This window comes from Winogradskyella undariae (assembly GCF_013285155.1).
GTDB classification, from domain to species: Bacteria; Bacteroidota; Bacteroidia; order Flavobacteriales; family Flavobacteriaceae; genus Winogradskyella; species Winogradskyella undariae.
In genome coordinates, this window is record NZ_JABTEL010000002.1 from 230,687 (window position 1) to 285,751 (window position 55,065).

At 32.5% G+C, this 55,065-nt stretch carries 76 protein-coding genes (2 of these 76 only partly in view); 53 read left to right on the forward strand and 23 right to left on the reverse strand.

Annotated elements, in window-relative coordinates; translation table 11 throughout:
- Nucleotides 1-286: the 3' portion of a Fur family transcriptional regulator gene (locus HSX10_RS03310; protein WP_173586784.1), read on the forward strand. 89 nt of this gene lie to the left of the window's left edge; 286 of the gene's 375 nt are visible here — the last part of the coding sequence; its start codon lies beyond the left edge, outside the window; its stop codon occupies nt 284-286.
- On the opposite strand, the gene HSX10_RS03315 is transcribed toward HSX10_RS03310, so the two are convergent.
- From HSX10_RS03315 to HSX10_RS03340, 6 genes are all read right to left on the reverse strand, one after another.
- Entirely contained in the window at nt 283-1,308 is a 1,026-nt protein-coding gene (locus HSX10_RS03315; RefSeq protein WP_173586785.1) for a cytochrome-c peroxidase, read from the reverse strand. The genes HSX10_RS03310 and HSX10_RS03315 overlap by 4 nt on opposite strands.
- 79 nt (nt 1,309-1,387) lie before the next feature.
- The gene (locus HSX10_RS03320) at nt 1,388-2,254 is read right to left on the reverse strand and encodes an MbnP family protein (RefSeq protein WP_173586786.1); all 867 of its coding nucleotides are present in this window, start codon (nt 2,252-2,254) and stop codon (nt 1,388-1,390) included.
- A 58-nt stretch (nt 2,255-2,312) separates the two neighbouring features.
- Entirely contained in the window at nt 2,313-2,681 is a 369-nt protein-coding gene (locus HSX10_RS03325; RefSeq protein WP_173586787.1) for a hypothetical protein, read from the reverse strand.
- Between the two features lie 5 nt (nt 2,682-2,686).
- Nucleotides 2,687-4,675 (reverse strand): TonB-dependent receptor plug domain-containing protein, encoded by a 1,989-nt coding sequence (locus tag HSX10_RS03330; RefSeq protein ID WP_173586788.1) that lies wholly within the window; start codon nt 4,673-4,675, stop codon nt 2,687-2,689.
- Between the two features lie 2 nt (nt 4,676-4,677).
- Entirely contained in the window at nt 4,678-5,601 is a 924-nt protein-coding gene (locus tag HSX10_RS03335) for a hypothetical protein (RefSeq protein ID WP_173586789.1), read from the reverse strand.
- A gap of 307 nt (nt 5,602-5,908) precedes the next feature.
- The gene (locus HSX10_RS03340; RefSeq protein ID WP_173586790.1) at nt 5,909-6,274 is read right to left on the reverse strand and encodes a hypothetical protein; all 366 of its coding nucleotides are present in this window, start codon (nt 6,272-6,274) and stop codon (nt 5,909-5,911) included.
- A gap of 171 nt (nt 6,275-6,445) precedes the next feature.
- On the opposite strand from HSX10_RS03340, the gene HSX10_RS03345 reads away from it, so the two are divergent.
- Nucleotides 6,446-7,405 (forward strand): bile acid:sodium symporter family protein, encoded by a 960-nt coding sequence (locus HSX10_RS03345; protein ID WP_173586791.1) that lies wholly within the window; start codon nt 6,446-6,448, stop codon nt 7,403-7,405.
- A gap of 16 nt (nt 7,406-7,421) precedes the next feature.
- Here HSX10_RS03345 and HSX10_RS03350 read toward each other — a convergent pair whose 3' ends face one another.
- Together HSX10_RS03350 and HSX10_RS03355 are read right to left on the reverse strand one after the other, a co-directional pair.
- Nucleotides 7,422-7,574, reverse strand: coding sequence for a hypothetical protein (locus HSX10_RS03350; RefSeq protein WP_173586792.1), 153 nt, complete (start codon nt 7,572-7,574; stop codon nt 7,422-7,424).
- An 11-nt stretch (nt 7,575-7,585) separates the two neighbouring features.
- Nucleotides 7,586-8,950 carry an NAD-dependent succinate-semialdehyde dehydrogenase gene (locus tag HSX10_RS03355; RefSeq protein ID WP_173586793.1) on the reverse strand — a complete coding sequence of 455 codons (1,365 nt, stop codon included), beginning with the start codon at nt 8,948-8,950 and terminating at the stop codon, nt 7,586-7,588.
- Between the two features lie 197 nt (nt 8,951-9,147).
- Here HSX10_RS03355 and HSX10_RS03360 point away from each other — a divergent pair, with 197 nt between their 5' ends.
- Genes HSX10_RS03360 through HSX10_RS03370 form a run of 3 tightly spaced genes read left to right on the forward strand, consistent with a single transcriptional unit; the run spans nt 9,148 to nt 10,071 of the window.
- A complete protein-coding gene (locus tag HSX10_RS03360; RefSeq protein ID WP_173586794.1) occupies nt 9,148-9,480 on the forward strand; it encodes a YtxH domain-containing protein in 333 nt (110 codons plus the stop codon).
- Between the two features lie 3 nt (nt 9,481-9,483).
- The gene (locus HSX10_RS03365) at nt 9,484-9,831 is read left to right on the forward strand and encodes a hypothetical protein (protein WP_173586795.1); all 348 of its coding nucleotides are present in this window, start codon (nt 9,484-9,486) and stop codon (nt 9,829-9,831) included.
- Nucleotides 9,832-9,867: 36 nt separating this feature from the next.
- The gene (locus HSX10_RS03370; RefSeq protein WP_173586796.1) at nt 9,868-10,071 is read left to right on the forward strand and encodes a DUF6327 family protein; all 204 of its coding nucleotides are present in this window, start codon (nt 9,868-9,870) and stop codon (nt 10,069-10,071) included.
- A gap of 4 nt (nt 10,072-10,075) precedes the next feature.
- Here HSX10_RS03370 and HSX10_RS03375 read toward each other — a convergent pair whose 3' ends face one another.
- Both HSX10_RS03375 and HSX10_RS03380 read right to left on the reverse strand, forming a co-directional pair.
- Complete coding sequence (locus HSX10_RS03375) at nt 10,076-11,104, reverse strand: helix-turn-helix domain-containing protein (RefSeq protein WP_173586797.1); 1,029 nt, start codon at nt 11,102-11,104, stop codon at nt 10,076-10,078.
- 17 nt (nt 11,105-11,121) lie between these two features.
- Complete coding sequence (locus tag HSX10_RS03380) at nt 11,122-11,664, reverse strand: DUF2652 domain-containing protein (RefSeq protein WP_254453190.1); 543 nt, start codon at nt 11,662-11,664, stop codon at nt 11,122-11,124.
- A gap of 238 nt (nt 11,665-11,902) precedes the next feature.
- Here HSX10_RS03380 and HSX10_RS03385 point away from each other — a divergent pair, with 238 nt between their 5' ends.
- The 12 genes from HSX10_RS03385 to HSX10_RS03440 all read left to right on the forward strand — a co-directional run bounded on the left by HSX10_RS03385 (nt 11,903) and on the right by HSX10_RS03440 (nt 22,569).
- Entirely contained in the window at nt 11,903-12,337 is a 435-nt protein-coding gene (locus HSX10_RS03385) for a hemerythrin domain-containing protein (protein ID WP_173586799.1), read from the forward strand.
- A gap of 312 nt (nt 12,338-12,649) precedes the next feature.
- The gene (locus HSX10_RS03390; protein WP_173586800.1) at nt 12,650-13,099 is read left to right on the forward strand and encodes a ferritin-like domain-containing protein; all 450 of its coding nucleotides are present in this window, start codon (nt 12,650-12,652) and stop codon (nt 13,097-13,099) included.
- A gap of 177 nt (nt 13,100-13,276) precedes the next feature.
- Nucleotides 13,277-13,984 carry an SOS response-associated peptidase family protein gene (locus tag HSX10_RS03395; protein WP_173586801.1) on the forward strand — a complete coding sequence of 236 codons (708 nt, stop codon included), beginning with the start codon at nt 13,277-13,279 and terminating at the stop codon, nt 13,982-13,984.
- Nucleotides 13,985-14,172: 188 nt separating this feature from the next.
- Nucleotides 14,173-14,334: a DUF1328 family protein gene (locus HSX10_RS03400; protein ID WP_173586802.1), complete on the forward strand. Its 162-nt coding sequence runs from the start codon at nt 14,173-14,175 to the stop codon at nt 14,332-14,334.
- Between the two features lie 203 nt (nt 14,335-14,537).
- On the forward strand, nt 14,538-16,430 hold the full coding sequence (locus HSX10_RS03405; RefSeq protein WP_173586803.1) for a sensor histidine kinase: 1,893 nt from the start codon (nt 14,538-14,540) through the stop codon (nt 16,428-16,430).
- A 3-nt stretch (nt 16,431-16,433) separates the two neighbouring features.
- Nucleotides 16,434-17,081, forward strand: coding sequence for a response regulator transcription factor (locus HSX10_RS03410; protein ID WP_173586804.1), 648 nt, complete (start codon nt 16,434-16,436; stop codon nt 17,079-17,081).
- Nucleotides 17,082-17,328: 247 nt separating this feature from the next.
- Nucleotides 17,329-17,751 (forward strand): hypothetical protein, encoded by a 423-nt coding sequence (locus HSX10_RS03415; RefSeq protein ID WP_173586805.1) that lies wholly within the window; start codon nt 17,329-17,331, stop codon nt 17,749-17,751.
- Nucleotides 17,752-17,801: 50 nt separating this feature from the next.
- A complete protein-coding gene (locus HSX10_RS03420; protein WP_173586806.1) occupies nt 17,802-18,407 on the forward strand; it encodes an SIMPL domain-containing protein in 606 nt (201 codons plus the stop codon).
- A 440-nt stretch (nt 18,408-18,847) separates the two neighbouring features.
- The gene (trxB, locus tag HSX10_RS03425; protein ID WP_173586807.1) at nt 18,848-19,831 is read left to right on the forward strand and encodes a thioredoxin-disulfide reductase; all 984 of its coding nucleotides are present in this window, start codon (nt 18,848-18,850) and stop codon (nt 19,829-19,831) included.
- A gap of 159 nt (nt 19,832-19,990) precedes the next feature.
- Entirely contained in the window at nt 19,991-20,578 is a 588-nt protein-coding gene (locus HSX10_RS03430) for a YceI family protein (RefSeq protein WP_173586808.1), read from the forward strand.
- Nucleotides 20,579-20,627: 49 nt separating this feature from the next.
- Nucleotides 20,628-21,905, forward strand: coding sequence for a hypothetical protein (locus HSX10_RS03435; RefSeq protein ID WP_173586809.1), 1,278 nt, complete (start codon nt 20,628-20,630; stop codon nt 21,903-21,905).
- A gap of 64 nt (nt 21,906-21,969) precedes the next feature.
- A complete protein-coding gene (locus HSX10_RS03440; protein WP_173586810.1) occupies nt 21,970-22,569 on the forward strand; it encodes a YceI family protein in 600 nt (199 codons plus the stop codon).
- Nucleotides 22,570-22,578: 9 nt separating this feature from the next.
- On the opposite strand, the gene HSX10_RS03445 is transcribed toward HSX10_RS03440, so the two are convergent.
- Nucleotides 22,579-23,415: a GIN domain-containing protein gene (locus HSX10_RS03445; protein WP_254453191.1), complete on the reverse strand. Its 837-nt coding sequence runs from the start codon at nt 23,413-23,415 to the stop codon at nt 22,579-22,581.
- 385 nt (nt 23,416-23,800) lie between these two features.
- Between HSX10_RS03445 and HSX10_RS03450 the strand changes: the two genes are divergently transcribed.
- On the forward strand, nt 23,801-26,017 hold the full coding sequence (locus tag HSX10_RS03450) for a tetratricopeptide repeat-containing hybrid sensor histidine kinase/response regulator (protein ID WP_173586811.1): 2,217 nt from the start codon (nt 23,801-23,803) through the stop codon (nt 26,015-26,017).
- Between the two features lie 80 nt (nt 26,018-26,097).
- Here HSX10_RS03450 and HSX10_RS03455 read toward each other — a convergent pair whose 3' ends face one another.
- The 5 genes from HSX10_RS03455 to HSX10_RS03475 form a co-directional block, all read right to left on the reverse strand.
- On the reverse strand, nt 26,098-26,814 hold the full coding sequence (locus HSX10_RS03455) for a head GIN domain-containing protein (RefSeq protein ID WP_173586812.1): 717 nt from the start codon (nt 26,812-26,814) through the stop codon (nt 26,098-26,100).
- Between the two features lie 104 nt (nt 26,815-26,918).
- A complete protein-coding gene (locus HSX10_RS03460) occupies nt 26,919-28,691 on the reverse strand; it encodes a PspC domain-containing protein (protein ID WP_173586813.1) in 1,773 nt (590 codons plus the stop codon).
- Nucleotides 28,688-29,029, reverse strand: a complete 342-nt coding sequence (locus HSX10_RS03465; protein WP_173586814.1) for a PadR family transcriptional regulator — start codon at nt 29,027-29,029, stop codon at nt 28,688-28,690. The genes HSX10_RS03460 and HSX10_RS03465 overlap by 4 nt, the downstream gene beginning before the upstream one ends.
- Before the next feature lie 137 nt (nt 29,030-29,166).
- A complete protein-coding gene (locus tag HSX10_RS03470; protein ID WP_173586815.1) occupies nt 29,167-29,613 on the reverse strand; it encodes a DUF4870 domain-containing protein in 447 nt (148 codons plus the stop codon).
- Between the two features lie 632 nt (nt 29,614-30,245).
- Nucleotides 30,246-31,052 (reverse strand): S24 family peptidase, encoded by an 807-nt coding sequence (locus HSX10_RS03475; RefSeq protein ID WP_173586816.1) that lies wholly within the window; start codon nt 31,050-31,052, stop codon nt 30,246-30,248.
- A gap of 75 nt (nt 31,053-31,127) precedes the next feature.
- Between HSX10_RS03475 and HSX10_RS03480 the strand changes: the two genes are divergently transcribed.
- The 25 genes from HSX10_RS03480 to HSX10_RS03600 all read left to right on the forward strand — a co-directional run bounded on the left by HSX10_RS03480 (nt 31,128) and on the right by HSX10_RS03600 (nt 43,081).
- Nucleotides 31,128-31,316, forward strand: coding sequence for a hypothetical protein (locus tag HSX10_RS03480; RefSeq protein WP_173586817.1), 189 nt, complete (start codon nt 31,128-31,130; stop codon nt 31,314-31,316).
- Nucleotides 31,317-31,318: 2 nt separating this feature from the next.
- Entirely contained in the window at nt 31,319-33,433 is a 2,115-nt protein-coding gene (locus tag HSX10_RS03485; protein WP_173586818.1) for a hypothetical protein, read from the forward strand.
- A gap of 3 nt (nt 33,434-33,436) precedes the next feature.
- Nucleotides 33,437-33,649 (forward strand): hypothetical protein, encoded by a 213-nt coding sequence (locus HSX10_RS03490; protein ID WP_173586819.1) that lies wholly within the window; start codon nt 33,437-33,439, stop codon nt 33,647-33,649.
- Nucleotides 33,649-34,608, forward strand: coding sequence for an AAA family ATPase (locus HSX10_RS03495; protein ID WP_173586820.1), 960 nt, complete (start codon nt 33,649-33,651; stop codon nt 34,606-34,608). The genes HSX10_RS03490 and HSX10_RS03495 overlap by 1 nt, the downstream gene beginning before the upstream one ends.
- 2 nt (nt 34,609-34,610) lie before the next feature.
- Nucleotides 34,611-35,273, forward strand: a complete 663-nt coding sequence (locus HSX10_RS03500) for a RecA family protein (RefSeq protein WP_173586821.1) — start codon at nt 34,611-34,613, stop codon at nt 35,271-35,273.
- A gap of 12 nt (nt 35,274-35,285) precedes the next feature.
- Complete coding sequence (locus tag HSX10_RS03505; protein ID WP_173586822.1) at nt 35,286-35,621, forward strand: hypothetical protein; 336 nt, start codon at nt 35,286-35,288, stop codon at nt 35,619-35,621.
- Nucleotides 35,622-35,735: 114 nt separating this feature from the next.
- The gene (locus HSX10_RS03510) at nt 35,736-35,981 is read left to right on the forward strand and encodes a hypothetical protein (protein WP_173586823.1); all 246 of its coding nucleotides are present in this window, start codon (nt 35,736-35,738) and stop codon (nt 35,979-35,981) included.
- 2 nt (nt 35,982-35,983) lie between these two features.
- Entirely contained in the window at nt 35,984-36,199 is a 216-nt protein-coding gene (locus HSX10_RS03515) for a hypothetical protein (RefSeq protein ID WP_173586824.1), read from the forward strand.
- Nucleotides 36,192-36,863, forward strand: coding sequence for a hypothetical protein (locus HSX10_RS03520; RefSeq protein WP_173586825.1), 672 nt, complete (start codon nt 36,192-36,194; stop codon nt 36,861-36,863). Before HSX10_RS03515 ends, HSX10_RS03520 begins: the two co-directional genes overlap by 8 nt.
- 2 nt (nt 36,864-36,865) lie before the next feature.
- Nucleotides 36,866-37,180 carry a hypothetical protein gene (locus HSX10_RS03525; RefSeq protein ID WP_173586826.1) on the forward strand — a complete coding sequence of 105 codons (315 nt, stop codon included), beginning with the start codon at nt 36,866-36,868 and terminating at the stop codon, nt 37,178-37,180.
- Nucleotides 37,173-37,361: a hypothetical protein gene (locus HSX10_RS03530; RefSeq protein WP_173586827.1), complete on the forward strand. Its 189-nt coding sequence runs from the start codon at nt 37,173-37,175 to the stop codon at nt 37,359-37,361. Before HSX10_RS03525 ends, HSX10_RS03530 begins: the two co-directional genes overlap by 8 nt.
- Before the next feature lie 2 nt (nt 37,362-37,363).
- Complete coding sequence (locus HSX10_RS03535; RefSeq protein WP_173586828.1) at nt 37,364-37,516, forward strand: hypothetical protein; 153 nt, start codon at nt 37,364-37,366, stop codon at nt 37,514-37,516.
- A 77-nt stretch (nt 37,517-37,593) separates the two neighbouring features.
- Nucleotides 37,594-37,893: a hypothetical protein gene (locus HSX10_RS03540; RefSeq protein WP_173586829.1), complete on the forward strand. Its 300-nt coding sequence runs from the start codon at nt 37,594-37,596 to the stop codon at nt 37,891-37,893.
- Nucleotides 37,894-38,000: 107 nt separating this feature from the next.
- A complete protein-coding gene (locus HSX10_RS03545) occupies nt 38,001-38,141 on the forward strand; it encodes a hypothetical protein (protein ID WP_173586830.1) in 141 nt (46 codons plus the stop codon).
- A gap of 130 nt (nt 38,142-38,271) precedes the next feature.
- The gene (locus tag HSX10_RS03550; protein WP_173586831.1) at nt 38,272-38,820 is read left to right on the forward strand and encodes a hypothetical protein; all 549 of its coding nucleotides are present in this window, start codon (nt 38,272-38,274) and stop codon (nt 38,818-38,820) included.
- Entirely contained in the window at nt 38,747-39,328 is a 582-nt protein-coding gene (locus HSX10_RS03555; RefSeq protein WP_173586832.1) for a hypothetical protein, read from the forward strand. Before HSX10_RS03550 ends, HSX10_RS03555 begins: the two co-directional genes overlap by 74 nt.
- A 2-nt stretch (nt 39,329-39,330) precedes the next feature.
- A complete protein-coding gene (locus tag HSX10_RS03560; RefSeq protein WP_173586833.1) occupies nt 39,331-39,498 on the forward strand; it encodes a hypothetical protein in 168 nt (55 codons plus the stop codon).
- On the forward strand, nt 39,495-39,680 hold the full coding sequence (locus HSX10_RS03565; RefSeq protein ID WP_173586834.1) for a hypothetical protein: 186 nt from the start codon (nt 39,495-39,497) through the stop codon (nt 39,678-39,680). Before HSX10_RS03560 ends, HSX10_RS03565 begins: the two co-directional genes overlap by 4 nt.
- Entirely contained in the window at nt 39,677-40,021 is a 345-nt protein-coding gene (locus tag HSX10_RS03570) for a DUF7220 family protein (protein WP_173586835.1), read from the forward strand. The genes HSX10_RS03565 and HSX10_RS03570 overlap by 4 nt, the downstream gene beginning before the upstream one ends.
- A gap of 3 nt (nt 40,022-40,024) precedes the next feature.
- On the forward strand, nt 40,025-40,399 hold the full coding sequence (locus HSX10_RS03575; protein ID WP_173586836.1) for a hypothetical protein: 375 nt from the start codon (nt 40,025-40,027) through the stop codon (nt 40,397-40,399).
- An 18-nt stretch (nt 40,400-40,417) separates the two neighbouring features.
- A complete protein-coding gene (locus HSX10_RS03580) occupies nt 40,418-41,050 on the forward strand; it encodes a DUF6046 domain-containing protein (RefSeq protein ID WP_173586837.1) in 633 nt (210 codons plus the stop codon).
- A gap of 187 nt (nt 41,051-41,237) precedes the next feature.
- Nucleotides 41,238-41,825, forward strand: coding sequence for a hypothetical protein (locus HSX10_RS03585; protein ID WP_173586838.1), 588 nt, complete (start codon nt 41,238-41,240; stop codon nt 41,823-41,825).
- 178 nt (nt 41,826-42,003) lie between these two features.
- The gene (locus HSX10_RS03590) at nt 42,004-42,519 is read left to right on the forward strand and encodes a hypothetical protein (protein WP_173586839.1); all 516 of its coding nucleotides are present in this window, start codon (nt 42,004-42,006) and stop codon (nt 42,517-42,519) included.
- A complete protein-coding gene (locus tag HSX10_RS03595) occupies nt 42,516-42,722 on the forward strand; it encodes a hypothetical protein (protein ID WP_173586840.1) in 207 nt (68 codons plus the stop codon). The genes HSX10_RS03590 and HSX10_RS03595 overlap by 4 nt, the downstream gene beginning before the upstream one ends.
- Before the next feature lie 113 nt (nt 42,723-42,835).
- Complete coding sequence (locus tag HSX10_RS03600; RefSeq protein WP_173586841.1) at nt 42,836-43,081, forward strand: hypothetical protein; 246 nt, start codon at nt 42,836-42,838, stop codon at nt 43,079-43,081.
- Between the two features lie 24 nt (nt 43,082-43,105).
- Here HSX10_RS03600 and HSX10_RS03605 read toward each other — a convergent pair whose 3' ends face one another.
- Genes HSX10_RS03605 through HSX10_RS03635 form a run of 7 tightly spaced genes read right to left on the reverse strand, consistent with a single transcriptional unit; the run spans nt 43,106 to nt 48,625 of the window.
- Nucleotides 43,106-43,558 (reverse strand): hypothetical protein, encoded by a 453-nt coding sequence (locus HSX10_RS03605; protein WP_217363224.1) that lies wholly within the window; start codon nt 43,556-43,558, stop codon nt 43,106-43,108.
- A complete protein-coding gene (locus tag HSX10_RS03610) occupies nt 43,558-44,106 on the reverse strand; it encodes a hypothetical protein (protein ID WP_173586842.1) in 549 nt (182 codons plus the stop codon). Before HSX10_RS03610 ends, HSX10_RS03605 begins: the two co-directional genes overlap by 1 nt.
- On the reverse strand, nt 44,106-44,939 hold the full coding sequence (locus HSX10_RS03615; protein ID WP_173586843.1) for a phage minor head protein: 834 nt from the start codon (nt 44,937-44,939) through the stop codon (nt 44,106-44,108). The genes HSX10_RS03610 and HSX10_RS03615 overlap by 1 nt, the downstream gene beginning before the upstream one ends.
- Nucleotides 44,940-44,983: 44 nt before the next feature.
- Complete coding sequence (locus tag HSX10_RS03620; RefSeq protein WP_173586844.1) at nt 44,984-46,204, reverse strand: phage portal protein family protein; 1,221 nt, start codon at nt 46,202-46,204, stop codon at nt 44,984-44,986.
- Complete coding sequence (locus HSX10_RS03625) at nt 46,197-46,649, reverse strand: phage protein Gp36 family protein (protein ID WP_173586845.1); 453 nt, start codon at nt 46,647-46,649, stop codon at nt 46,197-46,199. Before HSX10_RS03625 ends, HSX10_RS03620 begins: the two co-directional genes overlap by 8 nt.
- A gap of 3 nt (nt 46,650-46,652) precedes the next feature.
- A complete protein-coding gene (locus HSX10_RS03630) occupies nt 46,653-48,182 on the reverse strand; it encodes a hypothetical protein (protein WP_173586846.1) in 1,530 nt (509 codons plus the stop codon).
- Nucleotides 48,182-48,625, reverse strand: a complete 444-nt coding sequence (locus HSX10_RS03635) for a DDE transposase family protein (protein ID WP_173586847.1) — start codon at nt 48,623-48,625, stop codon at nt 48,182-48,184. Before HSX10_RS03635 ends, HSX10_RS03630 begins: the two co-directional genes overlap by 1 nt.
- Nucleotides 48,626-48,832: 207 nt before the next feature.
- Between HSX10_RS03635 and HSX10_RS03640 the strand changes: the two genes are divergently transcribed.
- The 10 genes from HSX10_RS03640 to HSX10_RS03685 form a co-directional block, all read left to right on the forward strand.
- A complete protein-coding gene (locus HSX10_RS03640) occupies nt 48,833-49,807 on the forward strand; it encodes an HK97 family phage prohead protease (protein WP_173586848.1) in 975 nt (324 codons plus the stop codon).
- Nucleotides 49,808-49,813: 6 nt separating this feature from the next.
- The gene (locus HSX10_RS03645; protein ID WP_173586849.1) at nt 49,814-50,716 is read left to right on the forward strand and encodes a hypothetical protein; all 903 of its coding nucleotides are present in this window, start codon (nt 49,814-49,816) and stop codon (nt 50,714-50,716) included.
- Nucleotides 50,717-50,786: 70 nt separating this feature from the next.
- A complete protein-coding gene (locus tag HSX10_RS03650; RefSeq protein WP_173586850.1) occupies nt 50,787-51,080 on the forward strand; it encodes a hypothetical protein in 294 nt (97 codons plus the stop codon).
- A complete protein-coding gene (locus HSX10_RS03655; RefSeq protein WP_173586851.1) occupies nt 51,080-51,511 on the forward strand; it encodes a M15 family metallopeptidase in 432 nt (143 codons plus the stop codon). The genes HSX10_RS03650 and HSX10_RS03655 overlap by 1 nt, the downstream gene beginning before the upstream one ends.
- A gap of 29 nt (nt 51,512-51,540) precedes the next feature.
- Nucleotides 51,541-52,107: a hypothetical protein gene (locus HSX10_RS03660; RefSeq protein WP_173586852.1), complete on the forward strand. Its 567-nt coding sequence runs from the start codon at nt 51,541-51,543 to the stop codon at nt 52,105-52,107.
- A 33-nt stretch (nt 52,108-52,140) separates the two neighbouring features.
- Nucleotides 52,141-52,617, forward strand: a complete 477-nt coding sequence (locus HSX10_RS03665) for a hypothetical protein (protein ID WP_173586853.1) — start codon at nt 52,141-52,143, stop codon at nt 52,615-52,617.
- Between the two features lie 20 nt (nt 52,618-52,637).
- Nucleotides 52,638-53,858 (forward strand): DUF2586 family protein, encoded by a 1,221-nt coding sequence (locus HSX10_RS03670; protein ID WP_173586854.1) that lies wholly within the window; start codon nt 52,638-52,640, stop codon nt 53,856-53,858.
- Nucleotides 53,859-53,861: 3 nt separating this feature from the next.
- Complete coding sequence (locus HSX10_RS03675; protein WP_173586855.1) at nt 53,862-54,272, forward strand: hypothetical protein; 411 nt, start codon at nt 53,862-53,864, stop codon at nt 54,270-54,272.
- Entirely contained in the window at nt 54,272-54,565 is a 294-nt protein-coding gene (locus HSX10_RS03680; RefSeq protein ID WP_173586856.1) for a hypothetical protein, read from the forward strand. Before HSX10_RS03675 ends, HSX10_RS03680 begins: the two co-directional genes overlap by 1 nt.
- A 183-nt stretch (nt 54,566-54,748) precedes the next feature.
- Nucleotides 54,749-55,065: the 5' portion of a phage tail tape measure protein gene (locus HSX10_RS03685; protein ID WP_217363225.1), read on the forward strand. Its footprint extends 1,708 nt past the window's final position; only the first 317 of its 2,025 coding nucleotides appear in the window; the start codon lies at nt 54,749-54,751; its stop codon lies off the right edge, out of view.

The following is a 55,065-nucleotide window of genomic DNA, read 5'->3' on the forward strand; positions in this document are numbered from 1 at the left end:
AGAAATTGCTATTGATATCAATAGGGCAACCATCTATCGTGTTTTAAATCGGTTTTGTGACGATGGTGTGCTTCATAAAGTCATGGCGGAAGATGGTAAGCAGTATTTTGCTTTGTGTGAAACTTATGACACCAAAGCCGCAACACATCAACATTTTCATTTTAAATGTACAAAATGTGATACCGTAGAGTGTCTTCCTAATCAGGTTAATTTTTCTATACCAGATGGTTATTTGGTTGAAAGTGTAAATTGTGTTTTAACTGGGGTTTGTAAGAATTGTTCTTAATCATCAAGACCTACAAATTCAGAATCACTTAAAGTTTTCATAAACGCTATCAGATCTATTTTTTCTTGTGCTGTAAGTGGAATTCTATTGTCATTATCTTTTAAAATAGGATCAAGATTATCAGCTTCTAAAACACCATTATCTAAATAATTGAGTACAGCTTCTAAAGTCGCAAATTGACCAAAACTTCCGTAAGGTGCTGTGTATTCAATATTTCTTAAACTAGGCACACGGAAACTCATGTAATCTTCAGTACTACCCGTAATTCTTGCACGTCCAGCTTCTTCAGTATCCGGGTTTATAGGAAATCCGATATTTCTATAGGTTTGATCCGTAAATAATTCTGTACTATGACAGCTGATACATTTTTCTTGAAAAACGGCAAATCCTTGAGCTTCACTTTCTGTGAATGTTTCACCTTCATTTCGTTTTACTTTATCGTATTTACTGTTTGTTGAAATAAGTGTGTATTCATATTGAGCTATACTGTTATAAATTCCATCTGCAGTAATTCCTTCACCATTAAAGGCATTCTTAAATAATTCAATATAAGATTCATCATTTTCAATTTTACCAATAACTTCTAAAATAGAAGAGTCCATTTCTTCATGTGTAATAATAGGGACTAATGGTTGATCTTCGAGTTGAAGCTTATTTCCATCCCAATTATAAACTTGCATAAATGCCATATTTTGAACTGGTGGTGCATTACGAAGTCCTATTCGTCCTTCAATACCTATGCCTTTTGGGTTATGATCTGCAAAGGCATTTTCTTGTATATGACAACTAGAGCATGAAATAGTATTATCTGCGCTTAAGCGTACATCAGTAAATAGTTTTTTACCTAACTCTACACCAAATTCGGTAGGTATATTGGTGTAAAATGAACTGTTTAGTTCAGGGAAATCACTAGGAATATTTAATGATACCTCAGGATTGTTATAAGAAACAAGCTCTGAATCATCATTGCTACACGAAGACAATAACAGTACAATAAATAAGGTTCTTAATAGGTTTTTCATTTGTAAGATATATGATGAAGAATAGTTAAAAAAGAGTCGGCTTGAGTTTTTCATCAAAACCGACTCATAAAATATAGGTTTAGTTTTCTACAGAAGTAATAGAAAACATTCCTGTTGTATCAGTTGTTCCGTTGCCTCCAATATTCTCTACAAACTTCATCATTTCAGTAGCTGTATGAGCACTAGGTGTAGCGTTATTAGTAATATCTTCAGTAGTAACTAATGTTATAGTATAGTTTTCTCCACTTAATAAATAATCAAAATTAGCGTTAATAGCAATTGTTGGTGCACTATTACCAACAGTTGCTGTAGTAGGAAGACTTAATGTAATATCTCTATAAGCATCAACACCTTGTGTGTAATTACCTTCTTCTCCTTCTAAAGTACTTCCAGAATGGAAAGACAATTCTTTATTATCGGTATCGTAGAAACCTTCAATTTTAGTAAAACGGTATCCTGTTCCCCATTCCCAATGCATTTGTGTTTCATTAGATCCTGCATTATCATAAAATTCAGGGAAACTAACTTGGTCTAAATCATTTAAATCAGATTTTACACCTAAACCAAACTTTATTTCAGTGTAATCTCCAACTGGGATATCACTTAATACATAGCTTAACGTTTCAGTATTTGCTTGGTTTATTACTGTTGCACCATTGTCTAAATCATTTACATTATAAGGAATTTCGGTTCCATCAGCTTTTATAAGACGAATGTTACTTACAACATATTTTAATTCAGAAAAATGGTGAACTTGCCCCATTTCAGAAGTGTTTTCTGTTGCATCAGCAGCAGTTGCATCTCCTAGAACAATTGTTGTATTGTTAAACGTGTTTGTAAATTCTAATGTCACATTGTTTGCAACGGCATCGTTATCATCACTACTACATGACATAAAACCGACTAATACTGCTGCTGATAAAATATAATTTTTAAGATTTTTCATTTTTGAAATTTTGTATTTATTGATATGCGTGTTTTTATTTTTAGTATGCTATAAAAAACTAAACATATATGGGTGGTGGCACTAAAATTTCTAAATAAGGTTCTTTGTGTTGGGGTTCTTGGTAAATGACTAATTCTTTTTTCTTGGTGATTTTTTTTATGTCTATATGATATTCGTAATTTGGATTGAGAACCAAATCAAAATTCTTTGTGTTAATTATTTTTTCGGAATCTTTATGTTCTGTTTTTTGTAATTCTTTATGTAAATAACACTTTCCGTTACATTGTAATTCGGGTTTATCTTGGTTAACACAGAATTGTTTGGCGATAATTTTTTGGTTGAGTTTAAAGTGCACCATAACGACTGCGCGTTGTGAAATCACAAGCAGAAACAGAAACGTTATAAGTAAACTAAAAACTCTTTTCATCTATTTTAGAAATTGAATTTTAAAGAAGTGAAAATATTACGACCCATCCGTGGAATGTTTCCCCAATCTGCATACGTACTGTAATATTCATTTAATACATTCTCTGCACCAACTTGAACTACCGTTTTATAATCTTTAATTTTGAAGGTGTAATCTGCAGATAGATTCCATATAGTGTATGATGGCGTTTGGTCTTCTCCGTATTCTGGACTGTAATGAATTTGTTCTAAATCGCCATTAATAGACGTTTGAAAACTAAGTTTGTTATACTGATAGTGTAATGAGGTTTGATAACTTAATGGTCTAATGAATGGTAAATTGTTTTCATTCTCATCTTTTCCTCTCGCGTAGGTTAAAGTCCCTTTCCAATGTAAATTATCTAAAATTGAATAGCTTCCATTTAATGAAAAATTAAATAAGGTTGAATAATCTAAAGAGGTATAACCTTTTACTCCGATTGATTGATAATTCATTGGACTTCCTAAACTTAAAATACGACCAATAATGTAGTTTTTAATGTAGAAGTAATTTACATTGGCTTGTAAGCTAAATTTATCATTAGCATAGCCAGCACTTGCATTTCCTTCGTATGATATTTCATTGTCTAGATCCGGATTTCCAATATAATCGTAACGGTCAAAACTATTATAGATGTAATAGCCATAACCTTCAGAAACTGATGGCGCTCGGTGTCCATAGCCACCTCCTACAGAAAAATTGAAATTATCAATGTTTAACTGATAGCCTGCGTGTAAACTAGGCAGTATTCTTGTTTTTTCTTGTGGTGTTCCTGGGTGAAAAATCCAGTTGAATTCTACATATTTAGAATGGTTATAATTGACACCTAAAGAACCACCAAAATTCAGTAAACTTTTATCCGAGATTTCCCAAGCGTTGTTTATAGATAAACCTGCAAATGTCGTTGTAACGCCAGGCCAACTATAAGCAAACATAGTGCGTTCACTTCGGTCTTGCGGATACATGCGCATTTCTGCAGTAGATAAATTGTTGTAAGCATTCAGCTGAATTTCTGAACTAAAACGATTTTTTTTAATGTTAGCTTTAGATAACAAACCGTAAGTTGTACTCCAACCTGGCATATCCATATGAACTAAATTTTCAGGACGTGTGGTATCATCCATATAATGCTCAATAGCATTAAAATAGATTTTGGTATCTAAGGCTTTAAATAGTCCATTTTCAAATAATTGCTTATACGTTGCTGAGGTAATTAAGGCACGCGATAACCATAAATCCATTGGCAATGCAGGATAACCAACATCATTGGCTTGGTCATAAATTGCTTCTACTTTTACAGAAGCTAATTCACTGGTTTTATAAGCTAATCCTAATGATGCGTTGAACTTAGTAAATTGTGAGTGGTTTACTTCATCGTTATTTCCATCACTATAATTTTCTGCTTTTCTGTAGGCTAAACTTCCATCGGCTACAAATTTATTACTAGAATAAGAAGCATTTGCTAAGTTGAAAAACTGCTTGTTATTAATCTCAAAACCAGTTTGGTAGGCACCTTTCCATTTTTTAGTCAAACTAAAAGGCGTGCTCCTTCGTTTTAAATCGATGCTTCCGGCAACAGTAGCACCATGCATATTACCTTCTTGTCCAGATTTTATATCAATAGCGGCTAAATTATTGCTTTCTACATAAGAAGTTATGGGATCCATTTTATCGGTACACGCACCAAAAACATGCATACCATCAATAGTAATGGTAGAACGTTCAGAACTCATGTTATTTAATAAGGGTTCCCAAGCATAAGCACCACGTTTTATAAAACTAATATTATCTGATGATGCTAAAAATTCATCAACTGAAACGGCCATTTTCATTTCGGTTTCAATCTTCTTTTTAATAACAGTAATGAGTTTAACTTCATCTAGAGCTATGATGCTGTCTTTCTTTTTATTAGTGTCTTGTGCATTGACAAAAATATTAGAAATTAAAAGTGTAAATATGATTAGTAATCGCTTCATTCTTAAAATAATATATCGATGTGTAATTCACTTCTTGCACCTTCAATACCTGGTGTAAATTCTGTTGAAACTTCAGTTCCTTTAATGATTTCACCATATTGATTTTGGAAAATGAAATTTAAAGTCCAGTTACCTGTCATTGTATAATTCACCACACCATAATATAAACCATCATCTTGTTGTGTGAGGTCTTCATTATTTAAAGATGAATGATTTCCCATAGAAGGTTCTGGCATTCTAGGGTCTAACAATAGGGTATAATCAGTAACTTCTGTATATGAAAACTGAGTAGGGTCAGGGAAAGTTCCGGCCTCATTTGTGGGCTGATTGTATTTATAAATACCTGCAACTAATTCGTTTTCTGCTATTGCAGGTTTCTGTGGTGCAACTAAAGCTATAAAATATTGTTCGCCATCATCTGCAGTAAAGGACGTCATGTTTAAATTCATGTTAGTTTGCTCTTCAACTGTAATAGCTTGTGTTACAGAATGTGTTTCTTCATTATCAGTAAAAGTGATGTAAAGTTCCCAGTTTTCAGAATCATTACTTTCTTCAGTGAATACGGCATATCCTAAATAATAGTCGTTAACAGTATTGTAATCTAAGTTGTATTGATGTGGACAAGATGTGCTATTTCCACTATAATTAGTTATAAGTGGTAAAAATGTAACATCAGAGGTGTTTACATTTTCGTTGGTATCAGTATTAGTGATATTTAAACGGATTTCGTTATAACCTTTATAGAATGTTCCGTTTAATGCCACTATATTTATTAAATATTGATCTTTTGTGATGGAAACAACCTCTTCGTAATCAATGTATTCTGTAACTACGGTGTTTATTTCATCTTCGTAATCTGTTTTGTCTAAGGTACATGCGGTAACTGCAAATAGCATTGCAGTCATAAAAAAAGAAATCTTTTTCATAACTAATAAAGTGTTTAATTTAAAACTCTTAAAATTATAGTTGCGACTATTGATGTCTAAAATATTATTAGACATATTAGTTTTAAGGTCAATACAATGATTGTACAACCAAGCGTAACTATGGGAAATAAGGATAGAAACCTCGTGTATAGAGAACGGTGTGCAATGCTTTTGTTGTGGCTATTTTATACCACATTTTAAGAGGAATGAATTATTCCTTATTAAAATAATAGATAGCATCATTTGGCGAAATGAAAAATCATTTTGCTAAATACAAGTTCTTAAAAAAAGAGTCTCTATGTTGAAACTATACTAGTGGTGGATGAAAAATAAAATCTGTAAAATGGAATTTATAAATTCTGTTGTATGAAGTCACTATTTTAGAATTTTGTTCTTTAATAAAAGAAACAAGAGGAATTTTATAGGCATCATGAAAAAACACAACTTGGTGTTCTGAAGATGATGAGTGATTTTTGTCTTTACTATTTTCTGAATCGGAAGCTTTAGCTAATTCTTTTTTTAAATGACACTTACCGTTACATTGTAACATTGGTTTTTCTTTGTTAATACAAAGTTCATTTTTAATATAATCATAAAAGGCAGCGTATTCCAAAAATGGAATAATAGGCTTGAAAAGCATAAATAATGCTAAAAAAAGTGCTGCTGTTTTCACAATCGCGAAGTTCTCGCTTTTTTTTAGAATTTCCTAATCTTTATGTGACGCTTCAAATTTCTAGAATTTATAAAGAAATGAATGAACTAATTTTGTTATCAAAATTATTTGATGATATTTTAGAACATTAAATAAAAGATACTTTATTTAGCGGTTAGAAAGAAAAGGTACATGAAAATAAAGATTGATAAATTTGTATTATCCATAATAGCTGTAATAATAATAGCTTATATTTTTCCAGAATGGGGAATCGAGAATAGTAAAATTCCTATAAACACGATTAGTGCCATAGGAATCTCACTTATTTTCTTTTTTTATGGCTTAAAATTGAGTCCGACACAATTAAGGGCAGGACTCAAAAACTGGAAATTGCATCTCTTAGTTCAAGGTTCTACGTTTCTAATGTTTCCTTTATTAGTCTTAATTGTAAGGCCATTTATTCAAAATGAAGAACAAGAAACCATTTGGCTAGCTTTCTTTTTCTTAGCGGCTTTACCATCAACGGTATCTTCGTCAGTGGTTATGGTATCTATGGCAAAAGGAAATATACCGGCGGCTATTTTCAACGCGAGTATTTCTGGAATTATAGGAATTGCACTCACACCACTTTGGATGGGTTTATTTATAGATAGCTCTCAAACAGATTTCGACTTTACTGAGATATACTTAAAATTAATAATTCAGATTATTTTACCCGTTATTTTAGGACTGTTATTACAACGCTTCTTTGGCGAATTTGCTCGTAAACATAGTAGTAAATTAACCTTATTTGATAAATCTATTATCTTATTAATAATTTATAAAAGTTTTGCAGAATCCTTTTATAACAACATTTTTAGTGCGGTATCTTTTTTAGATTTACTTTTCCTTTTTATAGGTGTCGTTATATTGTTTGTGTTTGCTTTTTTTCTCACAGGACTTATTTCTAAAAATCTAGATTTTAGTAAAGAAGACCAAATTACAGCACAATTTTGTGGTACTAAAAAATCATTAGTGCATGGTACTGTTTTCTCTAAAATACTATTTGGAAATATGGCAACCATAGGAATTATGCTATTGCCATTAATGTTATTTCATGCGACGCAAATACTTGTAATTAGCATTATAGCTTCAAAACATAAGATGAAATAATTTAAGATCCTAATTTTTAAAATAACTCAAAATGAATCGCAGAAGCGACAACGGCACCAACAAGTATAATAAGTACTAAAATTATAAATTTAGCACCAAATTTTGTTTTAGTATCTTTTTGTAATATGTAATCTCTTCTTTCTTCATCTTCGTTTTTTACAAATTTCATGTTTTCTGTTTTTAATGATTAATATAAACGGTTTTCTTATTGACAAATGCCAACATACCTTCTTTAGATAATTCTCTGCCGTATCCTGAGATTTTAGTACCACCAAAAGGTAATCTAGGGTCTGATTTTACCATTTCGTTAATAAAAAATCCACCATCTTCAATTTCTAAGACACGATCTGTAGCTGAGTCATAATCTGCTGTGAAAACCATAGTTCCTAGTCCAAATTTAGAATTTGAAGCCATATGGTAAGCTTCATCTTCATCTTTCACTTTTATAATTGCAGCAATAGGGCCAAAGGTTTCTTCTTTAAAAACGGGCATATTTGGTGTAATGTCTGTAATGATTGTAGGTTCGTAAAAAGCACCATCACGTTTGTTTCCATATAAAACTTTAGCGCCAAGATCTATCGATTTTTTAACTTGATCTTCTAGTATCTCAGCTAAATCTTCACGAGCTAAACATGACAAAGTAGTTTCTTCATTCATTGGGTCACCATATTTTAAGGTTTTAACTTTATCTGTAAATTTCTCAATGAATTCATCATAGATAGCTTCAACAACAATAAAGCGTTTGGCTGCAATACAACTTTGTCCGGCATTTTGCATACGTGCTTTTACCATAGTATCTATGTATTTATCTAAATTGGCATCTTCTAAAACTATACAAGCATTATTTCCGCCTAATTCTAAAAGTGAAGGTTTTAAATTTTTACCTGCAAGTTCTGCTATTTTTCGACCTGCTTTTTCACTTCCTGTTAAGGATACTGCTTTTACAATATCATTAGACATGATGGTTTCTATGGTTTTATGGTCTGTAATAAGTGTTTGAAAACAACCATCAGGAAAACCAGCATCTTCAAATAGTTTTTCAATAGCAACGGCACAACCTGTAACATTAGAAGCGTGTTTTAATATAGCCACATTACCTGCGGTTAATGTTGGTACCGCAAACCTTAAGACTTGCCAAAATGGAAAATTCCAAGGCATTACCGCCAAAATACAACCCATAGGATCATAACTAATAAAGCTTTCGCTTGCATCTGTATCTATAAGGTCATCTTCTAAAAATTGATCTCCATTTTTGATGTAAAAATCGATAAGGTAAATGCATTTTTCAATTTCAGCTTTACTTTCAAGAATTGGTTTTCCCATTTCTTCTGTCATCAATTTACCTAAGTTATTTTTCCTTTGATGTAATTCATTGGCTAAACTTTGAAGTAACTCTATGCGTTCTTCAACTTCATATTGTTTCCATTCTTCAAAGGTTTCTTTGGCTAACTTCAACTTTTTATTTATTGATGCTTCAGAATCTAGTGTATATGTTTTTAAATGACTCCCATTATAAGGATTTTGTGTGTCTATAGTTGTGCTCATAATTAAATTTTATATGAATCAAAGATAATTGTTCTCCTTGTTTTTAGATGCTTTGAATGCTAGAATATTTAACGCAAATGATAAAATAGCATTACAGCTAATATTGATATGTATAGAGTTAAATAGAGGTGTGTTTATTGCGTATCTTTGAGTAACAGCAAAGCGCTGAACATTTAATTATAAAATAAAATAACATCATGAGTAATAACGGAAATACAGTTTTAGGAATTTTAGCGGGAACAGCAGTAGGAGCAGTTTTAGGAATCTTATTTGCACCAGATAAAGGAAGTGAAACGAGAAAAAGAATAGCAGATGAAGCTGCAACAAGAAGAGATCAAATGGCAGAGAAAGCTACAGAGTTGAGAGATTCTTTAGGAAACACAATATCTGCACAAAAAGATAATTTAGATCATCAGGTAGAAGCTATCGTATCTAATGCTAGTTATAAAGCAGAAGACGTAATAACTACACTTGAAGCAAGATTAAAAGAATTAAAAGATAAAAATAAAACGTTACAGAAAAAAGCATAATCCATGAGTGTATTTGAAGATATTAATCGCACAACGGATAAAGCATCAAATATCGGCGAGCGCTATGTTAAGGCGTCTCGCCAATATTTAAGGCTTAAGATATTTCAGCAACTTACCTTGTCATTAAGTATGGCGGCTAAGATGTTGGTTATTGGGGCCTTTGTATTTGGTGGATTCGTTTTTATTTCTATTGCTGCAGCTATTGAATTAAGCCATGCAGTAGAAAGTTATGCCCTTGGGTTTTTATTGGTTGGTGGCATATATATGCTATTAGCGATTCTTGTTTATCTATTAAGATCTAAGTTTAACGCTTTCATTATTAAGAAAACAGGACGTAAGTTTTTTAGCTAATTCAAATTCTATTTTAAATAATTATAATTCAAAGACATGAAAACTTATACCTCATTTGAGCAAATTGATAACGATTTAAAGTTGCATAAACTAGAGCGTGACATTGCCTGGGAAGAACTTAAATTAGTAAAAGGTGAAATTAAACAAGATCTTAGTCCATTAAATTGGCTAAACTCGGCATTAAAATTAACAAGCAAATACAGCTTTGTTGCGCTTCTTAAAAAATGGTTTTTTAAATAGATGATTAGACTTCTACTTTAGCTGTAATTTGTTTTTTAAACTCATTTGGTGAGATATCATATTTTTCTTTAAATATTTTAGAAAAATAACTTCGACTTGTAAAACCTATTGAGTATACAATTTGAGAAATGTTTAAATCTGTAGTTTTAATAAAATTTCTTGCCTGTTCTAAACGAATATGACGTATAAATTCTGTCACAGTTCGTTTGTAAAGAAATTTAAAACCATCTTGAAGTTTGGCCTGAGATAAACCATATTTTTCAGATAATTGATCTAGGGAGTATTGTTTAGCAGGCTCTTTTTGAATTAAATCGCAAATCTTCTTTATTGTTTTTAATTCTTTTTTAGTTAGAGAATTAGGCAATTCTTTCCCTGCGGTTTGTCTTTCGTGTTGTTGAATGTGTAAGGATAGAATTTCGTAAACCTTAGCTTCGATTTTTAAGACACGTAGCATGCCCTTAGCCTTAATTTTATGAATTTTACGTACATCGTCAGCCATTTTTAAGTTAAGCTCACCAAAATGCATGTATCTATTTTCGTAATCTCTATCTACAAACAATTCATATAATTTTTTATTCAAAGAAGCTACGTTAGTTGTACGCTTCTTCATGAATTCTTTTCTTACAATCTGAATAATATTTACCTCAAGTTTTTCATGCTTAGGGAAATGTAAATAGTTTATACCTTCAGATTTATTTGTGAATATTACCGATTGAAATTGTTCGGTTTGTCTTGCTGTATTTTGTTCCCCAAAGCGATGCGAGAAATAACCTTTTAGATTGTACATAAATCTGATAGGGTTAAAATCTTCTGCTTCAATCTTTAGAATAAATTCTTTATTAAAAGTAATATTCATATCCAGTAAATTTACGCCCCAATCAAATGGAATATAAATTATCTTTCCCTTCCCATTACTATTATCTATAGTCATGGTGTATTCTCCCCATTTCTCTTCAATTGTACCTCCTAAATGAGCACTAATTTGAGTTAAAATATCCTTTGTGTTTTCAGGATTTATTACAATTTCAATCATTCTATTTAATTCGTTGGTTATACTAGAGGCGTTAAATCTATGTAAGCGTAATTTACATCTCCAATATGTTTGTAATTTTCATCCCCTTGTTTAAGTTTTGCCCAAAATAATCTTTCGTCTAAATCTTCGTTTGCATATTGATTGAGCAAGGTTTCGGTGAATAAAATATATTCGTCTTTATTAATGGTATTTTTAAGTAATTTATGAGCTATAATAACATCTTCGCCCATAAGCTTAATGTGTTTACCTATGTTAACAGCTTCAACATCCTCACCGTAATGTAAAATTATTTTTAAGCCAAGAGATGTTATAATTGGTTCTCCATTTGTTTCTTGCTTAAAGTGTTTATCTAAAGTAGCAAGCTGTTTATAAAATTCGGTATAAAATAAAGTACACTGATCAATTAATGTTTTTAAGGCTGGTAAATCACCTCTTTTATAAAAAAGGACAGCATCTCCCTCAATTTCAGAGACTTTTAATCCAATTTCATTCGAATATATAATTTGATTAAGTAAAGCAGGAACAACTTTAGCGCTCAGATCTGTTTCTGCCTCGCTCATAAATTTAGTAAAACCACTAATGTCGGGTATACAGATTAACATAGTTTGTGTTCGTTTTAAAGTAAAAATAGTTTAAATAAAAAGAGTATGTCTTAAAAAAATATAAAAAAGCGCTATAATTTATTTGTTCTACTATGGTTTATCAAATCCGTTAAGCTTCATCTTAATAGAGCAAATGATTCCTTTGTATTAGGTATATCTTTGAGATAAATCAATAAACAATTTAAATCAATACATCATGAATATTTACGAAGCTATACGCAATGATCACGATATACAACGCGACCTTTTAAAGCAATTGGTAGATACTTCTGGCGATACTAAAACAAGAAGCGATTTATTTAAAAAACTGAATAAAGAACTTTCTATACATGCCAACGCGGAGGAACGTCATTTTTATAAGCCGTTAATTCCTGTAGATATGATGCAAGAACATGCCAGACATGGAATTGCTGAACACCATGAGATTGATGAACTTATAGAAAGATTAGAACAGACAGATATGGACTCTTCTGCTTGGTTAAAAATTGCGAAAGATTTAAAACATAAAGTAGAACATCATTTAGAGGATGAAGAACATAGTTTTTTTCAGCTTTCGGGAAAGGTGTTCACCGAAAAAGAAAAAGAAGAATTAGCTACAAAATATGTGGATTATATGAAAGCACATAGATAGCATCGTTTTAGGTTAGGTTGGTGAGCTATCCTTTTAAAATTTGAAAAATGAGTGTTAAAACTGGTTATTGAGTTTTAAATGGGGTGGCTCTTTTTTATGTGCTGATAATTAGTTTTTTTTAGCAGGTTTATTTTAATAAACGTTAAGATTTTAAGAACTGAGTAATAACGTTAATCTCTTCTTTAATTGAATTAATAGGTATTGAATTTCTTCATTAATTTTGAATAGAAGCTAAGTGAAAGCTTAGAGTTTAGGATGTATAACGGTAAACATCATTAAAAAAGTTACCTGTAATAAAAAAAAACAAAAAAAATGGCAACATACACAGAAGAAGTAGGAAGTAAATTAAATAATTTATTAGAGAAAAATTATGACGCAGAAAAGGGCTATAAGAAAGCAGCAGAAAATGTAAATCACTTAGGTCTTAAAAATTACTTTAACCGTAAAGCAGAACAAAGGCGCACTTTTGGACATGATCTTAAATCAGAGATTAAAACATTTGGACAAGAGGTAGATAAAGGTGGTAGTATAACAGGATCTGCTCACAGAACATGGATGGATGTAAAATCTTGGTTGTCTCAAGACAATGAAGAGTCCATGTTAGAAGAAGCTATCAGAGGAGAAAAGGCTTCTGTAGATGAGTACCAAGATGTATTAATGGAAACGAGCTTGCCTAGTAGTACAAAATCAATTTTGCTATCTCAAAAAAAGAATATCGAAACAGATTTATCTGAGGTCAAATCTTTAGAAAATTTAAAATAAGTTTCAAATTAGACTTAATTAATTAAAAAGAGCGTGTATTCGTATAAAAACGAATACACGCTCTTTTTCGTTTGTACACCAGGCATTTAAAAAAATAGATTAGGTTATGGGCTAGTATTTTTTTTGTATCAGATAATGGATAAGGCTTTGTTTTAGTTACTTGCAGTAAAAAGAAAGATGTTCTACAAATTATCAAATACGACAGATATACTTCAATTAGAGGGTGATTTTGACGCAAAATTTAAATATCCTTTGCTTTACAGAACAACAGCAATTATTAATGGCCTTTTAGAAGAATCATTACCTGTAATAACAATGGAAACTCCAGGAGTTATAGACTATGCCATTTGGGGTTTACTTCCAGAAAATTATAAGGAAGGTTGGGAAAGTTTTCAAAACCTAACAAATACATTAAATACCTCTATTAATGATCTAAATTCTTCTAATTGGTTAGAAGAAGATATAAAGTATCAACGTTGTGTGGTCATCGTTTCTGGTTTCTTCACCTCTTATTTGTATAACGGTGAAATTTATCCTTTTTACGTTTATGAAAAAGATCACAAACCATTTGCTCTTGCTGGTATTTACTCTAGATTAAGTGATGGTTTTTTATCATTTAGCCTTATTACAACTCCAGCAAAAAAGCATGACATAAAAGAGATCCATAATTTAGGTCCAGATTTTCCTATCGTTATTAGTTCAGATCACTATGAAGCTTGGTTAGAATATGATGTTGATTTGGCAACTTTTGGGTATGGAAAAATAGGGCATGTAGATTTGCAAGCTCACACAATTTCTAAAGAATTTTATAAAAACCAAATCATGTATCAAACCATTTTAGAGCCAGCTCACTATAATGATTTTCCTATGGCTACTTTAAAATAATTTAATATTTTTTGGTAATATATTATAAAACTCATCTTAGATGGGTTTTTATTATGTTCTGAAAATTATAGGATTACATTGTAATTCGGTTAATATCTAAATCATTTGAGCAAACTAAAATCGTTAATATAGGCCATCTTTGTAATGAAGGTTAGAAGTTCTAATCTAATTAACTAAAACCAAAAAATATGTTACGTTGGACAATCACATTCGTTATAATAGCAATCATAGCAGCCGTACTTGGATTCGGAGGAATAGCAGGAGCAGCAGCAGGAATCGCTAAAATTATCTTCTTTATTTTTATAGTACTTTTTGTATTATCATTATTAAAAGGAGTATTGAAGAAATAAATAATTCAGTATATAATATTATTAATAGTCTTAAGAAGCGTAAAAACTTTTTAAGGCTATTTTTTTTCACTGAAATCAGTGACTAAAAGCCTATAGTGTTTGTTTAAATTGCATTTTAAACCTTTTAAAATAGTATTACGATCTAATGTTTAGAAATTAGAAAGTCTATATACTATTTTTGTAAAAAGATATAAAAATCAAAAATGCAAATTAAAAACACGTTTTATCTTTTATTAAGTATGCTTTGTTTTGTTGGCTTCGCTCAACAAAAGGATACTTTTAGAGCTTTTGGTGAATTACCTAGAATGGTGGATTATAAGCTTTATGAAAATTTAAAATATTCCAAAAATCAAGAAATTCGATTTAAATATTTAGATACTATTGCTATGATTTATTTAGAATCTGGTCATGCAGATTCTTTAATGCATTATGGACACCTTATTAAAAATGAAGCGCTTTATAAGGGGCGAAATATTAAAAATAGAGATGAGATTAAACTTAGTGGTTTATATTTTGAAGGTGTTGCGGCTCAAAAACTGGGATTATTAGAAGAATCAATTAAATCTTTAATTGAAGGTATTGAAAGCTCAAATTCAGAACAATCTATTCAAAAGTATTTAAAATTACAGTTAGCAGAAACTTATTTGCTTAAAAGCGAATTAAAAAAAGCTAAAGTATTACTAGAAGAATTACCGCAAGAAAAAGCACCTCATGATTTTTATTTGAAGAATGAAGTTGTTAAAAGTCAGTATTTAATTTTATCTAATGACTTAGACTTGGCTGAAATAATGATAAATAAAGCTTTATCTGAAGAATTTATCGATAACTACCAAAAATTAAAATTAGAATTACAACTCAATTTATCTGAAGTAGAGCTAAGACGAGGTCATTTTGAAAGTGTTTTAGAGACGGTAAATAATATTAAAACTACGGCGTTAAATAGCGGGTTTTATGATGTATATATTGAAGCCACTTTAGAGATAGGCTTAAGTCATGCCATGTTAAAAGAGTATGATGCTTCTGAAGTTGTGTTAACTACAGCGTACATAAACACCATACAATGGAACCGTTTAGAGTTAGAACAAAAAGTTATAGGCGATTTAGTGAAGCTCTATAAAGTAAAAGAAGATTATAAAAATGCTTATAATTTAATTACGCAATACCAAAGGGTAACAAAAGAAATAGCGGATAAGCAAAATCAACGTTTAGTAAAAGATTTAGAGTTAAAGTATGAAACTTTAAAAAAGGAAAAGGAGATTAGTCAACTACAGGAAGATCAAATTTTGCAACAAGCAGAGATTGAACGTCAAAAAACTATAAAATATGCTTTCTTAATAGGCTTTTTAGTGATTCTTATTCCAATTATATTATTACTAATAGTTTATTATCAAAAGTTGCAAACCCAAAGTTTATTAAATAAACAACAGGAAGCGATTAATCAACAAGAGGTTACTACTTTATTGCAATCTCAAGAATTAGAATTGGCCAAAAATACGATTTCAGTACAATCTAAAGAACGAGACAGAATAGCCAGAGAATTACACGATAGTATTGGTGGTAATTTAGCGGGTATAAAATTAAAGATGAATAGTTTGGGTGATCATCAGCCAGAGTTTAGACAAATATTAAATTTACTAGACGCAACTTACAATCAGGTTCGTGAGATTTCACACAGTTTAATTCCTAAAGAATTTGAAGGTTCTGCATTTACAGATTTAGTAAATAGTTATTTAGATAGTATTAGTAAAGATGCTTCCGTAAATTTACGTTTTGAAGCTTACCCTAATGATGAAGTAAATGCTATTGATGTTTCGATTCAAGTATCTTTATTTAATATCATAAAAGAATTAGTAACTAATGCTTTAAAACATGCTAAAGCAGAAGAAATTAATGTTCAAATTACATCATTCTCAGAAGATAAAAGTATTGAGCTTTTGTATGAAGATGATGGGGTCGGGTTCGATTTAAATAAGACGAATAAAGGAATCGGTCTAAAGAATATGGAAACCAGAGTGGCTAATTTTAAAGGTCGAATTTCTATAGATACAGCAATAAACCGAGGAACCGTAATAAGTATAAGCTTACCACAAAATTAATTTATGAGTACATCATTTTCTATAATTATTGCCGATGACCATGCTATGTTTTTAGATGGGTTAACAAGTATTTTGGCAGAAGAAGCGTCTATTAATATTATTCTAACGGCTAAAACTGGAACTCAGGTTATAAAATATCTAAGAATTAATACAGACGAAAAAATAGATCTGGTAATTACAGATATTAATATGCCAGAAATGGATGGTGTAGAATTAAATACCGCTATTAAATCAGAGTTTCCTCAAATAAAAACTCTTGTGGTTAGCATGCTCGAAGATGCTAAAAAAATAAAAACACTTACCGAAGCCAATGTTAATGGCTATATCTCTAAAAATGCTGAGAAAACAGAATTATTAAAAGCTATAAAATCGATATTAGAAGGTGAAAATTATTTTTCACCACGTATTAAACAAGTCGTAATGGAAGCTATGTTTTCGGCAAAATCTAATCCAGAAATCTCACTAAGTAAACGTGAAACTGAAGTTTTAAAGCTTATAGCGCAAGAGTTCACAACACAAGAAATTGCAGATCAATTATTTTTAAGTAAACACACAATAGAGAGTTACCGTAAAAATCTTATTTCTAAGTTAGGTGTACGTAATTTAGCTGGTCTTACACGTTATGCTGTAGAAAAAGGGATGCTAGATTAATTACCTCTTTCTTTTTAGTAATTTACTTAAATATTAAGTTATTAGAATAACTCATAGAACATCATACTTTGATTTTATGAGTGACTAAGCATGTCTTTTAGCTTTATATATTTCCCAAATTATAGCAATAAAACTTTCCATCCCTGAAAACAGGGTAAGTATTTTTACTACTTACAGTACGTTTTAAAAGCACTAAAGATCCGAAATTTGCATCATAACAATAACTAAAACTAAAAAATTAGAACTTATGATTTACGGAATTACTTTAATCCTTTTAAGCATCATCGCAGTACCATCACTTATTTTATCAAAAAAACCTAACGCACAAGAGCTGTTAGACAAAGTAGCACCTTACCAAGGTTGGATTGGGCTTGTATTTTGCATTTTTGGAGTTTGGGGAATTATTTCAGCTTTACTTAATATAGCTTTATTGTCAATAGCCCCTATTTGGTGGATTACTTTATTAGCTGGTAGTGTAGTAGAAGCAGCACTTGGATTTATGTTAGGGTTTGGTATGATAAACCAATTAATTTTAAGTAAAAATGAAGCAGCAAAAGCAAAAGGAGCAGCATTAAGAGAAAAATTAGCACCAAAGTTAGGTCAATTTGGAATCTTAGGATTAGTAGTAGGTGGTTGGATGATTGCAGCATCTTTCTTATTTACTATTTAATTATCAGAATAGATTAATTCACAAAATAAAATCAATAAAATATTAATATTATGAAACAGTTAATTTTAGCAATACTATTATGTATTTCTACATTAGGAATTGCACAAAACACATCAGGTAGACGCACTATAAGTGTTTACGGTGTTGCAGAAAAAACAACTCAAACTATTACTTATAAAACAGATGTAACGCTGACTTTAGATAATAGTTATTATACGGATGATCCTTATAATAGTTTAGACGAATTATTAGTGAAATACTACGAGAAAGTTGATGAGCTAAATATTGATAAATCAAAATTCACAGTAGACGAATTATCATATGTATCTTCAGGATATAGAAAAGATGGAACTGTTCTTAGATTTGAAACTAGTGATAAGGAGGAAATCTTAAAATTAACAAGTATTAGAATGGCACAAGTAATGCCAGCTTATATTCAGGTGAAAACTAAAACACCTGAAGCAGATATGAAAAAGTTAATGACTAAAGCGTTAGAAAATGCTCGTGAAAAAGCAGAAATGTTAGCAGCTATTAGCGGAGATGAAATTGGAGAAATATGCTCAATAGTTAGTGATTATGATACATCTGATTACTGGCAATCACCAAATACAGATTCAGAATATGTAAGATTATCTGTTGTTTTTACATTAAAATAAAAATTTATTTAAGGGTGAAGTCTGCGTTGCGTTATTTTAATAATGCTCGCAGACTTTGTGATTTTAAAAACTTACGAGCTCCTATGTGCCATTTAGTTTTTTTTAATTAGAATTAGAATTAGAAATTTCTTCTATTTAAAGAACCTTTGTTGTTAATTTATTATTGTTTTTACAAGAAGATATAAACACTGAGGTGAAACTTAAAATTAAAATATTGTATCTCATAATATCTATATTTTTACTTTTAGACTCCTATAAATTACTAAATTAAAGACAAAATCAAGATGTATTCAAAATATTTATAGCACTATAAATACTGTTAATAACTTATAAGTAAGGATTTAATGAAAAAACCTACTTTTGTTTTAGCTGCTTTTAACTGTTTGTTTAAATTTTAAATCAGTGAAATAGAAGCATAGTAAAATTTTAAAACACAAGATATGTCAGATACAATAGAAAAAGTAAAATGTTTAATTATAGGTTCAGGACCAGCAGGTTATACGGCTGCGGTTTATGCAGCTAGAGCAAATATGTCTCCTGTTTTGTATCAAGGTGAACAACCAGGTGGTCAATTAACAACAACTAATGATGTTGAGAATTTTCCTGGATACCCAGAAGGTATTACAGGTCCAGAAATGATGATGCAATTACAAAAGCAAGCTGAACGTTTTGGAACTGATGTACGTCATGGTTGGGTTTCTAAAGTTGATTTTTCTGGAGATGTGCATAAAGCATGGATTAATGAAGATAAAGAAATTCACGCGGATACTATTATTATTTCTACAGGTGCGTCTGCAAAATATTTAAACTTACCTTCAGAACAAAAATATTTAAAATTAGGTGGTGGTGTTTCTGCATGTGCAGTTTGTGATGGTTTTTTCTATAGAAATCAAGAAGTTGTAATTGTTGGAGCTGGAGATTCTGCTTGCGAAGAAGCACATTATTTATCTAAACTTTGTAAAAAAGTAACCATGTTAGTTAGACGTGATGAGTTTAGAGCTTCTAAAATTATGGCACAGCGTGTTATGAAAACAGAAAATATTGAAATCTTATTTAATACAGAAACAGACGAGGTTTTAGGTGATGGTCAAGTTGTAACAGGAGTAAGGGTTTATAATAATAAAACAAAACAAAAGCACGATATTGAAGCTACTGGTTTCTTTGTTGCTATTGGTCATAAACCTAATACAGATATTTTTAAAGATATTTTAGACTTAGACGAAACAGGTTATATCATTAATGCTGTTCCTGGAACAAGTAAAACAAATGTAGAAGGTGTTTTTGTTAGTGGAGATGCAGCAGATCATGTATACAGACAAGCAATTACTGCAGCCGGAACAGGGTGTATGGCAGCTTTAGATGCAGAGCGTTATTTAGCTGCTAAGGATGCTGATTTTGAGATTGCTACTTCAAGTTATAACTAATTTTTTTTAACATATTTAAGAAGCCGAAGTTTTACACTTCGGCTTTTTTTATGTAAAATTTAAATATGTTAAATTTTTGAATAAATCTTAAATCATGATTTTCATCATAATTTAATGGTCTTTAATTGTAAATCTTTGCGGAAACAAAAAAACGTAACTATGAACAATTTAATTAAATCACAAGTATTTTTTCTAGCAGTATTTTTAAGTAATCTGTTTTCTTTTCAGGTTGCTACATCTCAAAACTATACATTAAGCAATAGTAGTTCTTCTTTAGAAATACATGGCACATCTTCTTTACACGATTGGACAATAGAAACAGAAAAACAATCTGGAAAATTAGTGATTTCTAACACTGATAATTTAGAGATATCTAGTTTAAATATTACTGTAGAAGCTGAAAGTCTTGAAAGTGGTAAATCTGCCATGAATAAAAACACTTATAAGGCTTTAAATACAGATGATTATAACACAATGACTTATAGTCTTACTTCTGTTTCTAATGTAACAAAAAACAGTGACACTTCTTATAAAGTTACCACAACAGGTAAAATGACTATCGCTGGTAAAACTAAAACCATTTCTATGGACATGACTGTTACTTTAAGCGGTACTAAAGTTACTCTTGTAGGTGAAAAATCTTTTAATATGACTGATTTTGGTGTAGAACCACCAACAGCGATGTTTGGTACTATTAAAACAGGAGATGCTATTAAAATTACTTTTAATTCAGTGTTCAACAAATAATAATCAAGACCAATTAATAAATAACAACTAACAATTAAATTAGAAATTTATGAAATCAGTATTAAAACTAGCAACCTTTGTCATTGTTTTTACAATGGGATATTCAATATCTGCACAAACGGTTAATCCACGCGATTTTGACAATTACAGACAACCAGACCAAAGAGGTGTTAATGTATTTGAACCACAAAAAGATACACTTACAACTTTTGAAAACCTATATGTAAGAATAGGTGGGGCTTTTGCTCTTCAATATCAAGCATTAGATAATGAGAATTCAGGTGTAACACCTTTAGGAGAAGTAGGAAGTAACTTTAACTTAGCGACTGCTAATTTAGATTTAGATGTAGCACTTTATGATGGTGTAAGTATGCATTTAAGAACTTATTTATCTTCACGTCACCATAACGAACCTTATGTAAAAGGCGGATATTTTCAAATTGATAAATTAGATTTTATCCAAGAAGGTTTTTTAGGAGATCTTATGAGCCACACGACTATAAAAATTGGTCATATGGAAAATAACTATGGTGATACACACTTTAGAAGAACAGATAATGCAGAAGCTATTTACAATCCTTTTGTAGGAAACTTAATTATGGATTCATTTACTACTGAAGTAGGTGCTGAAGTTTATTATAATACAGGAAATGGATTTTTTGGAATGTTAGGTTTTACAAATGGTAAATTAAACCAAAGTGTAGAGGAATCTAACGGTACAACTGGTGGTGCTGCATTTTTAGCAAAATTAGGATATGATAAACAACTTTCAGATGATTTAAGAGTGCGTTTAACAGGTTCTTTATATAACACAGGTTATGCACAAAATGTATATTTATATTCTGCAGATAGAGCAGGTTCTAGATACTATGACATAATGCAGGATGCTACAGCAACTAGTGATAACTTTAGATCTGGACGTTTTGATCCTGGTTTCAAAAATCAAATTACTGCTATTATGATTAACCCATTTGTAAAGTACGGTGGTTTAGAGTTCTTTGGTACTGTTGAGTTATCTTCAGGGAAAGCATTAAGTGAAACTGACAGAAGAAATACAGAGCAGTATGCAGGTGAAGCTATTTACAGATTTGGAGAGAAAGAAAATGTATTTGTAGGAGCACGTTACAATACTGTAAGCTCAGAATTAGCTAGTGGTGACGATGTAAGTATTAATAGATTTCAATTAGGTGCAGGTTGGTTTATGACCAAAAACGTATTAATGAAAGCAGAATATGTTAATCAACAATATAATGATTTTGCAGCAGGAGATCTTCTTGAAGATGGACAGTTTGATGGAGTTATGTTAGAAGCTGTAATTAGTTTCTAAGAAATTAAGTTAATAAAAAGGCCTTTATTTTTGAAATAGAGGCCTTTATTTTTATATTTAAATCATGATTAGAACATTTTTATTTCTTTTTTTATTTTTACTAGGACCAGTAAAACAATCTGTTTCTGAGACAAAAGTTTTGGACTCAAAGGAGTCTGTTGTATTTTTTTCTTCTGATAGTTATTTAAAGATTAAAGGAAAAACCAATGTAAGTACTTTTGAGTGTAATTTTGATATGACCGCTATTTCAGAGGCGATTAAAATCAGTTATAAGGATTATGATAAGAAAATTAAATTTGATGACACTAAGTTAATTCTACCTAATTTAGAATTTAATTGTGGAGGGAAAATGATCAATAAGGATTTTAATGAATTATTGAATACAGAAGAGTTTCCTGAAATAACTTTAAAGCTAAAAGAGATTTCAAAAGTTAAAATTAATGACAATTCAATTACAGTTACTATAGAAATTAAAATTAGTGATATCATTAAAACTTATAAAATACCAGTTTCTATAACAGAAAATAGTAATCTACATGTAAATGGTGTAATGCCTTTAGATATTAATGATTTTAACTTAACGGCACCTACAAAAATGTTAGGTATGGTTAAAGTTTCTCCTCAAATTGAGATTCAGTTTTCGCTTAAAATATTAGAGTCTTAAAGAAAATAATTATCGATTCTTCTTTTGCAATTTAGCTGTATCTTCAAACTTTGTAATCGTTATTGCAGGACTACTAAAAAGATAAATTTCACTATTACCCGATGCAGCAATAGAAATACTTTCGGTTGCAGAGATTGTTAAATCACTATTATCTTCTAACGTAACTTCTGTAGTCTTAACATCAAATTTAGCACCATTAAAGTTCGTAGAATTATCCATTCTAATAACCGAACTATTTGCATTACCTTCAATAACAGCATCAGATCTTAAATACAAATCAAAATCAGAAACTTTACTATTTATAAAGGCATCTAACTTGCTATTGTCACTTAATTCTATTTTTGTTTTATCTGCGGTAAGGTTTAATCTTGTTTTAGATTTTCCGGTACTCTTATATGTGAAGTTTTGTGCATTAATATTCAAATAAGCTCTAGAGTTGTCTGAAGTTATTAAAGTAACGTCTGTAAGTTCCATAGAGGTTAAAGATCTAATTTCTCCATTTCCTCTGGTTTCAATAAGGCTAAGTTCATCGCCATAATTTACAGTGATATTTAGTTTCTTTTTAGAAGTGATTTTGGTAGTCTCTACAAAAGTAAGCACACCATCACTTACATTAAATTGAATAACTTCATGTAAATTATCATCAGCTTCAACATTTACAGATGGTTTACTGTTATAAACAACTTCAATCGAAAAATCTCCATCAACAATAATCGAGTGAAAATCATCAATATATGTTTGTTTAATCGTAACGTTTCTATCTCCTTTAATCTTTTCTTCTGATTGTGCTAATACTGTTGTTGTAGCTACAATCATTAAAAGTAAAATGGGTAATAATTTTTTCATTTTATAGGTTTTACAATCTCTTTTTAAGAGACCCAAAGTGTGCAAGATAGTCACTTATTTTAAGTTTAGAAATCATTATCATATTCTGATTGTCAATATTAATGATTTCTATTTAATTTTGGTCTAAGAAAAGGGATTATACTAAGATAAGCAAAAACCATCCCAAATTATATTTTTTATTTAAACTCACTTTTATAAGTGTTTATTTACTCCTTTATTTATGGTTTTTTTTTAATAAAAAATGGTAAATTGTTCAATGTTTATTCTTTATATTTAACAAAGTAATAAGATTGTAATTCAACTGTTAAATTTGAAAGTATAATTATAAATACACCACTTTTACAAAATTAATAGTGATATTTTTGAAGTGTAATTTTCCCTATAAATGTTTTTAAACAATACAGAAAAAATATATCAAATATTAGATGAAGCTTATGTTTCTAGAACTAAAGATGTTTTAAATAGTATTGAGTTAACTAAAGAAGCACTTCAATTAAGTGAGCAAATTGATAATGAAGAATTAATCGGAAAGTGCTTAAATCGATTAGGGCTTTATTACATGATAATTTTTGAGTTTGAAAAGTCTAATGAATTTTCAGCAAGAGCATTACTTATTTATAAGTCCATTAATGTTAAAAATGGGATTGCAGATTCTCGTTATAATATTGGTAGTGTATTTTATAAAACAAATGATTATTACAGCGGTTTAATTCAACTTTTAGAAGCTTTAAAGTATTATAGAGAGGTCGATAATTTTCCAGGAGTCTGTAAAGTAGAGAAAGCTGTTGGTACTATTTACGAATATATTGGAGATAACGATAAAGCACATAAATCTTATGTTAGTGCTATTAATACAGCTATAAAATTATCGAATAAAAACTTAGAGTCTAATATTCTCACTAGTTTATCTGGTTTATACCTCAAAAAGAATAAAATAACTTTAGCAAAAGAGAAAATAGAACGCTCTATAGAATTAAAAAAAGAAACTAAAGATCTTAGAGGTTTAGGTTTTGCTATTTATGGGCGAGGTGATATTTTTTTAAAAACGGGTTCTTATAAAGAAGCAAAACAAGATTTTTTTAAAGCTTTGGATATACATATGGAAGTCAATGAGAAATTTGGTTCCGCATTGTGTTTGTCTAAACTTGGAGAAATGTATAATATTCTTGAGGATTTTGAAAAAGCTGAATATGTTTTAAAAGCAAGTGTAGAGATTGCTGTAGATATTAATGCAACAATAATTAAAATTAATAATTACAATCTGCTTTCTAAGATGTATAAAGCGCATCGTAACCATGTAGATGCACTTCGTTATCTAGAACTTCACGTCACAGAGAAAGAAAAAATAACGAAAAATCAGACTGTAAAAGTTATTGAGCATTATGACCTTATTAACCAAATGAATAATTTGGAAAATGAAGCCCGAATTAATAAGGAAAAACAAAAGGCTATTGACATCATTAATAAAGAAGAGAAAGAAGCTGTTAGATTAAGACAAGAGTTTTTATCTATAATGAGTCATGAAATTAGAACACCATTAAATGCGATTACAACTATCATTTCAATTTTAAAAGATAATATTGTAAACGATGATAAAGAGTTGTTTAGTAGTCTTCAATTTGCTTCTAAAAATTTAATAAATACAGTTAATGATACTTTAGATTTTACAAAACTAGACTCTAATAAATCAGTATTAGAAGTGCGTAATGTTAATCTTAAAGAATTATGCTTAAATGTTATTACTCTACATAATAACAATGCAAAACTAAAAGATCTTAATTTAGTTTTAGATAGTAGTATTCCTGAGAAAAGATATTATTCTTTAGATCAAGCCAAAATAGGTCAAATACTAGGTAATTTAATAAGTAATGCTATTAAATTTACTCATAGAGGAGATATTATACTAGCAACAACATTAGTCGATGAAGACAAAGTTTATGATACTATTCGTTTTAGTGTAACAGATTCAGGTGAAGGTATTTCTAAGGAGAATTTAGATGTTATATTTGATAGTTTTTCTCAAATTAAACCAGTTACTACAAGAGATCAAGGTGGTACAGGCTTAGGGCTTGCTATTGTTAAAAAGCTAGTAGAACTTCATCAGGGACAAATATTAGTTAAGAGTGATCTTGATATAGGATCTGAATTTTATTTTACACTGAAGTTAAAAAGAGTTGTAAATATTGTTGAGGAAGAACAAATTGATTACAGTAAACTTAAAGGTCAAAAAGCACTTATAGCAGACGATACTTTAATTAATGCCTTGCTTATGAAGAAGGTGTTGAAAAAATGGGATGTTACTTCAGATATTGTTAAAGATGGAAAAGAAGCTGTTGAAGCATCAAACATTAATAAGTATGATTTTATTTTAATGGATATTCACATGCCGGTTATGAATGGTGTGGAAGCAACAAAAATAATTAAGGCAGGCAGTAGTAAGAATAGTACTTCTCCGATTTTTGCAGTAACTGCAGATGTACAAACTAACGAGCACGAAGAAAATAGAATGTTATTTGACGCTATTTTATGGAAGCCTTTAGAAATTAAAAAACTTTACATTGCTTTATCTAAAAAGTATAATTTTAATGAAACTAAAGGATAGCTCTTTAGCTCATGTTAATTAAAAAAAGAATCCCGAAATCTATTAAGGATTCCGGGAGTTCTATGATTGATTGACGGTATTTAGTTTTGTTTTATGCTTCCTGCAGAATTATCCGTTTTATTGATTGTTTCAGGATTCCCAGAATATTTTATGTCACCACCACTTGTTGCATGGGCTGTTAGTACTTTAGTGCTATAAACATCGATGTCTGCTCCGCTAGTTACACTAACATCTGCTATTTCTGCAATTAATTGAGAAGCTTCAATATCACTTCCGCTTGTCGCTGAAGCAACAAGATTTATAGTAGATCCGCTTACGTCTATATCACTTCCACTTGTAGCATGGCAGTTTAAAGCTTCGGTCTTTACATTCAATTTTATATCAGCACCACTAGTACTGTTTAATTCTAAACTAGAAACTTTAATAGTATTGTTACCATAAACATCACTACCACTTGTGGCTGTGATTTTTGAAATTGTTTCAATATTTAGAGTCACTTTTCTTAAAGTTGATCGTCCTATATTTTCACTAGTATAGATTCTTAAAGTACCATCAACAACTTCTGTTATAATTAGATCATGAAGGTTTTCATCTGCTTCTACAGTTAATGCTTGGTTATCAGATTGTGTAATGTAAAGATCTAATGCATTACTTATTTTAATTTCGTTAATGTTTTGGTTAATAGTACGGTCTGTTTTTATAACATTACCATTGCCTTCTACGCCACCTGAGAAATTACAGGATAGTAAAAGTACGCTAATAATACTTATGGTGATAATTCTAGTTAATGTAGTCATGATTTCTGTTGGTTTTTTGATTGATGAATATTTTGTTTTTATAAATTTAAGCTAATTGTACTCAGTTGCATATTATAATTTGATGAGCTGTTAAATGTGTGGTATCAATTGTCATTAATTTTTATGTTAACGCCATCCTCATCGTTTATTTTAATACTAATTGCTGAGGTTTCATTTGTATTTGATGATTCTGTATCTATCATTTCTTCCTCTTCATTTTCAATTTTAAACTCTTTTATACAACCTAGGCATTCCACATCATCTTCAATTATTGTATAATAGTTATTTTGCATTTCACGCTTTAATAAATTATTAGACGAATTATATTGTCTCGTAAAACGCGAAGCATAGTTATCAGGATTAAAAACAGTTCCTTCTGGTAAATACAATGTAATTTCTATATGTTGATCACTAAATTTATTAGATGCCTCTGTAATTAAATAAGAGTCTAATCTTAGTTCATTTCCAATAGTTTTAAAATTGTAATCAATATTATCAGCACGTTTTCTAGCCAATTCATAATTGCTACCGCTAGCAAATGCACTCACTTTTAAATGGGCTAAAGAATCTGTAGTAGATTTTATTGTAAGTCTAATGTCTCTAGCAGATATAATACTACTGTTATTATCCTTAGGGCTTATTCTGTAATTATAATAATTGCTTTGTAAATGTTTATTATAGCTATCGTGGCTTATCATTTTTATCTTTAAGGTATCACCCGATTTAATATTCAAACTATCATCAAATTGTACAATATTTGCATCATAGGCTTGCTCTGTTGCCTGGCGTATACCAACAACAACGAGTCCTACTATAGCCATAGTCCAAATTCCTAATAATGTGAATTTAGCAATGTTTCCAATTGATTTTAAATTGTTAACTAAAATCTTCAATCCTAGATAGAATATAAAAAAGAAAGGAATTGCAATGGCAAAAAACAATAATAAAGACATTAACCAAATAGGAATATTTGCAGCGTTAGAAGCATTTATAAAATCTAATCCAGGAAAATGGACAGCGTTTGTTATACCTATTGTAAAAAAAGCGATTATAAAACCTATAATACAACTAAGACCAATAAAGATTAGTAAGATTCCAATAAATTTAGCAATCACTTTAAAGAAAAACATAATAATGTTTCCTATCGTTTCAAAAAAGGATTGTGAGCTCGATTTTAATTTACTGCTTTGCTTTTGAAAATCGACACCCTTCACAGTTTCAGAGACCTGATCAAAACCTTCCTTTATTTTATCTCCATGCTTTTTTAAATCTACATTTTTTAAATTTTCAGAAACGGTATCAATACCGTCTTTAATTTTTTTTTCAATATTGCTGATGTTTACTGCATCTCCGGTCATGGTAAGCTTTTCAGCCGTTGTTTTAGCTTCAGGGATTAATGCCCAAAGTATAATATATAATAGTATACCTGTACCAAAACTAAAAAATAAAATCACCCACAGAAGACGAATCCATAGCGCATCTAATCCAAAATAATGACCAATACCAGCAGCAACTCCACCAATATAAGAGTTATCTGTATCTCTAAAAAAACGTCGTGTAGCAGTCGTTTTTCTTTTGGATTGTTGCTGAGGTTCGTCTTCAAAAATTTCGTCATCCACTAAGTAATCTTCTGGCTGTCCCATAATGGCAATAACGTCGTCTACCAACTTAAGACCTACAACTTGTTTTTGGTTTTGAATACGTTCTGAAAACAATTCAGCAATTCTAGCTTCAATATCAGCAATGATTTCAGATTGACCTTGAGAGTCTGTAAATGAACGTTTAATAGCCTCAAGATAGCGTGATAATTTGAGGTAAGCATCTTCATCTATATGGAAGAATATACCTGCTAAATTTATATTGACTGTTTTATTCATTTTTTTGGTGTTTTAGTGTTGGTAACTAGGTTAACGGCATTTTGTAATTCACTCCAAGTGGTATCTAATTCGGTAAGAAATAGCTTTCCTGTTTCTGTAAGTCCGTAGTATTTTCTTGGCGGTCCTGAGGTAGATTCTTCCCAACGATAGTTAAGTAATCCTGCGTTTTTTAATCTTGTTAATAGCGGATAAATTGTTCCTTCTACGACAAGCATTTTTGCGTCTTTTAGTGTGCCTAAAATTTCGGCAACATAAGCATCTTCATCGGCGAGTATAGATAATATGCAATACTCTAAAACACCTTTACGCATTTGTGCTTTTGTGTTTTCTATTTTCATATATGTTGTCTGTTATGTGTTGAGACTTTATGTGGTTTGCACATGACTTTAAGTCTTTTAATTTTAATTAAACTGTTCATTTTTTGATTGATTTGATTATTGATGAAATATGATATTCTGAATAAATTCAGGATTGATTATTTTAAAAAATTGATAGTAAGCGGATATTTAAACGCATTTCCGTCTCTAGCAGATAAACTCGCTTTAACAATAAGTGCTAGTTCTACCATAAAAACAATAATGGCTAAGAAACTTAACCCTCCACCAACATAGAGTAGAGCAGAAGGCTCGCCAACATTAATATGAAAATTGTTAAACCCATTAAAGTCAATAACATCTACGCCACTTAGTATTTTAAAAATAAAAAGAGGCACGCTCAATGTTCCTAATATAATAGCATAGAGTAATACACTAATTTGAAAATTAATAGCTTGTTTGCCATGTTGATCTACAAATTCAGATTTACTTTTATTAGCAGCCCATAGAACGATAGGTCCAATAAAATTTCCAAAAGGAATCACAAATCTCGAAAAAGTAGACAAATGAATAAATGTTGCTAAGTTTTTATGATGGTTATCAATCATTTTATAAAGTATATAATAGTTGTTTATACAAATATATGTCTTTAAAAAGGTAGTATGTTACACATAGTACTTAATATTAACATTTTATTAACATTAGTTTGAGTTGATTTTTTCTCTTATTTTAGTGAAAATATACCCCCAAAAAAGAAATGCCCCAAAAAGAAATTTTTTAAAATCGTTTGAAAGCGTTGTTATTAAAGGGAATTGAGGTTAGTGTGTGTGTTATTGGTTATTTTTTCAAAAGCCCAATAGATAGGTTTTAGCGTTATTTTAGCGTTATTTTAAACAGCATTTAAAGATCGTTTAAATGCTTATGCGTTATTCATTATCATGAAGTTGCGAGAACCCTTATATATTAAGGGTTTTTTTTGTTCTTTTTAGTGAGTAATTAATCACGGATACTTGGTTTTTTATCAATATTCAAATCTGCAAATTTATAAATTTAAAATGCTATAGCGTGTACCATAGGGTGTCCTATAGCGTGTACTTTTTATAACATAAAATCAACCGAACAATATACCGAAATGTATTATAATTAATAAAATAAGCGTGTTTATTGTATTTAGTCACACCCGAAATACAAAGTAATTAATATTTTGTTACTGATAATCAGTTAATTACATTCTTAGGGGCTATTTTTTATCTAGATTATGCTTTAAATTCAATACATCGGCTTCTAAATCATTGATTCTATCAAACAAAGATGAAGGATCAAGTAAGTTATAAAGCATGGCTAAATTTACTTTCCAGATCTCTTTTATTTCATCGGTTTTAACAGGGTAAGATCTATGTTCTGATCTGTTATCACTTTTCAAAAATAGATTGCCGTATTTTTCAAGTCTATTCAATACACGCTTAACAACTATTCCCTCATCGGTAATTATTATATAAATTTGATTATCCTTAATATTAGACCAGTCCTCTACCCATTCACCAACTACTATACATCCAGAATGTAGTGTTGGTGTCATGGAATTACCCTTTACTTCAAACATCCTGAATGTTCCGTTGTTCACCATGGGCAATCTGTAGGTGGGTAAGCTTTTTATAAAATCCTCATCACCATATCCATTTAAATATCCAGCTCTAGCAGCTACAGGTACAAAAACAATATTCTCATTCCCTTGGCTGTCTACAGTAATGAGCTTTGGCACTTGAGAAGGCTCTCGAATAACATTAGGTCGTTTTATGGCTTGACTATAACTCTTTGGTTTTAATAGAGGTTTGCCATCTCCGAGAATGAGCCATTTGAAATTCACGTCAGGAACAATAGTCAATATATTTGCTATAGCAGTAGAGTTTAACGGTCTTTTTTTTGCGCTTCCTTTAAAACTACCGTATGACATATCTATTTTACTAAAGAAATCTTCCTTGGTAAACCCCTTTAACTCAATAAGATATAGTATTCTTTCTTTTATATTGGTAAATTTATTTTCCATAGATTTGTTTATTAGTCAATTAATTTACTACATTTGTACTAACATATAGACAAATGTATATAAAATCAGTTTAAAATGACTATAGAAGAGATTAAAAGCAAAGTAGAGTATGGCGACTACCCTGTTTTAGCGCAAATGTTAGGATTAAGAAGTCCTCAATCTGCTCAAAAACGATTCTTGAGAGGAAACGAAGAAGCAAGGCGTGCTTTGGAAATAATAATAACCACTCGAGAAAATATGATCAAAACATTCAAAACGGCATAATCATGCAAAAAGAATCTCCATTCATCCATTACCAAAATAAGCTATGCGTTAAAGTACGGTTTCTAACATCAGATAGAAAACCACACGCAGACAGCCTACACTTAATAACATACCGTGCATTTAAAAAACGCATGGATAGTGGTACGTGTACGGAAAAGCAAATGCGTAAAGGATCGTTTGGAGGTGGATCATTAGTATTATATAAATCATTGTCCAGAGAATATAAAGATGCACTTACTACTCAATTTGGCGATCCAAAAGAAGAAATTAAAAAGAGCTGGTTCGCTGATCACTATGTAGCAGATCGTGACGCTTTCAATTTTTATGTGGCACATCGTTATGGAGAGAATCAAGAGAAAAAACTAGACCTAGAAAAGATTGAAGAGTACACTTATAATTCCTCAGTACTCAATACAGTGGTTAAGATGAAAAACAACCGAAAGGAATATGCCAAAGCGCACGGCTTTACAAAAGTAGACATTTGGCAATCCCTAAGTAACGATGTTAATGCCTTTAGAGAAGTTCCTCACACATTACCACCTTCAAAAGATGGTTTAAGAAGAAAAGCCACTGCATACGCAAAAGCGTTGTTTTTCTCTAAAAGTGAAGCTTACAAAACTGTTATCTCTGGAAAGCTACAGACTGCAAATGCGAAAAAAGTAGTAGACAAAAAGCAAATGGCAATGTTGGATGAGTTGCTATCAAAGCACACTAATCTAGATAATGAATTTATAGCCAGTGTGTACAACACTATTGCAGATCAGTTAGGATGGGAGCGTATTACTGCAATGACAGTATCAAATCGTAAAACCAAAAAGAGCCTTGTGGTAACAGCTGGTCGTAAAGGTGTAAGTGAGCTGCGCAATAATAAATTGATGCAGAACAAACGTAAGCGTCCTAGTTCACCAATGCTTTATTGGACATTAGATGGATGGGATGTAGAGCTTATGTATCAAAAAACAGATACAAATAAGAAAAATCATTCGGTAACAAGCTACCATAACAGGCTTACTGTTGTAGTTGTTTTAGATCCTCATAATAACTATCCAATTGGTTATGCTATTGGCACGCATGAGACACCAGACCTTATAAAACAAGCTTTGCAAAACGCTATGCAGCACGCACGTGAGTTGTTTGGTGAGTTTTATATGCCATACCAGGTCCAAAGTGATAGGTATGCAATTAAGAAGCTTACACCTCTTTATCAAGCTATAACACCACATTTTACACCAGCACAAGCACGTAATGGTAAATCAAAGGTAATTGAGCCTTATTTCAACTCAATAAACAAAAAGTACTGCAAGCTTCTTAATAATTGGTCTGGTCACAATGTTGATAGTGGCTCAAAAAATCAGCCTAATGCAGAATACTTGAATAAAATTAAAAAGCAGTTTCCAGATCAGAAAGGATGCGAAAAGCAAATTGTATCAATAATGAATACTGAACGCTCTAAAAAAGGCAAAGAGTATGCTAATAATTGGCTAAACACAAAAGAAGAGCATAAGCAAATAATGAATTATGAAAATTACCTATTAACATTCGGTAGTAGTACTGGTGATACCAATAAACTACGAGGTGAAGGTTTGGTTATTAAAATTCATGGGCAGGAACGCACCTACGATAGTTTTGATGTCAACTTTAGGCACAATGCACACTTAGACTGGTCTATTCAATACGATTTAAATGACCTTTCACAAGTCCTTGCAGTTTCATCTAACGGTAAAGAACGTTTCATTTTAGAGCAGAAATATATACAACCAATGGCACTAGCAGATCGTATCGATGGAGATACAGATCAGCTAAAACGAGTTAAGGACTTCAATAAAACAATTGAATTAGAAATCGTAAACGAACGCTCTCAAAATGCAGAACTCTTAGATCCATTTTTAAGAAATCCAGAGTTAGACAATACGCTCGCTAAACTCTTACTCACAGATTCAATCGGTCAACACAAAAACCCAAAATCTAAACAGCGTTTAAAACCTCAAGAAAAGGCTAAGAAACTCAACCAACGCAACGCTAAAAAAGAACAAAAACAAACCGCTCGCACCTTTATGGATGAGCAAAACGATTACTACAATCAAAAAGTAAATGTAAACGAATATTTAGACGATTAATCTATGCAAAGTCAACTCAATAAACTAAACAAAATCAAAGCACAAATCATCGCCAAAGCAGAAAAACGAGATGCAACTGCACTAAGTAGATCAGATCAATGGCAAGACAGTATAAAAGGCTTCACCTACGAAACCAACACAGCAACACTAGCCAATGTTGTTGAAACATTAGAAGAGGCAATCAAAGATTTAGAAAACTTTATAGAACACGCATAATGAAACAAGAACATAAAATTAATATCGCAAATAAGCTTCAAGACTATATCAACCTTCATGGCATTCCTCAGTCAACGGTTTCAGACCGTACAGGTGTCCGTAAAGAGTATATCACAACTATCTTAAAAGGTGTTTTTACCTACGATGCAGGTAAAGGTAAAACAGGCGACATTCCAGATAAACACTTTATGAGACTAGCAGAATTGCTAGATTATTCATTAGTAAAAAAGTATTGGAAACTGCGTGCAACACCACAGTTTACGCAAATGATTTCAATTTTAGAGGAAGCGAGGGAGCATGCGTACACCAGGTTAATTATTGGTGAAACTGGCTCTGGTAAATCTGAAGCTATTGCAGCCTTTGCAAAAAAGCATCCAGCAGATGTGTTTCATGTTAAAGTAGGTTCTGAAGATACTTTAAACGGTTTACTAGAAAAAGTATGTAACGCTTTAAAAGTACCACCATCAAAACAAAAATCGGCTAAAATTAGAGACATCTCAATGTCGCTAAAAATGTTGCATAGCTACGGTAAAAAACCACAATTAATATTTGATGAGAGCGAGTATTTAAAAGTATCAGCCCTTTGCTCAATTAAAGAGTTTTACGATTACCTAGATAAGTATTGTAGCATCGTAATGATTGGCACAGCACAATTAACACGTCAAATAGATAAGCTACGCTATAAAGATGCTAAAGGAATTCCGCAGTTATACAGACGCATCAAATTTGGACGTAGGTACTTGCCAGCAATCGATAAAACATACGGAATGTTTTTAAATGAAATAAAGGACAGAGAGCTTTTAAAGTTCTTACGCTCTGAGTGCGAAAATTACGGAGAGCTGCACGATGTGTTAGTGCCTTGTTTGCGAGAAGCAGATAGATTAGATCAACCACTAACACTGTCTCTAGTAAGAAAAGTGCTAAACATAAACGAAGTCGAAATTTTTAAAGCCTCATAAGATTGTCTAAAACCATAAAAAGACCTGCAAAACTAAAGAAAGTTTTAACGGTTGCTAACATACAAAATCAGAGCGTTAAAAAATTACAATGGCTTGGCAAATGGTTAGATGCATTTGGAAAACCTCAAGATAGAGGTATCTGGTTTGTCTGGGGAATTTCGGGAAGTGGCAAAAGTAGTTTCCTAATGCAGTTAGCTAAAGCCTTTGCGCTTTTAGGACATAAAGTGTTGTTCAATCTATGTGAAGAGGAAGCCGACGATACAGATTATATAGACCGAATGGAGTTGTTTAACATGAATGAAGTTGAAAAGAATTTTTTTACACAGAGCTATACATACCAAGAACTAATGGCATACATCGATAAAAGAAATCCACCTAAAGTGATCATCATAGATTCAATAAAGGATATCACCACTAGCTGGGAAGAATATTTGGCTTTAAAAAAGCTAATAACAAAAAAGAACATCATTTGTGTCATTGCAGGACAAGCTGAAGGTAAGAACCCACGATCAGAGTTTGAAAAATCAATACGATTTAATGCAAAGATGAAAATTTTTGTAAACGGATTCCTAGCCCTTTGCCAAGGTAGAACCGTCGGAAAAAACGGTGGCAGATATGTAATACATCAAGAAGGCTACGATAAACTTCGTGGTGCATCAATTTAAAACAAAACCAAAATGAAAAAACAATTATTAATAATTCTGAAAATATACTCTCACGAGTACGAGCTAAAAGTATTGGATCTATACACAGCGTGGTGTGCTAAAAGAAGCAAGAACCAACAGCAGCTGCAAAAACTATTAATATGTTCAGCACTATTTAACTGGTGGTATCGCGAACTAGAATCGCTAGAAGCCAATTTTGTAAAGCATGCAGATGTTTTTGGTACATCGATATCAAAAGAAGTTGCAGAAAGCTATTACAATGAAATTATAGCAGATATCCACAATGTGTTTTCTAAATCATTAATAAAAAAAGCAAATGACATCCACAGCATTACAGCACAAAATTAACGACCTCAGTTTTTGGTTAGACAACAACCCAAAAACACACCAAAATTACCAGCAGAATCAAAACCTGCTATCACATTTCAAATTTAAGTTAAACCAAAAATTACAATTATCAGCATGAGTAAAAAAGACAAAAACAAAGGAGCAGTAAAACCAGACGTTGCAAATGACGAAAACAAAGGAAGAGTAAAGATGGATCTTTCAAGTGAAGCTATAGAAATGCATATAAAAGGTACTGCTGTAGATATAACAGATCTAATAGCCCAAGCCTTACTATCAAGGCCAGAGATAATAATATTCTTTAAAGCAGCTATAGATGTTGTTGAGTCATTTAAAGGATCTAATAATAAAAGCGGAGAGTGATTATGAGTACAGAATTAGCAAATAAAATCCTAGAGGCATGTTATGTCAGTCCAACAGCAGAAAAAACCCAATTGGTAATTGAAGTATTAGAGGACACAGAACTAGAATCCCCAACAACCCAAGGAACAGAGATATGTGATGCCTTAGGTATCGCAAGAAGAAAAAACAGAAGTGCAATAGCCAATATAATTAATAAATACAACGAAGACCATGAGTAACACACTAGACATTTCAAAACTATCAGCTGAAGACAAAGCAGCTCTAATGGCAGAATTAGAAAACAATGCCAAAGCCGAAAAGCAAAAGAAAAAAGAAGACCGTAAAGCGTTCAAAGAACTAACAGCAGATTTTGTAAACGATAATATAGATAAGTTGATTAATCACAACGATATCACAGGCATCCTTATAGAGCAACTATTTAAGGAATATAAAGCTGTAGAAACTATTAAAAATGACCTATACGGACGTTCGCACCAAGACAATCACACCTCTACATTACCAGACGGTTCTGCAAGTATTACAATAGGACATAATGTGTCTATAAAATTCGATGGTACGGAGTCTGCTGGAGTAGAAAAAATTAAAAACTTCATTATATCATTATCAGATGAAGACAGCAGTTCTAAGGTTAAGCAATTAGCAAAGATGGTAGATACCTTTTTAAAGCTTAACCCAAAAACAGGCATGTTAAATCCTAGCAAAATCATAGAGCTAAGTAAACTTAGAGATGATTTTTTAAATGAAGAGTTTGACGATGGTTTAGACATCATCTTTAACGCACAAATCCGCACGCAAAACAGCATGTATGTAAGTGGATGGAAGTACGTTCAGCTAGATGAAGATAAGCCAATGCAAAAATTAACTTTTAGATTTTCGGTGTAACTATGAAAAAACGAAACGTAATACCAGGAAAGTATATACCAGTAAAATTACCATTCACTTCAACAGTTTTACAATTGTTTTTATTGTATTACTTCAATGTGCCTGATTGGGTTTTAGCAGTATATATAACTATAGCTGCTTTAATTTGGATAGCTCTTATAGCTAATAGAATTAACGAAGTTAAAGATGAGAAGTTACTAAACCCAACAATTAACATAAATAATATTATTAAGGAATTAAATATTGAGCCAAGGAATGAGTCAAAATTTAAAACGAAGCTTAATAATGCAATTAAAGAAGCAAAAAACAATGAATAAACAAGACGCACTCAATAAAGTCTCAGTACTCTTTTGGCTTTTTATAGCTCTCATGGTTCTCGCACTAATTGTTTATGCAGTTACCAATGAGCCATCAGCAAGGATAGCAGCATTTGTGCAAGCCGCAATTGCAATGATCATCTTTTTTGTAGGATCAATAATAAATCAATTAAAGTTTTAACTATGGCTGTAGACATTCAACAATTCAACGACAACGAAGTATTTGTAAACGACAAATTAGTAGTTAAAGACTCCAACGATAACTGGATAGCAAAGGTAGAACTCACCTCCTCAGAAACCGAAGAATTGCAATCCTTTCTTAAAAGACAAAACTAACAACAAACGCTGTGTGTAGGTTAATAACAAACACCCAAATCTACCAAAAGCACGCAGCGTTTTTAAACACAATTTAAATGGCACTTAAAACACAATCCGCACCACCAAAGAAAGCAAAATATGTGCTTTGGTCATTCTTTACAGTTGGCAACACTCAGCACAGCTATATTTTAAGTCTATGCATACAATACGGCTGGTCTAAAGACCATAAAACTAAAGCTATAAAAGTGGCAGATCTTGGAGCACTAGATAAGTGGCTTCGTGGTACGCACAAAATAGGACAATCACCAGTGTTAAAACCACTAAACGATATGTCACCTTATGAGTGTAGTAAGGTTATACACGCATTAGAGCAAATGATTTATAAAACCAAATAACATGTTCCAATCTACCACCTCCCTAATCACCATACTTATTATAGCGACACTATGGTTGTCCGCAATGGTTTACGAGTACCTAAAGCAACAAAAACGAAACACTAATAATGACTAAAGAATTTCCACCATGCCAGCATCCAGAAGAAACAAAATATCTGCAAGTTATAGATAGTTGTACCGTTTGCGAAACCGTACAAACAATTTGTGGAAGCTGTGGTGAAATCTTAAAAACCGAAACCGAATGTTAATATCTATTCTTTATACAATTCAAATAATCATAGGTTTATTTCTGGCTTGCAAAATATCGTATTACTATTTAAAATTCGGTAAAGATCCATCAATATTTGAAGCTATGCTACTCATTCTAATTCTCAACTAATGACCACACACTACAATTTAGAAATAATCAGCACCTCCACACACTTCAAAGTCACTTATAGAGATAAGAAGTTTAGAGCAGTTACGCATTTGCGAGGTGCAATGGATGATGCCATGTTAAAACATCTTGGTAAAGTAATTCCACGTACAGAAGATCAGTTACCCAACTTTATAGATAGTTGGAAAGGAAAAGTGGTCTACAACAAAGAAGTCAAAAACCCAAGCCTATATAGTCTGTTTTTGCACGAGTGGACAACCTTCTACGAGAACTTCGCACAACTGCAACCAAAGTTTACAGGCGCAGATGGTAATGCCTTAAAGTCAATAATGCAACATTTAAAGCTTATAGGTCATTCAGATAATGAAGCCTTAGAGGTTTGGAAAGTAATACTAAGCAATTGGCACTCTTTAGACGATTTTCATAAAAACAATACCGATCTAAAATACATCAACAGCAAATTTAATATCCTAATCAATGCCATCAAAAAGCAAAACAACACCGTCACCAAAACCAACACTTCTGGCACTAACGGAAGTGTCAGATTATAAAAACTCGTTAGTTGTAAAGCATTTTGCAAATATGAATATGCAAAGTGCTTTAAATAGCACATCTAAAGGTATCGGTCTTAGCAGTAGAGATAAAGCTATAGGCGAAGAGACAATAATACGCTGCATTAAAAATATGTTTATTGGCACATCTATGTATTTCGATAAAGTGTTGGGTGATCGTCAAGCGGAGGTCATAGCTGAAGAATTATTGGCTAAAGACGAATACCGTAATCTAAAGTTAGAAGATATTGTTGCAATCTGTATAGAAATAAAGGAAGGTGAAACCTATAAGCTAACACCAGCTACTATACTTAGGCATATTAAGAAATACACCAAACAGCGTGAAGCTCTAGCAATACAAAACAGCCTGCAGCAAAGCCAAAACCAAAAGCACGCAGGTATAGGTCAAAACATAGACGAACGTGCCTTAAAAACCATTAGACAAATAGAGCGTACCAACCAAGAAGTGGTGCGCACTAGAGTAGCAACTAAAAAATTTTACAAATAATAATGCCAGAAACAAACCAAGACCACCTCATAGAAAAGTTAGAACTCATTTCTAACGATCTAAGAGAAGAAATACAAAAGGTAAATAAAGCCTTTGAAGTAACAGAACCATTAGCAAACCATTTAGGCTATACGCTATGTCGCAAAACAGGAAACTTAATTAAAAAATGAAATATCCAACTTTAGAAGAAGTAGAAAATGCAGACCATGAACAAATATGTCGATGGATGCGTTTCTTAAAAGTGTCTGGTAATCCAGAAGAACAAAAAGTAATTGTAAGGCTATGTGAACGCTGCGATGAATTCGGAGGTTTTACAACAGCTATATCAAAAAAAATAGGATGGAAACAATGAGCCAAACCAAAAAACAATCATTCACAGAAGCCTTGAGCAACACAGCAGTAGGTTTTATAATCAGTTATATCAGTACATTTTTAATCTTTCCGTTAGTAGGTTTAAATACGAGTCCTGGTACCAATTTAGTAATTGTCATTTACTTCACAGCTGTGAGCATTTTAAGAGGTTATGTATTGCGCAGATGGTTTAACAAAAAAGCAACCAAACCAAGAGCTGAACGTGTTACATACCCAGACGGTTCTGATTATAAGTTACAATGTTTTGAGTGCGAAATAGACATGCCAGTTAAAAAAATTGAAAATAATTATTTCTGTAGTAACTGCGGATTAAGACATTAAGCAATGGATATCTACATACCTAAACCAATACTAGATTATTACTGTTCTGTTGATAGTGTGCAGCAGCTTTCAAAAAACACAGCAAAAGAGATTGTTACACATGCCAATATTCAATATGTAATAACTGGTTATGCAGCATCTGGAGAAGCTGGTCATTTATGGTGTTGGGCAAAGCAAGTTGTGCCGGTGCAAATCTATAAAGGAAAACTAAAGCCACTTCACCACAACATGCACCATGTAGAAGTACAACAAGGTAAACGAGAGCGTGGTTATAGTGCGCAGTTATTCACTTTTGAAGGCAAGCAATACGTTACGCACGAGAGTGAAACTATTACATTTTACCCAACAGAAAGTGGAGTTCAATTAGATTTATTTTAAAAACAAAAACCAATAATTATGAATGCAATTTTAAAACTTTTATTAAACGCTAAACCTTTTTTAAGTAATGATGTTACCATTGCAAAGAGTGAAGGTGAATACAGTGATCCAGAAATTTGGAAAGCTGATGAGCCATTACACAAAAACAACCAATACTTTCCATTGGCTTTTAAAAGTAAAGCAGATACACAAGCTTATTATCTACCGTATGAACCTATACTAGATATAACAGGGCGAAATCAAATAATAAGAAGATATCCTGTCAAATACCCTAAGGATCTACAGACTAAAGCATCTGCAAAAAAAACAAATGCGATGATAGGCAGTATTAAAGAACATTGGAATTCAGATGATTATGAGATTACAATCAGAGGTGTTTTAATCGGTTCAATTATAAGTGGTAATGTTGAACAATGCTATCCTAGAGAAGATTTTGAACGTCTTAAAGATTATGTTACTAAAGCTGAAGCGTTAGATGTATTCTCAGAACCGTTACAATTATTAGGGATTAATCAAGTAGTTGTTGAATCTTTTACCTTTCCGTTTACAAAAGGTGAAAACGTGCAAGCATATGAAATTAAAGCCTATTCTTCACAGGATCCACAAGTTCTTATCCAGTTAGATGATAAAGCCCAATGGCAGATAAAGTAATAACCTTGCCTATTCCAATATAACGGCATAATCTAAGTTATGCCGTTATAAAGGCATGCCTCCTCTAATTATAAAAACGATAAAATCGCAAAGCAATGATAAGCCAACTACTAAAGCAATTAAGATTAGAACCTCTTTTATAAAATCTCTAATTTTACGCATAATTATAAAATTAAAACAAATTATCATGAAAAAACTATTATTTGCATTACTAATTTCAGCTTCTTTTTGTGTAAATGCACAAAGTGACGGTTACAAAAAACTACAGCGAAGTCTATCGGCTTTTTCTGATAATCCAAGTATTACTGTTTTTGTCGATACGGATTACAATTTCTGTGCAACTGCATTAAGTGGTTTTTTGCAAACAGAAATGGGATTATCTTCTAAAGATTTTAAGTATGGTCTAGATGAAATTAGTGAGTCTTTTGTTCCAAAAGCTTCAAAAGAAGATTTAAATCTTAAAGTGACTTATGACTTTGATATCAAAGAAAATATTGAAGGTTATGTTGAAGCAGATGAAATTGTAATTATAAAATCGGTAAACATCACTGGTAGTCCAAAATTAATTGGTGATTTATTTTTAAGTTTTTGGCCAGGCAAACCTATTATAAAAAAAATAGGTAATCAAAATATAGCGACTAAAGAGCTTTTGAGTGATTTTATTAGCATGAAGCTATTGGCTAATGGTACTGGAGTAATTACAATCACAAAAGGAGGCACAAATGTTAACTATGAAACAACCTATGGGATTAATAAAGAAAAATTAAAAGATTAAAATAATTTTATATATTTGCGGTGTCAAACATCGTCTAAGGCTCAAACCTTAGATTTTATTAATTAACATAAGCGATACCCATTGCTACGTTGCGGGAGCTAGTGATAGCCCTAATTCATTACCTTAGGTGATGTTTGACACAACCGATCAGTGGGTTTCGTGTATAATATTTTCAAATATGTCAAATGAAAGTAAAGCCGGAAGGCTTAGTATGCAAGTAACTGATGGATTAGCTGTAGCAGTTTATCCAAATCATGTTCATGAGTTTTTGATTCCAACTAAAGAAGTTGGTTTAGGTTATGGTGTAACGGCTTATACTATACGTCTACATAAGAAGAGACATTCAAAAGAATTGATTGAAGGAAAACACTTTTTAAGCAGCGTTACTATTAGTAACGGTGCTAAAGGTTCTAGTCGTGGCACTATGTGGACAAAAAGAGGTATCGTGCGTTTAGGCTTTTTTATTAAAAGCGAACGTGCTAAATTATTTAGAGATTGGGCTGAGGACTTAATTATTAAAGTAGATGAACACAAAGATCTTTTTGGACAATTGACCTCTAAACCTCCACAATTACCATCTAAACGCAATCATAATCGCTTAACACAAGCTAGACTTGTAGATTTAATGGCAGATGTAGTACGTATAGAAAACACACAAATCAGATTAAGTATCACTAAAAAATTAGGACTATGAAACCACAGACAGCTCTAGATAAGTTTTTAATAGATGAAGCACGGTTTGAAACCGTTAGAAAAGCACTACAAAAATTAATGTTTGCATCAACATCAATGTTTTTAAAATGCAATGATGATGTTTTCTTTAAAGAGCTTGAAGATGGCTTGTATTATGTAGATAGAATTATCGATGTAATGGAAGAGCATCATAAGTCGCATTAATTTTCGATTGGTCGCCAAACCGTAAGGTCTCAATTTATTTGAGACCTTTTTTTATTTAAAATCTTTCAAAAACAGTACTTGCAAAACTCATATTAATCCTTAATTTTGTCAGTATGACAAATAGTCAGAAGAGACAGCACGGAATTACAAAACACAAGTTACTAAGGTATCAGAAGATTGTGGCACTCTACAATGAATATAAGACCGAAGATATCTCTACTGCACAAGTATTAAGAAAATACATATTTCCTGTTTATCCTATAAGTAGAACTACACTATACGAAGCTCTCAATACACCAGTAGAGCGCGAAATGAAAAAGATTGAAGCTGTAGAAGCACAACAGTTTTCTATGTTTTAATTTGGTGACTGAGCGTAGTCGAAGTTAAATATTAGCAAAGCTAAGATCATACACCACTACATATTCTTGCACACCATCGTCTCGTTTTATACGTTGCAACCCACTACGAATTAACGCCCCTGTATTGGCTGTTGGTTTCCAACCTTGTAATAAGGCATGTATTTCTCCTTGCAAAGCCCAAATGTTAAAAGCATTATTACGTTGTGTTTGCGGTGCTCTCCCACTACTATTGGTTAACCTAACGTTTGCTAAAGTAATAGTTACAGATGCTGTTGCTGTTTGCCTATTTTTTGGTGATGCCGTTTTATCTATACCCAAATTAGCAAAACCAGCATTGCTAATATCCACTAAAGCACAAGGGAATTTTACAGGAAAGTTAGTACTGTAATAATCTAATTGCCCCCAATCTTCGCTCGCATATTTTAGCGTTGCATTGCTCTCTAGTTTTGTAACTATAGCGTCAATAACCTCTTCCATTATTTCAGTTTTTTGTGTATACTATTATTTAATAGCTTTAAATTATGATCAATTACTTCTTTTATCCTAACATCTACTTGTGGATGCCAACCAATAAACTGTCGTTGTTCTATGGTCATTGTAGCACCCACTTTTTGCAAGGCTAAGGCTTTCCATTTAGCAGCTTCACCTTTTAAAGCTCTAGTGCGAATGGTATTGTTTTGTTTCTTGGTCTTTATTGAATAGGTTTCACTTGCACCATGAGCCTTGTAATACATTGCCCAAAAAAAAGACTTCATTTTTTTAGTTACAACAATTTCACCACCTTCATTGTGTATGCTAGCATAAGAAACTGGGAAGCTCCACGTAACCTTACCGTTTTGTATTAAAGGATTTTTTAAACTACCTCTTAATGCACCATCTTTTGATAGTGGCTTATTATTCGCCTGCATTTTTCTCTTAGGCCATTTACGTCCAAAAAAAGATTCATTATGAAAATTTTGGTCAAAAGCATCAGTTAAATCTACTCCTACTTGCCGTACACAACTGTCCGTGAATTTTTTAAACATTATTTTATATGTTTTTTTACTTTAGAAGCGTCCAAAACTCTTTTGTAGGGATGCTTTGGAGGAAACACCACTTTTTGTTTACCTGCATTAAATCGGAATATTTCTAAACTATTCTTACCGTTTTTGTTTATATGTGTAGTGGCAATCTCTCCCTTTTTAAGAGCATCAGCACTATTAGTTTTTGAGTATCTAAAAGCGAGTACCTCAATATGTATACAATGACAGTTCCATCCGTTTTTTGGAGTATAAGCATCCCAAAATGGATCGCTTTTTGGTAATGTTATACCATGCATAGCATTATGTGTGTCCCTAACGTTAGGACCACCATCCGTTCGGTACTGTAAAAGATAAGTTTCTTCATCATCACTGTACCCTTCCCATTTTTCAGCCATAAGTGAGCTTCCAACGGCAAAATTATATTCAGCTTTTAAATAGTTTTCATTATAACTTTTCTTAATTTTTGAAACATCATTATTAAAAGCCGTAAACGATTTAAGTTTATTGTCTTCAGTCAATAGCTCCCTTGAAGCTTCGAGTAATTGTGCATGCGTTTTATAACCACTAAAGTAAAAGATGTCCTCTTTTAAACTTTTTAGCATATCATCGCTAAGATCATTATCTTCTAATGCACGTTCTAATAAATTAGTTGTGTCGGTTACAATGGCTTTATACTCCTTTACGGTTTCTAAGTCTTCAACTTTATAACTGCCTTTTTTATGCAGTTTTTTATAAGCCTTTTCAATCGTTTTTAAAAGCGTTTTAAATCTTGGATTTATGGCAAGATTAAGCCTTTCAGCTTCGTGTTGGCATTCGTTACAAGTACAACTATACAAACCGTCTAAACGTGTGTGTAATGCCCTAAAATAAGATTTAGGGCTTAGCCGAAAAAATCCGCTCCGAGACTTAGCGTGTTTTGTTGTACTTCTCGCTTACCTTCAACCTCAATACCAAACTTTTCTTTAATCCAGTCTGGTGCAATATCAAAGTATGGCAATGCTTCTTTAGTCATTGTCCAGAGTTGGTCTAAGTCTTCCGTCTGTTCATAACCATAAACTAAATCACCTTTTAAAATACCTAATTGTATTAATGCAGGTATCACTTGGCTATTCCAAGACTTTTCTAAAAATTGCAAGTCGCTATCAATTAGCGTTTGCAGCATGCTTTGGTTGCTTTGCTCTTTAGAATAGTTGCCGTTTTTGGTGTCTTGTCCTATCACAGCTCCACTAAATAACATAGAGACTTCATTGTTACATAAGTTGATCAACTCCATGTAAACTTCTCCTTTGGTTGAAATGCCTTGTGCAAACTCAAAAGTTTCAGCTTCATCAATAATAAACCATGCAGCAGCTCCCATGTCTGTCATCATTTGCTCAGCTCGACCTAATGATGCAGGATCTTGCGTGTTGGTTTTCATTACACGAGGTGGAATGCCATAGATCTCACACAGCTCTGACCAACAACTTTGTGCAAATCGCTTAAATAAAACGTGTGGCACGGCTTTATTTAATAAGCCATAATCATCATCGCTTTCAAACTCTAATAACCAAGTGCCATATTCAGCAGAATCTCTATACTCAATTTTTTTGTCTTCAGTATAGTCTGGATAAACCACTCCGTTTATAGGATCAACATTTTTACGATTAATTAGGTCAACCTTTAGCTTTCCGTCCTCATCCATAGAAAACTCAATTAACGAGTGCCGTTTGTTTTTAGCATCTAAAATATGTCGGTTAATGTCATTGGTAAAAATGGCATTGTTTAACAATTCGGTTTGCTCTACATCAACATCTCCGTTTGGCTTTTTTAATACTACGGCTTCACTCATAGCTTTTAATTGCCTATTGTTATACTGCGATGTTAACAAAGCATCGAGCATAATTTCATCGTATAGCTGATGCAATAAGTACCACTTAGGATTGTCTTCTAACTGTGTAGATTGTATTGCTTTTTTCCAACTCTGAATATCTTGCCTTATCTTAGCTTCAGCCTTTTTTACAATCGTTTGTGCTATTTGAGATTGCTTAGATACCTTTTTTACATTTGCTAAATGAGCTGTGGTGTCATAACCAATAGGATTGCTTTTTTGTTCTTTACTCATGGTTAAATTTTTTGCGTGATCCAAAAGAGAATGGTGGTCGGTCATTTTCTAAATCTTCTGGAGACAAGGTTGGTAACGTTGATAAATTAACTTCACCAGAAGCTAATTGCTTTAGCCAATCTGTAGAACGGTCGTAACGTTCTTTTGCCTGTTCATAAATAATATCTGCGCTAGATAAATCTACAATCCACCATTTAGCTACAGTAATGGCATGTTTTAGTATTAATGCATTTCTTGCAGCACCAACCGCAGACAAAACAGCATCTGCATCGTAACGCAAACGTCCATCTTGCCACTCAATTTTATTGTTAGGTTCTAAGTAACTCCGAACCTCTTCCTCAGCAGCTGCCATGGCAATATCAATAATATCATCATTACCTTCAGTAATCTGATCCATTTGATACCCATACATCGTTGAGCCTAAATCATCTTTTTGTAAAAACATAACTTAATATTTTCTATTGTTTTTTGGTGCTACCACATAACTTGTGTTTTTTCTGATAGCTCTGTTGTTAATAATCCAAACACCACCTTCTAACATATCAGGACCATCAATAACCGTTGCTTTTTCACTCACACTAATCATCTGATCGTGCATGCGTTTCATGTGTGGATTTTTCTCTTCCTTTTCATTGAAGATTAAATTACCTAATCGATTAAGAGGTTCTAAAGTCCCTTCAATTCTAAAGAATTTATCAGGCTTCTTACGCTTGTCTTCAGTAATAGGAAGTGTAAAACCATAGTCGGCTGACTTTTGATAAATCAAAGGCAAAACCACTTGTTGGTAATGTGGATCTTGTAAGCTATTATTCTCAATGCTTACACGCATTGTATCTACTCCCAACGCTTTTGCGTATATATAAGCCTCGTACATAGCATCTACAAACTTGGCATTACTGGTTTGCTCTAACCAAATCCAATACAAATAGCGTTTACGTCCTTTAGAGCCAATAACACCAACCGATTTATAAGAGGCTTGCTTATTACGTCCACGATCTTTATTAGAGGTAGATGGATCACTATAAATAACCACTTGGTCACAGCTTTTTAATGGTGGACATTTACCATAAGTAATATCCTTAAAGATGTCGCCTTCAGATACAGGATTGTTATAGTATTCTTTTTGCTGAGCAGACCAGGGCATTTTTGAAAGTACACGATCAATAAAGGCTTCCGTGTTTTTAGCGATCCATGTACTTATGCCATTTTTATCTCGTATGTTAATAATATCATGCTTATCGGCTTGTTTTGCCATTTCTGTAATACAACAATATTTTGCAATAATGTTACCATTGGCAATCCATAATAAAGGCTTAGAGACAGATCTGGTTGCGTAGAGTGCTTCAAATAACCAACTCACTTTTGTTTTAATTCGGTCAGGGTTTCGGCACTCTTCATCTGTATCAATATCATCAACCAAAATAACATCTGGTCTTATAGAATCGTTGTTAGTTCCACGAGGACTTTGGCCAGCACCAAGCGCACGGAACGCAGCACCTTTTTTTGTTATAAACTCTTCAGCTTCCCATTGTCCTATGTTTTGTTGTTCACCATAATCGTTAATAATACGTTGGTTAGTTTCAAACTGAACTTTATACGGTAGTAGTAAACGCTTAGCATTATCTAAGGTAGAAGACACAAACAGAACCATTTTCTTTTTACCTGTAAGTACCAGGAATAACACCTCCATTCTAGTACGTGCTGTTTTTGCACATTCTCTAGACCACGAACGGACTTCAAACCATTCAGGATTTTTTAAAACACGTTTAGTCGCAGCAATATGAAATGCTGCTGGCTCACTTGTATAGTGATTAGGAAAGTAATATTTAAACCACGCTTCAGGGTTAGCCTCTAAGGTTGCCATACGCTTAGATTTTTGCGCATCAGTTTCATTGAGGTCAATGGGTGTAGCTTTAGCCGTGTTATCTCTAAACTGTTCCCACAGTTTTAAGTATTTTTTATCTTCAGCTTTACTCATTAAGTGATTTTTGAGTTAATAAAACCGTCGAAATAAGGCAACATCTTTTTGTGCAATTCAAAATCAATAGGCTTTAAATACTCTAAAAACCCTGTAGAAACTTCGTAAACTTCAGCAATAGATGTTTCCGTTTCTAACTTCTTAATTGCAGATGTGAGTACAGCAATAGTATTAGATTCTTTAGATGTTGCTACTTTAATGTCTCTAGCCTTAATATCATCGTTAAGCCATTCTAACTGATCATACAAGTCAGAGATCATTACTTGCCTAGTAACTAGTTTGGATTTTCGTAAACGTTCCCATCCACCGTCTTTAATCCACTTACCAACCGTATTAGGTCGTACATGGCAACGTGTAGCAATCTCCTTCTGGCTTAGCTTTTGGTCAGTATCCAAAAACAGCATTTTTGCAAATTCCTTTACATCATCTTTTTTTAATGGCATTGCTATATATCTCTTTTGTGAATAGCAAAAGTGACTAAAAACGACTCTAAAATAAAACAAATGCGAACCAGCTAAACACATCAATAATTTAGCTTAACACTTGCGTTGAGTGGCTTTACAGTTTTTTGTGAGTGCTTTTTATTCTGTCAATATTTGTGCTCACCATTATTGGAAAAAACAATTAATTATGTTCACATTTTAGTCTAAATGCCCAAAAAAAAACCATTTGTCTTTAATGACGAAAGCGTCAAGAACAGTTACGGTTTCTCTATACCTACAAAGGGCATTAGCCTTAAAAGGTTTAAGAAAAATCCAGTAATGCTAGATTCTCACTATAACAGTACACATTCTGTTTTAGGCTATTGGGAAAATATCACTACAGATAAAGGATTGCTCACAGGAGTGCCTGTATTTGATAGCGAAGATGAAAACGTAACTGTTATTGAGGGCAAAGTAGAACGAGGCTTTATAAAGAGTTGTTCTATGGGAATTAGCTTTAATCGTGAAGATTTAAAGCTAGTTGCTGGAGTCTTAATTCTCGAAAAATGTGAGCTATACGAAGTTTCTATTGTAGCAGTTCCTTCTAATGCTAATTCAATTAGACTTTATGCAGATGGTAGTGAAACACCACTAACAGATGATGAAGTACAAAATTTATGCTTATCAGTTTTGCCAGTTGATGCTGAGGAAGTAAAACCAAACGAAAATAACCCAGAAAACAAGTATATGAAAAAAGTGATGTTAACAGTACTAGCTGCTTTGGCTTTAGGTTTCAAAGAAACGGAGTTGGAGCATGATGTTGAAGATATCAACACCAGAGTACAAAAGTTAGGAGCTGAAAAAACAGCTTTAGAGTTAAAACTCGAGATCCTTGAAGGTGATGCAGCAGATGCAGCCAAAAAAGGAATTGAAGCAAAGGTGGATCTAGCCATTAAGGCTAACCCAACCTTAGCTAAAAACAGAGATAAGTTTGTGGCTTTAGGCTTGCAAGACGAAGCTCTTTTAAATGACACTTTAGGTGCAATGCCTAAAAAAGCATCATTAGGTGCTCAGATTGATAATCCTGGTTCTCCATCAGAGGTTAAGACTGCTGAAGAGTTTCAGAGCTTATCGATAGATGCTCAATTAGCTTTTAAAAATGACAATCCAGAAGCTTACGCAAAATTATTAACCCAAAAATAGAAATAGATGCCAGCAAATTTCCCAGAATTTTGGTTGAGTAGAATTATCCAACTTTTAAATGAAGCAGACGTAGCGTCGTTTCTAAACGGTATTTCAGAAATACCTGTAAACGTTACAACGATTAACGCAGGTCAATTGACTGAAAAGAATAAGATTTATGTTCCTGAAACCATGTTTGAGGTAGATATCTTAATCAATAATACGACCTATCCAATTCCTGTACAGTTGTACGAAGATGGTACTATTGAAATTACTCTGGATAAGTACCAAACTAAAGTAGTGTCGTTACCAGATGATCAAACCATGGGGGCATCTTACGATATTATTGATACAGCTACAGCTGCAATGCGTAGGTCAATAATGGTAGGAAAGTACCAAAAAGCCATTCACAGTATTGCTCCAGCAGCAAACTCAGTAGCAACACCGATCTTAAATGCTACAGGTGGTCCTGATGCATTAGAAGATGAAAATGGTCGATTAAGATTGACCTACGAAGATTTAGTAGCAGCTAAAAAAGCGTGTAAAAACTTTGGTAAAAAGCGTATTGTTCTTTGTGAAGATCATTGGAATGATTTATTGCTAGATCGTAAACGATTTGGGGATAAGTTAGTAAACTACACTACAGGTATGCCAGCACCAGTTATAGCAAGTTTTGAGTTGCATAGCTACGATGGTGTAATGCCAATTTATAACAGCGTTGTAACTAAGAAACCTTATGGAGCAATCCTAGAGGCTGGCGACAAAGAAGGCTCTGTAATATTTGGTGTAGAAGGTATTGCAAAGAAAACAGGTATAACAAAACAGTACTTTGATCCTGCGAAGCCAAGAACTCAAGCCAATGAGTATGCCTTACGTCATTACTCTGTGGTAACACCTTACCAAAACAAAAGAATCGGAGCCATTATATAAGCCCAAATATACCCTAATACTAAAAACAGCCATGTCTTAATTGGCATGGCTGTTTTCTTTAATTACTACTATGTTAGAAAACCCTATTATACTTAATGCTATTACTGTATTTGTTACTGCTTTTGTGACATGGATGTTTTCTAGACAAAAGAGTAAGAGAGATTTAAAAGCATTAGATACTGAAAACGAGATTAAAGCCTCAAAGTATTACCAAGGTTTATTGGATGATTTATCTACAAGATTAGATAAGGCAATAAGCGAGTTAATGCTTTTAGAAGAGCGACACAGTAAGCTTATGGATACCAACAGAGATTTGGTAGTTCAGCTTCAAAAATTTAAACAATTAAACGGCAAAAGCAACTAATGGTTACAAGTAAAGATTGTATTGATAAGTATGGTAGCCCAAATGTAGCAATGGAACATCAGCACATGGTGCTGGTTAACGTTCCAAAAAGCATTACTAAAGCCATACCAGAATTACCAAACAGAATCTATTGTAACAAAGATTTAGAGCAGCCGCTATTACAAGCCTTTGTAAACATTATAGACAGAGGTTTATGTGATGAAATTGAAACGTGGGATGGTTGCTTTAATATTCGCAAAAAGCGAGGATTAAAAAGTTGGTCATTGCATAGTTGGGCAATAGCTGTAGATATAAATGCAGCAAGAAATGCATTAGGACAAACACCAACCATGAGTGCCCAATTAGTATGCTGTTTTACAGATGCTGGTTTTGATTGGGGAGGTAAATGGACACGTCCAGACGGCATGCATTTTCAATTAAAAGCGATTTAAACATAAAATAAAAACCAATACCAACACCAATGAAAAAAATATTATTAGCACTAAGTCTTATCCTATTTGTAGGCCTAACAGCACAAGCAACAAACCAAAACCCAAAAAGTGATGAAACATCTATTTCTATTCCTTATCCTGATATCCATAGTATCATGCAAATCTCGCGTATTACCGAGCACAATAGAAACGACTACAACAATACAAGATTCAATACACACAAAGCTGGAGGTGTTGGATACAGTACATATTTTAAGACCATCGGATACGGCAAAAATATCACAGTTAATATCCAAGCTTTCAGAAACACCACAGCAAATAACATCCAAACAAGCTACAGTAAGTTTAAGCAAACAGGGCAACTCAATACAAGCAGAATGCTATTGCGACAAGCTAGAGGAAGTGCTAAAGGTATACAAGGAGACTACGACAATGCAACGGAAACTTACAACAAGCCAACAGCAGACTATAGTTCAAATTACCAACGAACTCAACTTTTTACAAAAAGTGTTTTTTTGGTTGGGAGTCCTGGTCTTTTCGGGTTTGGTAATTATGATCATAATCAAATTCAAATAACCCAATTAAACAAGGCTTAAATGCCATTTAACAAACTATAAAAACACAATATTATGTCAAAAAAAGAGAAGAGTATTTGGGATTTAAATCCAGATCTAAAAGCCTACTACGAAACTAGTGATGGTCATAAATTTTTTAGTGAAGATGCTGCAAAAACTTACGCACATCAAAATAAAGATGTGACTTACGACGGAGAAGTAAAGCGACCAAATAAAAACAAGGTAACACCAATCTTAGAAGAAATCTTAAGAGCTAAAGCTATTGCAAAATTAACCACAGTAGAAGAGGTTAACAAGGCATTAGAAGGTGAAGTTGAGCAGTCAGTAATTGAAGCTGGTAAAGCACAAATTTCAATTATTGAAAATGCAGGTGGCAAAAAGGATTTTGAGTTAAGAGCTGAAGCTGTTGCAAAGCTTGATACTGTAGAGGCTATTGATTTAGCTATTAAAGATGAAACCTCTAAAACAGTTATCAAAGCTGGTAATGAGCGTATTGCGTTTTTGCAGTCAGAAGCTAGACAAGGGAAGTAATTAATTTAAAACAACACTAGATGTTACCAGGAATAAATATAGAATTTGACAATGGCAATTTAGATACAGTTGTATCAACTGCTGATGGTGTTTTTGGTTTGTTAGCCTCAGCAGTTGCTGTTGTTGATAAATTTGAACTCAACAAAGCCTATCAAATTAAGAATATGGCAGATGTTGCCAACTTAGGCATCTTACCAGACGTAAACAACTATGTGTTGTATCGATGGTTAGAAAAGTTCTACGAAGAGGCAGGCGAAGGCACAAAGCTTTGGATAATGGGACGTGCTAAAACCGAAGTAGTAAGTTTCTGGTTTACACCAGATGTTGCAACAGGCGTTACACCAGCAAAGAAATTGTATGATGCTTCTAACGGAGAAATTAGTATTTCGTTTACAGCATATGCAGGCACAACGGAGGTTGTAATTGAAAACGGTATGGATGCTGATGTGCCATTAGCAAAATCTAAATCGCAAACGTTTAACGATCTCTATACGACAGAAAACTTTGCTCCAGTATTTACCATTTTAGAAGCGTATGCTTTTACAGGTGAGCATGATGATTTATTAACCTTGTTAGAAGGAAGTGATAACAGGGTCGGCATTTTTGTAGGTAATACAGAAAAGCGCACAGGCGATGTTACCATTAACGGTTGTTCTACCAGTGTACTTGCAGGTCGTTTGGCTCGTATTGGAGTGCATGAGAATGCTGGTAAACGTTTAACAGGTTCTTTGGCAACATTAACAGCTTACATTGTTGATCTACCAGTAGAAGAGTTTGATGTTGAAGCTTTACACGATAAAGGTTTCATCACTTTTAGAACGCACATTCGTAAAAGTGGTTATTGGATTTCTGATGATCCATTAGCAACAGATCCTGCAAATGATGATTACTCTCACATTACTCGCAGACGTGTCATTGATAAAGCCTTACGTGTTGCACACAATATTGCAGGCGAACAAATCTTAAATGATTTTGATGTTACCAATGAAGGTAAGGTAGATCCTATCTATGCTAAGAACGTGGAAGGTGATATTGAGCGTGAGATAGCTGCACAAATGGATGGTGAGATTTCAAGAGATAGCACCAATCGTGATGATTTTGGTGTGGTTGCTGAATTCGATAAAAATGCTGTTGTATCTGCAACTAGTAGAACCAATATTAAAATTAGAGTACGCCCAAAAACGATGAACCGATTTATCGAAATCAATTTAGGCTATGCAGTTAACTTAGAAAACGTTTAAAATATGTTTGATTCAAGACAATACGAGTGGGCAGATATTACGCTCATTTTAGGTGGTAAAGATATTACAGGTATCCAAGCTATAAGATATACCGAAAAAATTGAGCGTGAGCCACTTTACGGTAAAGGTAGATATCCTCACAGCATACAAAGTGGTAATGCTGCTTTTGATGGTGAGATAGAAGTTTTACAATCAGAGTACGAAGCTTTGGTAACTAGTGGTAACGGTACAATTTTAGGGTTGTCATTAGATGCCTTAGTTGGTTATGGTAATCCAGACGCTGGAGATGATCAAATGTTTGATCGTGTTATGGGATTGCGCTTTACGGAAGCAGGTAAGGAATGGAAACAAGGTGATAAAAACACCATCATCAAGTTGCCATTTGTATGTTTAAGAATTAAAAACCAAGCCTAATGTTTATAGCAACACCAGACCAAATTGCTGCTTGGAAACAAGAGCATGGGGATGTCTTTAGATTTAAATCTGAAGCACATAAAAAAGCCGCTTATTACCGTAAACCAAAGCGAAAAGAGATGAGTTACCTCACCAAAATTAAAGATGGTACTCAGTTTAATGCTCAACTTTTAAAGTCTTGCTACTTAGCTGGAGACAAAGAAATAGAAACCAATGATGATATTTTCCTTGGTTTAGGAGATAACATTATTGAACTCTTAAAATTTGCCAAGGTTGAAGTGGAAAAGCTTTAGAGGCTGCTGAAGTAGACCCAAATGATTTTATCCGAATTAGTAACGCACAACTGCGTTACTATTTCGGTATTTCAGACCCAGACAGTCTCACAGATACAGAATGGGCAATGCGTATTAAAGAGTTAGAATACGTAAGAGAATTAGAACGACCAGAAGAATCCTAAAACCGTTTAACAAGCCACAATGGATAACACTTTAAATTACCATATTAAATTCCAGACAGATGCCGACAAAGTCGCAGCATCTGTTGAGCGTTTAGATAATGGTTTAAATAAAGTTTCTAAAGATGTGGAAACCATGCGCACCAAATTTAGCAGTGCAATGGATAAAATTAACGGCAAACTTAGTGCTGTTAGATTACAAGCATTCACTCAAAATGTGCAAAACGCTGCTCAAGGTTTAGATTCCATGAGTGCGCCTGGTCTAAAATTGAATTCATCCTTAGCAGACCTTTCTGCAATTACAGGTGTTACAGGTGCTGGTCTTAAAGAAATAGAAGG

Bases quoted from the DNA above. Each gene is read 5' to 3' on its own strand.
- HSX10_RS03625 (WP_173586845.1), bottom strand. From the start codon at position 46,649: ATGTTTTTACAAAAAGATGATTTAGGCTCAACGATGTATGGGTATCAA.
- HSX10_RS03365 (WP_173586795.1), top strand. From the start codon at position 9,484: ATGAGTGTATTTGAAGATATTAATCGCACAACGGATAAAGCATCAAAT.
- HSX10_RS03550 (WP_173586831.1), top strand. From the start codon at position 38,272: ATGACCACACACTACAATTTAGAAATAATCAGCACCTCCACACACTTC.
- HSX10_RS03490 (WP_173586819.1), top strand. From the start codon at position 33,437: ATGCAAAGTCAACTCAATAAACTAAACAAAATCAAAGCACAAATCATC.
- HSX10_RS03410 (WP_173586804.1), top strand. From the start codon at position 16,434: ATGAGTACATCATTTTCTATAATTATTGCCGATGACCATGCTATGTTT.
- HSX10_RS03505 (WP_173586822.1), top strand. From the start codon at position 35,286: ATGAAAAAACAATTATTAATAATTCTGAAAATATACTCTCACGAGTAC.
- HSX10_RS03465 (WP_173586814.1), bottom strand. From the start codon at position 29,029: ATGAAAATAGAAAACACAAAAGCACAAATGCGTAAAGGTGTTTTAGAG.
- HSX10_RS03670 (WP_173586854.1), top strand. From the start codon at position 52,638: ATGTTACCAGGAATAAATATAGAATTTGACAATGGCAATTTAGATACA.
- HSX10_RS03520 (WP_173586825.1), top strand. From the start codon at position 36,192: ATGAGTAACACACTAGACATTTCAAAACTATCAGCTGAAGACAAAGCA.
- HSX10_RS03575 (WP_173586836.1), top strand. From the start codon at position 40,025: ATGGATATCTACATACCTAAACCAATACTAGATTATTACTGTTCTGTT.
- HSX10_RS03475 (WP_173586816.1), bottom strand. From the start codon at position 31,052: ATGGAAAATAAATTTACCAATATAAAAGAAAGAATACTATATCTTATT.
- HSX10_RS03320 (WP_173586786.1), bottom strand. From the start codon at position 2,254: ATGAAAAATCTTAAAAATTATATTTTATCAGCAGCAGTATTAGTCGGT.
- HSX10_RS03380 (WP_254453190.1), bottom strand. From the start codon at position 11,664: ATGAGCGAGGCAGAAACAGATCTGAGCGCTAAAGTTGTTCCTGCTTTA.
- HSX10_RS03555 (WP_173586832.1), top strand. From the start codon at position 38,747: ATGCCATCAAAAAGCAAAACAACACCGTCACCAAAACCAACACTTCTG.
- HSX10_RS03565 (WP_173586834.1), top strand. From the start codon at position 39,495: ATGAAATATCCAACTTTAGAAGAAGTAGAAAATGCAGACCATGAACAA.
- HSX10_RS03560 (WP_173586833.1), top strand. From the start codon at position 39,331: ATGCCAGAAACAAACCAAGACCACCTCATAGAAAAGTTAGAACTCATT.
- HSX10_RS03630 (WP_173586846.1), bottom strand. From the start codon at position 48,182: ATGAGTAAAGCTGAAGATAAAAAATACTTAAAACTGTGGGAACAGTTT.
- HSX10_RS03450 (WP_173586811.1), top strand. From the start codon at position 23,801: ATGTTTTTAAACAATACAGAAAAAATATATCAAATATTAGATGAAGCT.
- HSX10_RS03680 (WP_173586856.1), top strand. From the start codon at position 54,272: ATGTTTATAGCAACACCAGACCAAATTGCTGCTTGGAAACAAGAGCAT.
- HSX10_RS03470 (WP_173586815.1), bottom strand. From the start codon at position 29,613: ATGATTGATAACCATCATAAAAACTTAGCAACATTTATTCATTTGTCT.
- HSX10_RS03345 (WP_173586791.1), top strand. From the start codon at position 6,446: ATGAAAATAAAGATTGATAAATTTGTATTATCCATAATAGCTGTAATA.
- HSX10_RS03440 (WP_173586810.1), top strand. From the start codon at position 21,970: ATGATTAGAACATTTTTATTTCTTTTTTTATTTTTACTAGGACCAGTA.
- HSX10_RS03430 (WP_173586808.1), top strand. From the start codon at position 19,991: ATGAACAATTTAATTAAATCACAAGTATTTTTTCTAGCAGTATTTTTA.
- HSX10_RS03585 (WP_173586838.1), top strand. From the start codon at position 41,238: ATGAAAAAACTATTATTTGCATTACTAATTTCAGCTTCTTTTTGTGTA.
- HSX10_RS03330 (WP_173586788.1), bottom strand. From the start codon at position 4,675: ATGAAGCGATTACTAATCATATTTACACTTTTAATTTCTAATATTTTT.
- HSX10_RS03535 (WP_173586828.1), top strand. From the start codon at position 37,364: ATGGCTGTAGACATTCAACAATTCAACGACAACGAAGTATTTGTAAAC.
- HSX10_RS03400 (WP_173586802.1), top strand. From the start codon at position 14,173: ATGTTACGTTGGACAATCACATTCGTTATAATAGCAATCATAGCAGCC.
- HSX10_RS03640 (WP_173586848.1), top strand. From the start codon at position 48,833: ATGCCCAAAAAAAAACCATTTGTCTTTAATGACGAAAGCGTCAAGAAC.
- HSX10_RS03590 (WP_173586839.1), top strand. From the start codon at position 42,004: ATGTCAAATGAAAGTAAAGCCGGAAGGCTTAGTATGCAAGTAACTGAT.
- HSX10_RS03655 (WP_173586851.1), top strand. From the start codon at position 51,080: ATGGTTACAAGTAAAGATTGTATTGATAAGTATGGTAGCCCAAATGTA.
- HSX10_RS03420 (WP_173586806.1), top strand. From the start codon at position 17,802: ATGAAACAGTTAATTTTAGCAATACTATTATGTATTTCTACATTAGGA.
- HSX10_RS03480 (WP_173586817.1), top strand. From the start codon at position 31,128: ATGACTATAGAAGAGATTAAAAGCAAAGTAGAGTATGGCGACTACCCT.
- HSX10_RS03510 (WP_173586823.1), top strand. From the start codon at position 35,736: ATGAGTAAAAAAGACAAAAACAAAGGAGCAGTAAAACCAGACGTTGCA.
- HSX10_RS03350 (WP_173586792.1), bottom strand. From the start codon at position 7,574: ATGAAATTTGTAAAAAACGAAGATGAAGAAAGAAGAGATTACATATTA.
- HSX10_RS03385 (WP_173586799.1), top strand. From the start codon at position 11,903: ATGAATATTTACGAAGCTATACGCAATGATCACGATATACAACGCGAC.
- HSX10_RS03675 (WP_173586855.1), top strand. From the start codon at position 53,862: ATGTTTGATTCAAGACAATACGAGTGGGCAGATATTACGCTCATTTTA.
- HSX10_RS03405 (WP_173586803.1), top strand. From the start codon at position 14,538: ATGCAAATTAAAAACACGTTTTATCTTTTATTAAGTATGCTTTGTTTT.
- HSX10_RS03545 (WP_173586830.1), top strand. From the start codon at position 38,001: ATGACTAAAGAATTTCCACCATGCCAGCATCCAGAAGAAACAAAATAT.
- HSX10_RS03525 (WP_173586826.1), top strand. From the start codon at position 36,866: ATGAAAAAACGAAACGTAATACCAGGAAAGTATATACCAGTAAAATTA.
- HSX10_RS03435 (WP_173586809.1), top strand. From the start codon at position 20,628: ATGAAATCAGTATTAAAACTAGCAACCTTTGTCATTGTTTTTACAATG.
- HSX10_RS03460 (WP_173586813.1), bottom strand. From the start codon at position 28,691: ATGAATAAAACAGTCAATATAAATTTAGCAGGTATATTCTTCCATATA.
- HSX10_RS03650 (WP_173586850.1), top strand. From the start codon at position 50,787: ATGTTAGAAAACCCTATTATACTTAATGCTATTACTGTATTTGTTACT.
- HSX10_RS03530 (WP_173586827.1), top strand. From the start codon at position 37,173: ATGAATAAACAAGACGCACTCAATAAAGTCTCAGTACTCTTTTGGCTT.
- HSX10_RS03375 (WP_173586797.1), bottom strand. From the start codon at position 11,104: ATGATTGAAATTGTAATAAATCCTGAAAACACAAAGGATATTTTAACT.
- HSX10_RS03395 (WP_173586801.1), top strand. From the start codon at position 13,277: ATGTTCTACAAATTATCAAATACGACAGATATACTTCAATTAGAGGGT.
- HSX10_RS03645 (WP_173586849.1), top strand. From the start codon at position 49,814: ATGCCAGCAAATTTCCCAGAATTTTGGTTGAGTAGAATTATCCAACTT.
- HSX10_RS03485 (WP_173586818.1), top strand. From the start codon at position 31,319: ATGCAAAAAGAATCTCCATTCATCCATTACCAAAATAAGCTATGCGTT.
- HSX10_RS03635 (WP_173586847.1), bottom strand. From the start codon at position 48,625: ATGCCATTAAAAAAAGATGATGTAAAGGAATTTGCAAAAATGCTGTTT.
- HSX10_RS03355 (WP_173586793.1), bottom strand. From the start codon at position 8,950: ATGAGCACAACTATAGACACACAAAATCCTTATAATGGGAGTCATTTA.
- HSX10_RS03620 (WP_173586844.1), bottom strand. From the start codon at position 46,204: ATGAGTAAAGAACAAAAAAGCAATCCTATTGGTTATGACACCACAGCT.
- HSX10_RS03610 (WP_173586842.1), bottom strand. From the start codon at position 44,106: ATGTTTAAAAAATTCACGGACAGTTGTGTACGGCAAGTAGGAGTAGAT.
- HSX10_RS03595 (WP_173586840.1), top strand. From the start codon at position 42,516: ATGAAACCACAGACAGCTCTAGATAAGTTTTTAATAGATGAAGCACGG.
- HSX10_RS03495 (WP_173586820.1), top strand. From the start codon at position 33,649: ATGAAACAAGAACATAAAATTAATATCGCAAATAAGCTTCAAGACTAT.
- HSX10_RS03570 (WP_173586835.1), top strand. From the start codon at position 39,677: ATGAGCCAAACCAAAAAACAATCATTCACAGAAGCCTTGAGCAACACA.
- HSX10_RS03600 (WP_173586841.1), top strand. From the start codon at position 42,836: ATGACAAATAGTCAGAAGAGACAGCACGGAATTACAAAACACAAGTTA.
- HSX10_RS03390 (WP_173586800.1), top strand. From the start codon at position 12,650: ATGGCAACATACACAGAAGAAGTAGGAAGTAAATTAAATAATTTATTA.
- HSX10_RS03360 (WP_173586794.1), top strand. From the start codon at position 9,148: ATGAGTAATAACGGAAATACAGTTTTAGGAATTTTAGCGGGAACAGCA.
- HSX10_RS03540 (WP_173586829.1), top strand. From the start codon at position 37,594: ATGGCACTTAAAACACAATCCGCACCACCAAAGAAAGCAAAATATGTG.
- HSX10_RS03605 (WP_217363224.1), bottom strand. From the start codon at position 43,558: ATGGAAGAGGTTATTGACGCTATAGTTACAAAACTAGAGAGCAATGCA.
- HSX10_RS03335 (WP_173586789.1), bottom strand. From the start codon at position 5,601: ATGAAAAAGATTTCTTTTTTTATGACTGCAATGCTATTTGCAGTTACC.
- HSX10_RS03415 (WP_173586805.1), top strand. From the start codon at position 17,329: ATGATTTACGGAATTACTTTAATCCTTTTAAGCATCATCGCAGTACCA.
- HSX10_RS03660 (WP_173586852.1), top strand. From the start codon at position 51,541: ATGAAAAAAATATTATTAGCACTAAGTCTTATCCTATTTGTAGGCCTA.
- HSX10_RS03580 (WP_173586837.1), top strand. From the start codon at position 40,418: ATGAATGCAATTTTAAAACTTTTATTAAACGCTAAACCTTTTTTAAGT.
- HSX10_RS03455 (WP_173586812.1), bottom strand. From the start codon at position 26,814: ATGACTACATTAACTAGAATTATCACCATAAGTATTATTAGCGTACTT.
- HSX10_RS03325 (WP_173586787.1), bottom strand. From the start codon at position 2,681: ATGAAAAGAGTTTTTAGTTTACTTATAACGTTTCTGTTTCTGCTTGTG.
- trxB (WP_173586807.1), top strand. From the start codon at position 18,848: ATGTCAGATACAATAGAAAAAGTAAAATGTTTAATTATAGGTTCAGGA.
- HSX10_RS03515 (WP_173586824.1), top strand. From the start codon at position 35,984: ATGAGTACAGAATTAGCAAATAAAATCCTAGAGGCATGTTATGTCAGT.
- HSX10_RS03445 (WP_254453191.1), bottom strand. From the start codon at position 23,415: ATGAAAAAATTATTACCCATTTTACTTTTAATGATTGTAGCTACAACA.
- HSX10_RS03665 (WP_173586853.1), top strand. From the start codon at position 52,141: ATGTCAAAAAAAGAGAAGAGTATTTGGGATTTAAATCCAGATCTAAAA.
- HSX10_RS03370 (WP_173586796.1), top strand. From the start codon at position 9,868: ATGAAAACTTATACCTCATTTGAGCAAATTGATAACGATTTAAAGTTG.
- HSX10_RS03315 (WP_173586785.1), bottom strand. From the start codon at position 1,308: ATGAAAAACCTATTAAGAACCTTATTTATTGTACTGTTATTGTCTTCG.